This is a genomic window from Microcystis sp. M169S2 (genome assembly GCF_020245865.1).
In the GTDB taxonomy this organism is placed as follows: Bacteria; Cyanobacteriota; Cyanobacteriia; order Cyanobacteriales; family Microcystaceae; genus Microcystis; species Microcystis ichthyoblabe_A.
Window position 1 is genome coordinate 1 of record NZ_JADBUB010000092.1, and the last position, 57,671, is coordinate 57,671.

The window sequence follows — 57,671 nt, forward strand, 5'->3', positions numbered from 1 at the left end:
ATTAAAGCAGCTCTAAAGAGTTTTGAGTTAAAAGTTAAACTTCAAGTTTTCATTCAGGACAAATGTACTGATTAACTAATTTTTTGGGGAAAATTAGTTAACCCATTATTATAACATATAATTAATTTGCAAGAGTTCTATGATAAAATACCAAAGGGTTCCCCAACGTGATTCTCGATTTTTTTAGAGAAAGATAGACTCTCTCTCACCAGCAGAGAAATCTTTTGTCTAAAGGTATTATTTAATCTTTCAATAGGATTAGTTTGACCAGTTTCTTTCCCGACTGGTCGATGACGTTTACTGGGAATTACTGTCTTATAGGACTCCCAAAAGTCTGTGTAAGTAACAGCGCATTGTCGGTAAACACCTGGTAAACTGGCCCCAAAGTTTTTTGGCTGATTGACGACTCCTATCTCCTAAATAACAAACAATAATTTTCCTTATTTCTCTATCAATTAACCGCCAAATATAAACCTTTATCGTTTTAGAAAAAACAAAAGATCACCCTTCGGCTTCTCTCAGGCTTCGGCCGTGAGCTCAGCCGAACGGGTCAACGTCGAGGCTTCGACGGTGAGCTCAGCCGAACCGCGAAGTCGAGACGTTGACATAATTTTGTAAACATGACCAACTTACCACTGTTACTCTAGCAATTTCTCGCAAGAAAATTTGTTCGAGCAAGAGTTGATCAATTAATTGTTTGGTTTCGTCAGAGACGGTTTTATTAGTGAGATTAATTACAAACGGTTGACCACATTCTTTACATTAAAATTTGGGTTTTCCATTATGAATAGAACCATTCTTGATAGTATGGTGAGAACCACAATTAGGACAGGAGAATAGAGGTGAACTAGGGGGGGTATTTTGTTCGGTGCTAGACTGATATTTGAGTAAGCCAGACAGGCGCCAGAAAAAGATATTTATCAGAAAAGTCATGATCAAGCTAGAGGTTTAAAGACTGATCGGGTTCCAATTATTTTTATTAATAAATATTTTACACAATTCACACCAGGTAAGCAAGAGAGCTACGCCACTACTACCGAATCATTACCGAAAAACCTTTACTTGTGACAACGGCAAAGAATTTTGTGGACATCAAGAGTTGATTCAGAAACTAGGAGCAGATTTTTATTTTGCTACTCCTTATCATTCTTGGGAGAGGGGATTAAACGAGCATACCAATAGACTGTTAAGACAATTTTTTCTCAAGGGAACGAATATCAAAATGGTTAAGCCAGAGCAGGTAGAAAGAGCCATAAACTTGATTAACAATCGTCCTCGAAAATGTCTTGACTATCAGACCGCCAATGAGGTAAGCTGTTCGTAATTTAAATTGCTTGTTGAGACGAGGCAAAAGGCAAGAGGCAAAAGGCAACAGTAAAGGGATTGGGGGAGGTTCAGCTAATCTAAGAATAAGCGGTTTAAATGCGTCTTAGCTTATTCTATAAAAGTAGATCAGATAGTGATGCAATTCAGACTTGAATCGGCCATTTTGTTGCGACTCGCGAAAATTTTCCGCCGCTTCTAATTGCTGCCAAGGGGTATCATGGAGAGTATCTTCGATCATTTCCTCCCTCGTGCTACTTTCCCCATCTCCTAAAGGTTGCTGTAGGGAAATTGTTTTTCCTTGGGGAAATAAATAATCAAAAATAGCTTGTCCTGCATCCTTTAACCATCGGGTAATTGTCGCAGAATTGATTTTGATGGTGGAGTGGCTATCCGAATTATAGGCAGCGACGATTTTTGTCCAGATTTCTGGACTAGGTTCCTGAATTTTACCATCGGTTTTTATTTTTGCCTGGGCATAAATTTCTTTATAGTAATCCCAAGCTAAAAGGTAATTTTCGAGAGTTTCTCCCACTAATCCCCTCGCCTGGAGAGCTTGGGTGAGACGCGCTCCAGTAGAATTAAGTAGTAGGCTCCAAGTATTATGGCCGAATGCTTGACTAATCTGACGGATGCGATCAATTAAGCGATACTTAATCCTCTGAGTGGCAAAATTATCGAAGCGAGTGGAGAATAAAGGCTTAAAGTCAGCTAAGATAGCCTCAAAATCAAGAATTCCTTCGTTAAAGTAGTCTTCGATCTGATAATTTAGTTTAGCCTAATATTGTAGGGTTTTACTGATTTTGAGGACGTTCGGCGAGCTCAGTCGAGTGGACGGTGAGCCTGTCGAACCGCCGGGGTCAATTACCTAATTTTCAGGGAAAAAGTACCTGAATTTCCCCCCCAATCACTGCAATGGTCGGTACTTTTTGAGGGAAAAAAAGTCTAAAAACCTTGTTGGATAAGGTTTTTAGATTTTATTCAGCAAACCCTAGTTATTAACCGAATCAAGCTGTTTTTGCAGTGCCACAATGCGATCATTTGTAGCTGGATGGGTGCTGAGAATTGTCGGGGTGGAACCCCCCTGTTGTGCTAATTTTTGCATAAAGGAGATCATCGCCGTGGGTTCATAACCAGCCTTGGCCAAATTTTTTAAACCCAGTCGGTCCGCTTCTAATTCATCCTTGCGACTGTTTGGCAAACTGTAGGCGAGATTAACCCCCAATTGTACCCAAGTTTTTGTCTCTAATCCCGCCGCACTGAGAAGTCCTTGGGCGAGGGCAGTATTGCGTAATTGGGTGATAGAATGACGACCGACGATATGGCCGATTTCATGGGCAATAACACTGGCTAATTCCGCCTCATTATCAGCAGTTTTAATCAATCCCGTGTGTAAATAGACAAATCCACCCATAGTTGCGAAGGCGTTAATGCTATTGTCGCGCACCACTTGAAAAGTGTAGGGAAGGTCAGGGCGATCGCTAGTTGTGGCTAATCGCTGCCCGATTTCCTGGACATATTGGTTAATTCTGGCATCTTTGGACAGTTTCACCTTACCTGATTCTAATAAACCTTGATTAATCTGCCTACCGATGGCGACTTCCTGCTGAGGAGAAATAGTGGAGAGTTGAATAACTTGCACACCCCGAAAAAGTAAATCCATCCACGAGAGCGCGAAACTGGATTGGGGATTGATAATCCCGATGCTCAGGCTGAGCAGCAGAGAAATTATTGTTAATAGCCAAAAACGGTAGAAAATAGGGCGCATAGACGATTCGATCCCATAAAAACCTCATTCCCATTCTAGACAGTGCCTATCACCCTTTGTCTGTTACTGTCCCCGATTGGTTTGATAGACGTAGAAGTTAAATAAATCGAATAAACTGCCAACAAAAGCAAAAGTAACAGCGATGGTTAACATTCCTTGTAGGGGATAACCGTCACCGAAAATGGTTAAAAATTGCAGGATTTGGCTAAAACCCGCCTGACAAACCCAAGTAAAGCCGGGGACGTGACTGGTGGCCAATAAAGCAGTTAAAATTGAACCCACTAAGAGGACGGGAGCAACAAAACTTAATAGGGTGGAAAATAGCAGAGAACGGAGCAAAGTAAGCATGGGTGCTGATCTCCAGAGAATTGGGGGCGATCGAACGGGAATAATAACTTATACTCGCTCCCCTATAGAATATACGTTCATCTCGGCCAAGGACAGTTTTTTAAAAAATCTTAAAATATCATTAAGATTCTTGGCCAAGGAAAATATGGCAGAGGAAGTCCCCACAGAAGCGTACACTGGCGGGGATGCGCCGAACGCCTCCTTTCCGCTTGCTCAAATCCGCTGCTATAACGTTGGTCAATAACTGCCCGAAGCGGATAAAACCAGAGGATGATAGAAAAGTTAGAATTACCCTTTCATCTATGACCCTAGATATTATCCCCGAAGGGGAAGAACGCAAAGTAGAAGCTGTCAGTAGTGCCGCTATTGATGGTGCGCCGATCGCCTATATTGTCGTCTTAGCGGCCATTGTCACTACCCTTTCTTTTATTCCTTTCTCCATTGTCCTCGCTTCCGGCGGTAGTATGCCCCTCAGTCAAGCGGTTTTTCCCCTTTTGGGTTGGTTACTCGGCCCGATCTCTGGGGCGATCGCTAGTGGCATTGGGTCCTTAATTGGGGCTTTCCTTGCCCCCTACACGGCAGGAATTCCCGCTATTTCGGTCTTTGGGGCAATTATAGCCAGTTTTGTCGCGGGAACGATGGTTTTAGGCAAAAAACGCCGTTATTGGTGGTTAGGATTGACGTTAATTTTTCTGATTCCCCTGTTTATCTACGCTAACCGGGCGATCGGACTGAACGGTATTTCGCCACGAGTCTTTATTGCCGGGGCTTTCGTCGATTGGTCGGCTTTGGTATTATTTATCCTACCAACCCGGACTCTGTTTACCCATTGGATCAAAGGTAGTAATTTTGTCCTAGTAGCAGCGGGAATTTTTGGCGGTACTTGGACCGCCAGCGGCCTCTCCCATTTGGGGGCCGTCGCCATTACCTACTCGATTTTTAACTGGCCTGAAGAAGTCTGGATCGCTTTAATTGGGATCGTTCCCATAGAAAATCTGATTCGTTCCCTCGTCGGTATGGTGATCGGTTGTGGTGTCATTGCCGGTTTACGGGCGATCGGTCTGGTCAAGTCACGAGAGGCGATCTACTAGGTAGGAGCTGCTGAAAAAGTTTTTCCTGGGGACAGGGTGTGGGGTGTGGGCTTCGGCCGTGAGCTCAGCCGAACGGGTGTGGGGTGTAGGGGCGGACTCAACGGGAAGAATTCCTGCGTTGCGTCCAACCCGACAGCGAAAAAAAGCGAACTAGCGTTTTAGCCAACTCATCATCGCCCGCAGATCCTGACCGACCTCTTCGATCGAATGTTCTGCTTCTTGACGACGCATAGCGGTGAAACCAGGTTTACCAGCTTGATTTTCGAGGACAAACTCTCTGGCGAATTGTCCCGATTGAATTTCCCGGAGGATTTTCCGCATTTCGGCCTTAGTCGCTTCCGTCACCACCCGCGGACCACGAGTATAGTCACCGTACTCGGCTGTATTGGAAATACTATCGCGCATTTTGGCTAAACCGCCCTCGACGATCAGATCGACGATCAGTTTTACCTCGTGTAAACACTCAAAATAGGCTAATTCGGGCTGATAACCAGCTTCCACGAGGGTTTCAAAGCCAGCTTTAATTAAAGCACTTAATCCGCCGCATAATACTGCCTGTTCGCCAAAAAGGTCGGTTTCTGTTTCCTCGCGGAAAGTGGTTTCCAAAACCCCGGCCCGAGTGCCACCGATACCTTTAGCGTAGGCCATTGCCCGATCACGTGCTTGGCCGGTAGCATCTTGATAGACGGCGAATAAACAGGGGACTCCTTGACCTTGTTCGTAGGTGCGACGGACGAGATGGCCCGGTCCTTTGGGGGCGACCATCACCACATCGACATTATCTGGGGGAACCACTTGGCCGAAATGAATATTAAAGCCGTGGGCAAAAGATAACACCTTGCCTTCGCTTAAATTCGGAGCAATTTCGTTGATATAAATCGTTTTCTGCACTTCATCTGGTAAGAGGATCATGATCCAGTCGGCAATTTTAGCGGCTTCGGCCACATCATAAACCGGAATACCGGCTTCTTTGGCTTTGATTGCCGATTTACTGCCGGGATATAGACCAACAATCACATTAACGCCGCTATCCTTGAGATTTAATGCGTGGGCATGACCCTGGGAACCATAACCAATAATAGCGATCGTTTTTCCCGCTAATAAATCTAAATTGGCATCCTCATCATAGTACATTCGTGCCATCGAACTCGCTCCTTGAACTTCTTTTGTCACTGTGCAAACTCCTAATTATACGCGAAAATCACGCCCGTCAGAAGCCTTTGATCGCCTATTTCTAGGAGTCAAGAAAAAATAGTGTCGAGAAAATTTGAATTTTTCTCGATCTATTTGGGTACTCTAACTAGGGAAAGCTGACTTGATCTAGTGGAGCAGAAAAAAAAGGGGGGGTAATGGCCAATTTTTAGCTTGGACTTGGTTCTTTCACCAAAATTGATTACAATATCATCATCAATAGGTGCTTCCTCTCCCCTCACCCAGTCAAGATTAACCTCGCTCTGAACACAGATAATCAGGTTAATATTAGTGCAGAAATAGCTTCTCTCCCCCTCGATTTTCAGCTGTTCTGGGTAATTTACCCAGTTAGGATCGTTTATAGACCGATTTACTGCCTTGAGCGATACTAGATAAAATCAGGTGAAAAGATCAAGATTATTGGCTTTGTTGATCACCAATTCCCTTAGAGCTGCCCCAGAAAATCTATGGTAAGTTTTTTTAAGAAGCTATTGACAAAAAAAACTCAAGGTATTGGGTTAGAGATTACCCCAGAGCGCCTTAACGTGGCTCAGATCGCCAAACAGAAACAAAATTATAAATTAGTTAAATATTGTTCGTCGGATATCCCAGAAGGCATCTTTGAGGAGGGAAAAATCGTCGATCCCGTCGCTTTAGCGGAATTAATCCAAGAAGTCCTCAAGGAAAATAAAATTACTAGAAAACGAGTCGCTACTGCTGTCCCCATGCGCGAGTCAATTATCCGGATTATCCCTATTCCCTCGGAATTGGACGAGGAGGAATTGCGCGATCTGGTCTTAAATCATGAAGCTAATTTATACCTTCCCTATCCGCGGGAGGAAGTGGATATCGACTACCAAAAACTGGGCTACTTTCAGGATGAAGACGGCATCGAAAAGGTGCAGGTTTTGCTGGTAGCTACTCGTCGGGAGATCACCGATGCCTATATGGAAACCCTGCAACGGGCAGGATTACAGGTAGATGTGCTAGAAATTAATAGTTTTGCCCTAATTCGGACGATTCGCGATCAGTTGCGACAGTTTAGTTCCAATGAAGCTACCGTTATTGTCGATATAGAATTTGATAACACGGAAATTGCCATCGTGGTGGAAGGCGTTCCCCAATTTTCCCGCACTGTCCCCATCGGCACTTCCCAGCTACAAAATGCCATTTCCAGGGCGATGAATTTGCCCAGTTCCCGCAGTCCTGAGATTCTTTTGGGGATGACAATCCCGACCACTGCCTTTGATAGTCTTGGCACCAATACCAGTGCTTCCAGAACCTTTACCACCGCCGGGATTGCCGCACTGATGCGGGTTTTAGGGGAATTAACCGATGAATTGCGGCGATCAATTAATTTCTATCTTAACCAAAGTGATGAACTGGAAATGGAAATTGTCCAGTTACTTTTAGCCGGTCCCGGGGGCGGTTTAGCACAACTAGATGAATATTTTACTCAACGTCTTAGCATCCCTACCATGCCCATCGATCCGATCGCAGCCCTGAACTTAGATATCAATCAAGAGATTCCTAATACCCAAAGACCTGGTTTAGGAACAGTTCTCGGTTTAGGATTGCGGGAGGTATAGATAAAAATTATGTATAGTCTTGACGTTAATTTTCTCAAAGATCGCCATCTTAACCGAACAGTCCAAACAACCTCTAACTTCGAGATTTCCACCGTTATTAACCTGAGTAAACAAGTACCCCTGTTCATCGGTGGGGGAGTGGGGGCCGGATTATTGGCACTGACGGGATTACTCGGTGTAACCGTCGGTTGGAAAACTGGCGAAACTCAGGCCAAAATTCAGCAACTGGACGGGGAATTAGGTCAAGTACAAGTCGAAAGTAAAAAACTAGAAGACATCAGAGGGGAACTAAAAGCGGTAGAAGCAGAAAATAAAGCTCTGGTGGGTGTATTCAATCAGATTAGGCCTTGGTCAGCCATTCTCCAAGAAATTCGCCAACAAACTCCTCCTACTGTGCAGTTAAATAGTGTGCAACAGGTGGAGGTTCCCGCGAACCCCAATCAAGGACAACCCAATCCAGCTACTCGCTTAAAAATCAGTGGTTTTGCCAGTAATTACGAAGCAGTCAATGATTATCTCTTAACCCTACAAGCTTCTCCTTTTTTACAGGGTAAGCAAACGGTGATCGAAAGTGCTGCCCTGGCCGATTTACCCGTAGAGGTGGACAATCAGTACACAAATATTAGTATTACTTTCCCCCAAGTGGTTCAATTTGTGATCACCGCCCAATTAAGTGATACTCCCACCACTCAACAACTGCCCAATCTTGCCCGGAATGGAGCGATCGGAGTTATCACCAGGATTAATACTCTCAAAAACCAAGGAGCCATTCAACCATGACCTTTAACGAAGAATTTGAGAAGCTGAAATTAGAGGAATTTGAGGAGTATCCTATCGCTTTCGGGATAACTTTTACTCCCCGTAATAGTGGCATCGCTGCCGCTATGCTAGGTTTACTTGGCTCCCTCTATCTGCTTTTTAACTGGGTGATGCCCGCTTATAATATCTTGCAGCAACTGCAAACCGATGCAGCCGACAAAAAACAACTGCTAGATCAACAAAAAAGCCGTCTCGAATTTTCAGAATTCCAAAAAATCCAGAGTCAGTTACAACAAAAAAAAGCTATTAAACAGAAAATTCTCTCGCTTTTTGCTAAAGAAAGGGACTTAAGCACTATTCTCTTAGATGTTAGTAATATCTTTAAGTCTCGCGATGTTAAGCTGGTTAGTTTTCAACCCCAAGGACCAGAACCAGTGGTGGTCTCCGATGGTTCCCTCGGTAGTGAGGTTAATAATAAGCTCAAACGTCAAACTTTTAACGTCAAGATGGAAGGGAACTATGCTAAAACTCAAGAGGTTATTCGGGATTTAGAAAGATTACAGCCGCTCATTTTGCTGAACAGTCTCAATACCCAGATGGAAAAGCAAGGATCGACGATTAAAGTGATTAGTACCGGCAAGAATAAAGCCACTATCGTTCCCCAAAGCGATAAACCTGTGACTACCACCTTTCTTCTCGATGTGATTATTCCTCTCAATGCCGAAGAACTAGCGAAATTAGCACCACCACCCCCCACCGAGGGTCAACCCCCCGCTAGTCCGTCCCAATAATAGTCTTCCATCTGGTGTGAGTATTGCGTTTTTTGTCCGTTGAATCCCGTAATCGTTGAGGAGTGAAGTTAAAGTGAATCCGTCCCGTTATGCCCTGTTTATCCCCCCAATTGCCTCGTTTTTATTGATGGCTCCCCTGAGCGCCTTGGCTGAAACCGCCATTTCCTTCCATGGTTCAGATTTAAAATCCTATACATCAAAAATTGAATTTTCGCAGGAGTTTAGTAAAGAAACTTTACAAAAATCGCCAAATCAGCTTGTCCCTTCCAGCGCAGCTGTACAAAAGGAAATTAGCGATCGCATTTTAGCCAGTGAAAAACTGCTCGCTCAAAGTGCGCCCCTTGTCCCCAATCCCGAAATTATCATTCAAGGCATACCTCAAGCCCCCGGCGCTCCCACCCTACCCCGGGCCATCGCCCCACCGGTGGGAGATATTGCCATCTCTAATGTCGATGCTAGTGCCGAAAAAGTCAAATTCGAGCGTAATATCACTGTACCTCGCATTTTACTGCGGGAAGCTTCCGCTAGAGAAGTTTTAATGACCCTTGCTAACATTGCCGGTTATAACGTCGTTTTCACCAGCGCCCAGGGAGAAGCTAACGCCACCTCTCAGACAGTTTCCTTAGAATTTACTAACGAATCGGTGGAAAACATTTTTAACGCCGTCTTGTTAATTTCTGGACTCCAGGCCAACCGTCAGGGTAGAACCATCTTTGTCGGGGCGCAATTACCTCAAGGCGCTCGTAATTTGATTAGCCGCACCCTGCGCCTCAACCAAGTTAAAGCTGTCGCCGCCGCCACTTTCCTCGCCACCCAAGGGGCGGAATACCAGCGTTTAGTTACCCAAACCGAGGATATCGTCGATCCCCTCACCGGACGAGTCATCGGCCGCCGGGATACTCCTCCCACCCTAGAGGCACTGGAACCCCAAAAAACAGAAGGCTCAAAAGCTGCCCTACTTTTAACTGGTTTAAGAATTGCCGCCGATGATCGCCTTAATTCTATCAATTTAATCGGCGAACCCCGGCAAGTCCAAATCGCCACCTCTTTATTAACCCAACTAGATGCCCGTCGCCGTCAGGTGGTGGTTAATGTCAAAGTTATCGATGTTAACCTGCTCAATACAGACCGTTTTAACAGTAGTTTTTCCTTCGGTTTTAACGATGGTTTCTTCGTTCAAGATAACGGGGCGGCAGTGCTGAACTTTGGTAATATAAACCCACCCAGTAGTCAGACTGTAGGCAGACAAGGGGCTTTTGCACAACCAATTGTGCCGATTTTCGATATCATATCGGGTACGGGGACAACAGAAATTCAACCTTTTCTTGACATTCAGAATGGCGCTCCCTTTGGCCGTGTCAACCAGGGACCGAATGACTTTGTAGGTGGCACAACACCCTATGCTCGTCCTAGTTTTGGTCGCACTGTTAACCCCTTTCAACCCGGTTTGAGTGATATTAATATTGACCCAGAGACGGGAATAATAGAGTATGAATACGAACCCCCGACCCTATTCCAATATCCCCAAAAATTCTTGATGACCCTGCAAGCGTCAATTCAGACAGGAAATGCCAAGATTCTCACCGATCCCTCGCTGGTAGTGCAGGAAGGTCAACAGGCCACCGTTAAGCTAACTCAGAAAGTTTTAGAAAGTGTACAGACGGAAGTGGATCCGCTCAGTGGGGTGCGGACTATCACTCCTGTGTTGGCTGATGCGGGCTTAACTTTAGCGGTAAACGTCGATCAGGTGGATGATAACGGCTTTATTTCCCTCTCCGTTAGCCCTACCGTGGCTTCTCCCGGTCCGCCAATTGAATTTAACAGTGGTGGTATCAACTCTGGTAACACCCTTACCCCTCTGATTCGTCGGGAATTAACTTCTGGTTTAGTTCGTCTGCGGGATGGACAGAGTTTAATTCTTTCCGGGATTATCCAAGAAACACAACAAAGTTCTGAGGCAAAAGTGCCGATTTTAGGCGATATTCCCATTTTAGGGGCTTTATTCCGCAGTCGGACCAATCAGAATAATCGCAGTGAGGTGATTATTCTCCTCACTCCCAAAATCATCGAAGATTCGGCCACCTCTACCCTCGGTATCAACTATCAACCGGGCCAAGATGCGGCGGAAATGCTTCAGCGTCAAGGTTTCCCCGTACAACCGCGACAGTAATTAGGGTTTGCGGCAAAAAGTTTTTCGTGCGGGCAGGGTGTGGGGTGTGGGGTGTGGGGTGTGGGGTGTGGGGTTTTACCGATTTTGAGGTAGTCAGTTACCTAATACCAATTCTCCAAAGTCTGACTACAGAAGTTTAATCCCCCTAAATCCCCCTTAAAAAGGGTGACTTAAATTCGATGTGTAGTTTTCATTTAGAGAAATGGTATAATGTTCAGGGAAAAAGTCCAGGAATTTTACCCCCGATCCCTCCAATGGTCGGCACTTTTTGAGGAAAAAAAAGTTTAAAAGCCTTATCCAACAAGGTTTTTAGATTTATTCAGCAGCCCCTAATTAGCTTTTTCAGTTATCGGTAATCAGTAATCAGCTTTTAGGGTTTACTAACCGCCGATTCTAACATGGTAATTGTTCCCCGATTAGCATCAAATTCTACCTCAATACCGATGGGAATAGTTTCAATAATTTCCAAATGTCCGATCATTAAACCTAAACAAGCGGGAATTTTTAAAGGTTGAATATATTCTCTGATCACTTCTTCTAACGTCAAGGAACCATAGTCACTATTGGCACTACAATTGCTACATTGACCGAAGATAAATCCAGCTAAATTATCGAAAATTCCCGCTAATTTTAATTGATTTAACATGCGATCAATTTCATAAACATCTTCACCAATATCTTCTAAAAATAGGATGGCTCCGGTAAAATCTGGTAGATAGGGAGAACCAACTATTGATGCTAAAGTGGTTAAATTACCGCCGATTAATTTACCTTTGGCTTGACCTTTAGTAATAGTTTGAATGCGATTTTTTACCTGCATTAAACGATTAGCATCATCGGGATCGGGAACATTTCTAAAAGTTAACTTTTCCCCAGAAAATAAAACTTGTCGAAAGCTTTCAGTTTGAGCAGTGCGCCAACTAGAAAAGCCATTGGGAGCATGGAAAGTAACTAAACCAGTTTTGGCATAAATAGCCAATAATAAAGAAGTTATATCACTAAAACCACAGATGATTTTAGGATGACGACGAATTAAATCGTAGTCAAGATAAGGTAATAAACGAGCGCTTCCCCAACCGCCACGAATTGGTAAAATTAAGGCAATATTATCATCGGCAAAAAATCGATTTATATCCGATGCTCGCTCCCTATCTTTACCAGCTAAATAACCATAACGATTTAAAGCGTGTTGACCAACTTTTGGGACTAATTTTAAAGCTTTAACAGCCTCAATGACTATATTCAAATCATCTTCTTTAAAAGTTGCCCCCGCCGGACTAATAATACCCAATCCATCCCCCGGTTGTAGATGTGGCGGTTTAATTAGAGGAAAATTATTACTAACAACTTTTCTAGGAATTAGGGAAAAACTAACAGCAGTTAGGGCAGTAGTAGTGAGAAATTGACGGCGCTTCATCCTGATAGTTTTTAGAGAAATTGCCAGGGAAATAAGAATTGAGGGATTAAGTAGATAGGTGTTAAAAATTGTCAGATATGACCCTTAATAAGGGGGGATTTAAGGGGGGATCGAGGGAAAAAAAGGTTTCACAATTGCCCCAGCTAAATCGATTTTTCCCTCAATTCGCATCAAGATAGTTTCTAGGGAATAAGTAACCGTTTCTTGAGATTGATTCATTTGTTCAAGATCTTTTAGTTAATTGTTGCCCTAGAAAAGCCATTATGCTTCCGATTTTGCCATATCGCGAATGATATCGCCGCGAGTGACAATACCAATTACTTTGTGGGTTTCTTCCTCAATCACCGGTAAACGACGCACATGACGATCATACATTAACGAGGCCGCTTCTTTCAAAGGGCGATCAGCTGTGATACTAATCGGTTTATCGGTCATTACTTCCCCCACGGTTTGACCGAGAGCTTTATGGAGTAATTTCTCGTGACGGCTAGGATTTTGTAGATAGATGACGCTGTCGAGGAGCATAATGTAAGGAGGAGCTTCTACTCCCGTTTCCTGCCACATAAGGTCAGTTTCGGAGATAACCCCAATCAGTCGCATATTGTCATCCACCACGGGTAAACCGCTAAACCGCTTTTCGGCCAAAATCTTCACTGCTTCGGACAGAGAAGTGTTAGCGGTGACGGTGATGGGATTGGGAGTCATGATATCGGCAACTGTTTTCGTCATCTTAGCGACCTGCGACAATAATGCTTTCTCTCTCCATCTTATCATTAGGGTAATCAGTCGCCGCTTAATTATGACTATTCTTCAATCTTCGGCTGAGAAAATGGTATAACATAAAAAGGAAATGGGATATTAATTTAGTTAGTTGACAAGGAAAAAGAAAAATGATCGCTCAACCTCAATACCCAGAAAAAATGACCCCGGAAGAGTATCTAGAATGGGAAGCTACCCAGGAATGTCGCCATGAATATATTGATGGGGAAATTATCGCCATGACTGGGGGTAGTCTGCCTCATAATGATATTACCCTAAATTTTTACAGAACTTTATATTCTCATCTCCGTCCGCGAGGCTGTCGAGTCAATGTATCTGATGCGAAAGTCCAAGCTAATCATAGTCGTTATTTTTATCCCGATTTGGTGATTAGTTGCGATTCTAGGGATAGAGAATCTCGTAATTTTATTCAACATCCACAAGTGATTATTGAAGTGCTTTCCCCCAGCACAGGAAACTATGATCGCACTAAAAAGTTACAATATTATCGTCAGATTCCTAGTTTACAAGAATACGTTTTAGTCGATCCTGAATCGATCAGTGTTGAGGTTTATCGTCGCGGTGAAGATAAAATTTGGTTTTACTGCGCTTATAGTCAAGGGGAAGAAATTATTCTATCTAGTATCGATTTTCACTGTGCGATCGAGTTAATCTATGAAGGGATAAGTTTCGATTAAAGAAAGTTTACAAACAGGTCAAACCTTCCTAGAATTAAAATAAATACGTCCCGATTGTTTCGATAAATTCTATGTTACCGCCCCTATTAGTTCTTGATCCCTTGTTAGAAAACTGGTTACGAGAAGATCTCGGTAGAGGCGATCGCACCACCCAAGCAATTTTCTTCGGTCATGCTAAAATCGGTCAAGCCACTTGGATTGCCAAGGAAGCGGGAGTTATTGCCGGTTTACCCGTAGCTGAACGAGTTTTTCAACTACTTAACCCCACTATTCACTTTACCCCCACCGTTGCCGAGGGGGAATTCTGCCCCAAATCTAAAGTTATTGCCGAGATAGAGGGTTCCTTCGATGCGCTGTTAATCGGGGAAAGAGTCGCTTTAAATCTTGCCATGCGCTTGAGTGGGATTGCTAGTGAAACTCGCAAATATGTGGAGAAAATTGCCGATTTATCGACAAGATTGGTGGATACTCGCAAAACTACCCCCGGATTGCGAATTTTAGAAAAATATGCCTCCGGTATCGGTGGCGCTATTAACCATCGTTTGGGGTTAGATGATGCAATTATGATTAAAGATAATCATATTCAAGCAGCCGGCAGCATCGAGGAAGCAGTGCGTCGTGTACGGCAAAATATGCCCTATCCTCTCACAATTGAAGTAGAAACTAGCCAATTAGAAGAAGTGAATCAGGCCCTACAGCAGGAGGTAGAGATCATTATGTTAGATAATATGGATTTAGAGATGATGCAAACTGCTGTGGAGATGATCCGCAATTTTAATAGTAAAACCAAAATAGAAGCATCGGGAAATATTACCCTCGATCGCATTCGCAACGTTGCCGAAACAGGAGTAGATTATATTTCTACTAGCGCCCCGATTACCCGTTCTACTTGGTTAGATATTAGTATGAAAATTGATTAAAAGGCTATATCAGTTATCAGTTATCAGTTATCAGTTATCAGTTATCAGTTTTGATCACTGACTCCTATCTATTGTAACCTCGATCGCATCGCCAATATTTAGGTGTAATTGCTTTTGGGCGCTGCCACTATTGACGGCAACTTCTAACCCCCCGTGACTACCGATAAAAGCGACTATTTCCCCCGAAGGAACATCACTGTAGGTGTTTTTTGTGGGGATAATTTTTGGACCCAACTGCACTGACCAATTTTTTCCCTCTAGGAGATAATCGGGAATATTACTGATTAAATTGCCGAAAATGTCAATATATTGAATTTGACCCCTAATTTTATCTTCCTCGATTTGCGGAATAGCGATCGCTAATTGTTGCAAGCTATCGGGATCAATAATCTCACCTAACATTTCTAGGGGTACTCCCCGGGCCAAATAAGCGGCCACAGGAGCAAAAATATCACGACCGTGAAAAGTAGTGCTAGGGTTAGGGGTGCGCCAATAGGAAGAATTATTGAGATTAACGGCAGATATAGCGATAGATTGACTTAAAATGCCACTAAATAAACCATTATCTGGACCAACTAAATAACCACCAGCAAAACGAATCCCTACCCCGCGTCTTTTGCTTCCTACCCCTGGATCTATAACTGCCAGATGAATAGTGCCTTGGGGAAAATATTGATAGGCATTCAGGAGGATAAAACGACCAGCGTAGAGGTCTTGGGGCGAAATTTGATGATTCAGATCGATCGTGCGAGCATGGGGGGCAATTCCTGCGATTACTCCCTTGATAATGCCCACATAACCGTCCTGTAGTCCAAAATCGCTAGTAAGGGTTATTAGTGTCTTTTCCGTCATTGACTGGTTCCTAGGATGGCCAACGGCTTTAATAAATCTTAACGCCAAATTCAGTAACTAAAGATACAGTTTACCAAGGAGAATGTTATGATTTAGATATAAGGTAAGTTAAGTCGCTCAAAAGTCTGTCCATCATGAACAAAAATCGTCAGCAAGTCCTAACACAGGCCACCGTCGCTCATAGAGAAACACTTCGCAGAAATTTGCAACACCGACTGGAAGTAGCTAGAGCGCAGGGAAATGAAGCTTTAGTGCGTCAATTAGAAGCAGAGGCGGCCTATTTGCACCTTCGTTAGATTTAATCGGTGTTTAGTCATAGTCTAGTTGTCGGTTTGTAGTGATCGGTATGCCGATCACTTTTTTTTAGGCGAATTTTTAGGAAAAAAATTGCCGATATCTCCACTGGCAATCCCTAAAATAGAAAGAACAGCAGTTTAGAGATCAAATAATTATGGCTTTTTTCCGGCAATATATCGCCCCGTTCCTTACTATCTTAGTGTTTTTAGTTGCTCTGGTTGCCACTGGCATCCGGATTTTTTTGCCGGCAGATTTAGCGGCACCCGCTCCGATCGAGCCATCCCTGGGCATAATTTTCTCTTATCCTTGGCATGGCTAACCTTCCCGAAGATTATCGGCTGCGACTGGGCAAAATGGGCGATCGCTATCTACTCATTAATTTTCTCACCCGCAGCTATCAAGAATTTTTTCCCGAACAAAAAAACCTCTCCCATCTAGCTGATACAGTCAGACAGTTTTTTGGCCTTGATACTCCCCTGTGGATCGTCGAAGGACAACAAACGGCGATCGCTTGTCTCTGGATGGGGAGCGCCGTCGATCAGGTGACAGGCGATCGCTATGGTCATATTTTCCTAATTTACGTCGATCCCCAGCATCGTCGCCAAGGTATCGCCAGCGCACTAATCGATCGAGCTAAGGATTGGGCAAAAAGTCGCGGACAAACCCGCATCGGTTTACAGGTCTTCATCAATAACGACAATGCTCTCAATCTCTACCAAAATCTCGGCTTTCAAACTCGCTCTTTGCTGATGTGGAAAAATATTTAGAAACTTTTAGGAGCTGGTCGTCAGGAGACAGGATTCAGGAGACAGGAGACAGGAGATTATTTTATTTATTCTCCCCACACCCCACACCTCACACCCCAGACATACCTATAGAGATGGCACTGTCAGCATTAATTATTCCTAATCGAGCGACAAAGGGTAGAATTTGGGAAACACTGCAATACACTGGCAGTCATCGTGGGTAAAAACACGCTATTTTATTAACCTATACTAACCGCGCTTTAGGAGTCAGCAGTTTTCATGGATTCCGTGATAACCCTCCAATGTCAAAACCCAACCTGTCTATCCCCGAACGCTCTCACTAATAGATTCTGTGAAAAATGCGGTACTCCTTTAGTTAAGCGCTATTTATGGATGATGGGTGATTGGGTGAGAAGCTATTATCGTGTTGGCGAGCTAATTGATCATCGTTATTTGGTCAAACAACCACAAATTGTTCTTGATACTAAACCCGCTCAAGCACCCCAATCGCCAGAAGAACCTCCTAGCTGGCTCTCCCTCTACCTAAAATTGTTACCATTCCATCTTCATATTCCCCAAGTCTATGGCTATATTCCCAGTCCCGACGAACGCTTAAATATGGACATCTGGCTGTTAGAATACGGCACTATTCCCCTCGATGAAACGGGAGAATTAATTTATCCAGAACTATTGCCCACTCTGGACGAGGTTTGGTCGCAAGCTTCCGATTTAAGACAAATTCACTGGTTATGGCAAATGGCCAAACTCTGGCATCCCCTCCAGAAAAAAGCTGTGGTTTCCAGTCTGCTTAACCCTTTTCTGACGAGAGTGAATAATCAGCTGCTGCAATTGCTAGAATTAAGCAAAGACGAGGCTGCCGCTCCCAATTTACGAAATTTAGGGGCTTTCTGGGCCGGTCTAATACCGACGGCAGCCGCTAATATTCAAGATTTTCTCGCATCCCTGACCCAAGAGCTAGAATCCGGTGATCTCGATCGCCCAGAATCCCTGATCGCTATTCTCGATTATGCACTACAGCACTACGGTGCGGGTCAAGAACGCAGCTATGAGATTTTCACCTGCACCGATACCGGTCCGCTGCGGGAACATAACGAGGATGCCTGTTATCCCCCAGCTAATCAGGCCATCACCCTGTCTAATGGTCAAAATCCCTTCGACAAAGCTCAGGGCAAGCCCCTGGCGATTGTCTGTGATGGCATCGGCGGTCAGGAAGGGGGCGAAATCGCTGCCCAATTGGCGATCGAAACCCTGCCTAGGGAAATTAATCCCAGTCCCACCAGTGATATTGAAATCTATCCCGATAGTTACAGTCTTGTCCTCGAACAGGCGATTCGTGTCACCAATGATCTGATCAGTCAACGCAACGATCAGGAGTCAAGACAAGATCGCCGGCGCATGGGTACGACTCTAGTTATGGCTTTTGGCCATGCTGAGGAAATGTACGCAGCCCATGTGGGGGATTCCCGTATCTATTGGATTACTCCCCAAGGTTGTCATCAAGTGACGGTAGATGATGATCTCGCTTCCAGGGAAGTGAAATTAGGCTATCTCCTCTATCGTGATGCCATACAGTATCCCAACGCGGGGGCTTTGGTGCAAGCTTTGGGCATGGGTAGCGCCACTAATCTCCATCCCACTGTTCAGAGGTTGATTGTTGATCAAGATTGTGTTTTTCTCCTCTGTTCCGATGGTTTAAGTGATTATGATCGGGTAGAACAATACTGGGACAGTGAAATTCTGCCTCTTTTGCAAGGAGAGAAAACTGTAACCGCAGTGGGGGAAAGTTTATTACAACTAGCTAACCAGAAAAACGGTCACGATAACTCCACCATCGCCCTAGTTTATTGTCGGGTAGTTCCTGCGGCTGAAACTGTCAGGCCTTTAATTTATGCTGAGGCCAAAGAACGAATTATTCCCCATCTTAATGACCAAGATTTTGATCACAACGGGGACACCGACCCCGGGGAAGAAGTGGTAACGGCAATACCCACTCCCCCCCCCGCGTCTTCTTCGGTTCCTAGTCCTACCTCTTCCCCCCCACCCACTACGGTTTCACCCCTAGTCGTGGCAGCGATCGCCGTCGGTGTTCTCGGTTTGCTGGCTGCGATCACTTGGCAATTCTTGGGTCGTCATCCCGCTTCCAATCCATCAATTTCTCCCGCACCTGTCAACGATCCTAGTCCAGTGATGACACCTTCCGCACCTGTCACCAGTCCGAGTCCCACGACCGGGACGACACCTTCCGCAACTGTCACCAGTCCGAGTCCGGTGACGACACCTCCCGCACCTGTCACCAGTCCGAGTCCCCCCAATCCCTAATTCATAATTCCCACTTCCCCACTTCCCCACTTCCCTATATGTGGCTGAAGATTAATCGGCTTGTCGGGGGTTGCCTGAGCGAGTTAAGATAAAATGCCTGATTAACTGCCGAGTCTATCCTATGGTTGATGCTGCGACGTTCTCCTCCGACACCTCCGCGATCATTGATGCCTTTGAAACGCCTCTAGAGTTTAACTTTCAACTGCCGGATCCCGAAGATGAAACCATCCAAGATCATGATTTTCAGCAGCAACTGGATTCTTTTTGGAAAGTCTGCGATCGCTTTGATTTGCAAACGGAAATCTGGCGGGGGCGAATTTTGCGAGCTATTCGCGACCGGGAGAAGCAAGGCGGTGATAGTCGCGGTACAGGCTTTTTAAACTGGTTAAAACAGCGAGAAATCACTAAAAGTCAAGCTTATGCTCTGATTCAATTGGCTAATAGTGCCGATACTCTCCTAGCGGAAGGACAATTAGATCCCGATAGTATCAATAATTTTAGTAAACGCGCCTTCGTAGAAACGGCCAAATCTGCCCCCGAAATTCAAAAATTAGTCAGTGATGCAGCCCGACAAGGGGAGAGAATTACCCGTCGGGAGGTGAAGCAATTGGCCGATGAATGGACGGCGATGAGTTCAGATTTACTACCCGATGAAGTGAAGGAAAAGGCCAGCGATGGTAGTTTACCGGCGCGTCATCTCGCTCCCTTAGTGAAAGAATTAGAAAAGTTACCCGATACTCATATCGACACTCTCCGTCAAGAAATCGCCGCTAATCCCGATGTGGACACGGTAAAATTAATCACCTCGGAAGCACGCAGTTTAGCTAAATATCTCGATGCGGCGGCCCAAGTACAAACTCTCCGACGGGGTAATTTAGATATTGAGATGGCTCTAGAAGAAGCTTTGCGCGTCGATTGTCTAAATACGGCGGCGGATCTGGTTAAACAAGCCACACAATTAGAGCAGGCCGTGGCTAAACTTTATACTACTTGGAAACGTTTGGGTAGTTTGTCCGATCGCCTCTATGTGGATACGGGAGCAAGTAATCCCCATCTGCGATCGATGTTAACCTGTTTGGAAAGTTTAACCAGTGAAGTGATCGAAGTAGAACTGGATGAGGGTGGGCAAAAAACGGTACGTTTACGCATTATCAGCGATGGGGAAAGTTAGATGCTTTGTTGAGTATTGGGGTTTTTAGGGTTTTAGCTGAAATTCCCCATTTCCCCATTTCCCCAACGGCTTGCTGCTATAATCTCTGAATATCCTCAAATTTTATGAAAACTTATTAACAGATACTTGACTTTATGCTAAAAATCAAGGAAAAAAAACCAATAATTAGCATCGGTTCCATAACTGCGGCGATCTTGCTCAGTTTAACCCTAATTCCTGCCGCTATAGCCAAGGATGTCCTTCTGAGAGTGGGCATTGTCCAACGTTTTGGCGATGAAGCCAAGGAAAAATTAACCCTGAGTAGTACCAGTGGTGATAATCTCACCCTGCGCGTGGTGGGAGAAGATGGCCAATCCCAAACCCTGCAAACCAATCGCCTACAATTAGAAGTTATTCCCCGTCCCCTCGCTTCTCCCATCCTCCAAGAAAAAGTCATTTTGAGCGACCACGCCACCTTTGAAACCGCCGAAAATAGCGCCAAAAACTGGGCAAAAATGGGCATTAAAGTGGAAATTACCCAACCCGGACGCTGGCAGGTTTGGGCAAAGCGAGAAGTTTATGAAAATCCCCTAGTGCGACGTTGGTTGCTGACCAGTTTGCAAGCAAAAGGCCACAATCAACCCTATATTAATAGTGTTTTACTCAAAGAAAAGCCGCAAGTTTCTTTCCAGATCAACGGGGTGCGCTATTTTCCCAAAGAATTGGAAATCGAGAGCCAAAAAAACCTGATTCAAGTTACCCATAGCCCCGATCAGGTACGTTTGTACGGTGGGACTATGCGCCTACAGCCCAACGCCTACGGCACTTTTACCCTAGTTAATAACGTTCCCCTCGAAACCTACCTGCGCGGGGTTGTACCCCACGAAATCGGTCATGATGCTCCAGAAAGTGCCACCCAGGCGCAAACTATTATCGCCCGTACCTACGCCCTCCGCAATCTCCGCCGTTTTCAAGCCGATAATTACGAACTCTGTGCCGATACCCATTGTCAAGTTTATTATGGATTGACGGGAACTAATCCCCGGGCTGATCAAGCGATCGCAGCCACCCAAGGACTGGTTTTAACCTACCAAAATGAGTTAGTGGATGCCCTTTATTCCTCCACCACCGGCGGAGTAACTGCCCTCTTTAGTGATGTGTGGGATGGGGAAGAAAGACCTTATCTCCGGGCAGTGGTGGACTCCCCTAATCGAGTTTGGGATCTGTCGAAACAATCCCTCGCTAATGAGACAACTTTTCGCCAGTTTATTAATCTTAAAGATGGTTTTAATGAGACGGGACGACGGGTTTTTCGCTGGCAAAAACAAGCTTCTTTAGCTGATTTGAGTCAAGACCTAGAAACCTATCTAACACGGCGAAAACATCCCCTTGCCGACTTCCAGAAAATCCAATGGATGGAAGTGACTAAGCGCTCTCCTTCTGGTCGGATTCTGACTATGACCATTCAAACTGATAAGGGGATTTTGGAACTGCATAAAAATGAGGTGCGTAGTGCCTTAGGACCGCCTCGCAGTACCCTATTCTACATCGATCCTATCTACGATACCAATCGACAGATCCAGGGTTATAACTTTATTGGTGGCGGTTTTGGCCACGGGGTGGGATTAAGTCAATTTGGTTCCTATAATTTAGCCCGTTTGGGTTGGTCTCCCGAACAAATTCTCGCTTTCTATTATCCCGGCACCACCATTCAACCTCTCAATAATTCGATTGTCTTTTGGCGAGGAAATTAATCAGTTATCAGTTATCAGTTTCTGAAGGCAATAGGCAATAGGCAATAGGCAAGAGAAAGGCTCTGACAATTCTCCTACCTAAAAAGAGGATTAGAAACTAAGTAAATCAAATGTTTGACTAAAATTTACCGAAATTTTGGGTTAAAGCCCCGTCCTTTTAGGACGGCTTTTTAAACTATAGCTTGTTAACTTAACTTTTATTGTGCTATACTGATTTTATCTAAGTAACCCGTGCGTAAAATGTTTGTCTTAGAGTTTAAAGTTAAAGCTAAAACTCAACAGTATCAAGCCATAGACGATGCTATTCGTACTGCTCAATTCATCCGTAACAAATGTGTAAGGTTATGGATGGATACAAAAGGTACGGGTAAGAACGATTTATACCGATATTCTAAAGAATTAGCTCAGGACTTTAAATTTGCCGATGAACTTAATTCAACTGCTAGACAGGCAAGTGCTGAACGTGCTTGGAGTTCAATTAGTCGTTTTTACGACAACTGTAAACGTAAAGTATCAGGCAAAAAGGGGTATCCTCAATTTAAAAAATCTCGCTCTGTTGAATACAAACAATCAGGATGGAAGCTTCTTAGCCCTAAAACTGTTAAGTTCACTGACAAGAAAAACATTGGTGTTCTTAAGTTGGTAGGAACTTGGGATTTAGGGTACTTTCAAGAATCCGATATTAAACGGGTTAGGTTGATTCGGAGAGCGGACGGTTATTATTGTCAATTTGTCCTTTCTTGTGACGTTAAAGAAGATGTTAAACCATCAGGTAAGTGTATTGGTTTAGATGTAGGTTTGGCTTCTTTCTATACAGATAACAATGGCAACAAGGTTGATAATCCTCAATTCTTGAGAAAGTCCGAGAAACGATTAAAACGACTTCAAAGGCGATTATCTAAAAAGAAAAAGGGAAGTAAAAATCGTCAAAAAGCTAGACAAAGATTAGCTAAAGCTCACCTTAAAGTAAATAGGCAACGTCAAGACTTTGCTGTGAAATTAGCAAGGTGCGTAGTTCACTCTAGCGATGTGATAGCCTACGAGGATTTAAGAGTTAAGAACTTAGTCAAGAATCATTGTCTAGCTAAATCGATAAATGATGCGGCCTGGTATCAGTTTCGGGAATGGATAGAGTATTTTGGGGTTAAATTCGGCAAGATAACGATTGCTGTCTCACCGAATTATACAAGCCAAAACTGTTCAAACTGTGGTGAAACTGTCAAAAAATCTTTATCGACTAGAACCCATCAGTGCAAATGTGGATGTGTTTTGGATAGGGATGAAAACGCCGCAATCAACATCCTTAAAAGGGGACTAAGTACGGTAGGGCATCAAGGGGATTGGTTGAGAGAAGCGACTAGCGAGCAGAATTGAATAAACTCCTGTTTACTCATTCCATTTTTTGCTAGATTCGCTCTATCTGACACCCACTCAAGATTCGTCAACTCTTTAGCAAGGTCTGGTCTATTCTTCTTAGATTCGATGTGGTCAATATGCGTGTTTACTCCCAAAACCAGTTTTTCGCCTGTGTAAGGACAGTAAGGATGATCGTGGAATTTGGATTTCAAAATCGCTACGGTTTCTTTATCGCATTTGCCGATAGCGCACTTGACCGCATTTTGTATGTAATGATCTTCGCAAAGTTGATTGCTGTTAAGAAGTCTTGGTCTAATGCAAAAACGGCAAAGACCTTTTTCGATACGATTTCTTCTTTCTTGAGCCTGATTTTTTCCCATACCAATATTATAGCGTACGCTATTAATAACGTACGCTTGTTGGGTACGGCAGGGCGTGTCGGAACCTTTGGGCTCGATCCAATAAACGCTTGGGGAGAGAATACCTCTACTTTTTCAGAAGCAATTCTGTCTAAGCAAGTAATCTCTGTGAACCAAGAATCCCCGTCTCTTTAGAGCGGGGAGTGTCAAATCGGTAAACGCTGAATATCTCGGTTAGAACCAATTACCACCATGGCTAAATCCTTGTGTAATCTTTCTTGGGGATTGGGGTTAATCTTGAATTTTTCCGCATTACCGACAGCGACAATATTTAACCCATAACGATTACGAATTTCTAACTCTGCTAGGGTTTTACCGTGAAAAGCCTCCGGGACTTTTAACTCGACAATACTATGTTCGGGATCGAGATCAAATCGTTCTAAAATTGATGGTCTAGTTAAACGGTGCGCTAACTCACAACCGGCATCATATTCGGGAAAAACTACTAAATCTGCGCCAACTTTTTTGAGTAATTTTCCATGGATTTCTGTGGAGGCTTTAGCTGCGACAAAATTAACCCCCGCTTCCTTACAATTGAGAGTGGTAATGATACTTTCTTCCACGTATTTACCAATAGCGACAATCACCGTATCGGTTTCAAAAATTCCCGCTTCTCGCAGAGCGTTAGGTTTGGTAGAATCAAGCTCGATCGCATTATCTACTATTCGATCAGATAACGCTTGTGCTACTAATCCTTCGTCAATATCTGTCCCTACCACCTGATAACCTTGTTTGCGTAAGGTTTCACAAACGGCACGCCCAAATCTGCCTAATCCGATGACGGCAAATTGACGATTTTGGGGACGCATACTACTAAAAAATTTAATTGATTGCATAATTTTAAGTGAAACTGTTACGCATTTAAAATGCTAGTGTCAATGAGTGGGGAGACAGGAGAAACTGATAACTGATAACTGATAACTGATAACTGATATTAATTATCCCACTAAAAGGTTTTCTTCGGGGTAATTAATAACTGTTGGTTTCGGATCGCCGATAATAGCCGCTATTAAAAGTATAACTCCTACCCGTCCCAAATACATCATAAAAACAATAATTAACTTAGAAATCGGTGATAAAGCGGCGGTTATCCCCATAGATAGGCCGACAGTTCCAAAGGCAGAAACTACCTCAAAAAACAGCTGAATCATTTGAAAATCTGTCTCCACAAATGAGATAGCTAGGGTGGAGATAATAATCGCTATAACTGAACCAAAAACCACCGCCATTGACTTTAAAATTAACGGCATAGGAATGCGTCTTTGATAAAGAGTAACTTCTTCACGGCCTCTTAAAACCGAGCGGGTACAGTTGTATAAAATCCTAAAAGTTGTGGTCTTAATACCGCCCCCTGTACCGCTAGGACTGGCACCAATAAACATCAAAGCCATGGTAATTGATAAACCTTCTACGGAAATTTTACCAATATCAATGGTATTAAATCCTGCTGTTCTCGATGTTACCGATTGGAACCAAGCGGCCAGCAATTTATCTTTAATTGATAAATTAGCAAAAGTGTCACCATTTCCCTGTTCAGTAAGTAAAAAAGCCAAGGTTCCTATCACTAATAAAAATATAGTTGTGCTGATAGCAACTTTATAGTTAAGAGAAAAAACAAAGCCTTTTCGTTTATATTGAAAGCGGTAAATAAACCAAGTGTAAAACTCGATAATTACCTGATAACCGATACCTCCAAAAATGATCAATCCTGTGATAGATAAGTTAATAATAATTGAAGACTGATAGGACATTAAGTTATCTTTAAACAAGCCAAAACCCGCATTATTCCAAGCACTAATACTATGAAATAAAGATAACCACACTGCATATCTAAAATCATACTTTTGTGCGAAGACAGTTAACATAACCAAAGTTGCTGTTAACTCAAAAACTAGAGTAGTAGCAATCACTGATTTCATTAAACTTTGACTACCTTGTAGGAAAGGTCGATCGAAGGATTCTTGAATTGCTAACTTCTGTCTCAGGTCAAATTTTCGCCCAATTAATAACATTAAAAAAGTGGTAGTGGTCATATATCCCAGTCCACCCACTTGAATTAATAAAGCGATAAATAATTGACCCCAAAAAGAAAAATAAGTACCCGTATCTACTACTGCTAAACCCGTGACACAGACGGCAGAAGTGGAGGTAAAGAGGGCAACAATTGGATCATTCCAAGTGCCGCTAGTGGTAGAAACAGGCAACATCAACAGGGAAGTTCCCGCTAAAATTACCGCCATAAATCCCAAGCAAATTGTCCGGGCAATCGTCATATAAATTCCTTAGTGAAAGTAGCTAAGAGAAGATTGTTTTTGGGCTAACACTTCTTGATAAACTAACTGTAAGCGGTCAATATTTTTGCTAAGAGTATAAGAGTCTAAAACTCTTTGACGGGCTTTTTGTCCTAAAATTGTGGTTAATTCGGGATGATCTCTTAATACAGGCAAGAGAGTTTTTAATTGGGTAATTAGTCCTTTAGTATCTAGAACTATTCCCGCACCTTTTAACACTTCCCCATCGGCACCCACATCCGTAGCCAGACAAGCAACACCGCAGGCCATCGCTTCCAAAAGGGAAATCGATAAACCTTCCACTAATGAGGGTAAAATAAAGCCGTCAACCCCGCGCAAAATTTCAATTCGTTTATTTTCATCGCCGATAAAACCTAACCAGATAATACCATCTTCTTCCCCATAAAAAGGTTTGAGGGAAGGAGTCAACGGACCATCGCCAACAATGAGCAGTTTGCATCTACCCCCTAAATTGGTTTTTTTCCAAGCTTTCAATAAAGATTCTACATTTTTCTCCGGCATGATCCGACCGAGATAAATAAATAAACAATCGGCATTATATTGCGCTTTAATATTCGATTGTCCTGGACAATACTTATTAATATCAACCCCGTTGGGAATAATTGCTAATTTTTCTTCGGGAACTCCCAATTTAACTAAAAAATCCCGTTGAGAGGTGGAAAAAATAATTACCTTATCGTAATTAGCTAAAAAAGGGGCGTGTAGTTGGTAGGTTAATAATTGGGTACTGGAGATGAGATTGCGAATTTTACTATCAAAAGCCGGGTGAAAAGTCGCCACCAGAGGCAAATCTAAAGACTCACAAATTTCTGGTAGCAGAAAATCGAGGGGAGACAGGGGTAAGGACGCATGAACTAGATCGGGTTTCAGTTCCCTGAGTTTATCCTGTAGAACCCGACTCGATTTCAGGGTGGGAATAGTATAGACTTGGGAACTATAGAGACGTGGCAGGGTGATTTCGTCGTAAAAGTCGGGCCAATCGCTTACGGTGGGTTTTTCGGAAGAAAAATGCAGAAAACTGACTTGATAATCTCGATCGAGCAGGGAATTAGTCACTTCTCGCCCATAGGTAACGTTACCGCAAAAAGGAGATTTTTTTCCTAACCAGGCAATGTGCATTCAGATTCTCTTAAGAAAAAGTTAATTTAGCCAAGTATCAGCTTACTAAATTAGCCGTAAAATTAAAAGCTAATAGAGTACCCAAGCAAAATTAATTACCCATCTAAGTCCTCAGCTAAAAATTGCCCTTTGCAAGAGTGCCTATTTGATAGTTAAAATTCTAGGCTTTTTACTGATTGGCCGAGGACTTGCGACGACGACAACGTTCTGAACAGTATTTGACCTCATGCCAACAGTTTTGCCACTTTTTGCGCCAAGTAAAGGATAAACCGCAAACGGGACAAATTTTACTGGGAAGATCGGACTTCGATATCTGACGTGCCATGATTAAAATTAAAAAGTCAAAAACTGCGCCTTATCTATGAGTGTAGATGAAAATAATCAGAGTTCCCCACTCGATCGCCTGAGAATTATTTTGGTTGAACCGGCCGGAGCCTTAAATGTGGGTTCCACTGCCAGAATTATGCGGAATATGGGCTTAAGTCGCTTAATTATCGTCAATCCTGCCTGTGATATCCTTGCAGAAGAAGCGCGACGCATGGCAGTACACGGGATTGAAGTCCTAGAAAACTGTTCACGGGTAGCCACCCTTCCGGAAGCTTTGCAGGGTTGTCATCGCATCATTGCCACCACCTCAAAACCCCGTCACCTGAATACTCCCCTCGAAACACCCCGGGCTGCCTTACCCTGGTTACTCACCCCTAACCTGGAATCGGCCTTAATTTTCGGGCCAGAAGACCGGGGTTTAAGTAACAGCGAACTGAACCACGCCCAGCGTTTTGTCGGTATTCCCGCTAATCCTCAATATTCCTCCCTCAATCTCGCCCAAGCGGTGGCGGTTTGCTCCTACGAACTGTACCAAATGGCGACGGAAAATAGGCTCGAACCCCCGTTAGAAACGCCCCCTAATGCCACTTTTGAGGCTCTAGAAGGCTATTATCAGCACTTGGAGAGCTTTTTGCTCAAAATTGGCTATCTTTACCCCCACACCGCCGCCGCTAGGATGGAGAAATTCCGGCAATTTTATCATCGGGCCCGGCCCACGGTGGAGGAATTAGCCCTGCTGCGGGGTATTATCGGTCATATTGAAAGTATCGGGCAACTTTTTCTCGGTCTTGATAGTCTCAAGGGCAAGAAAAAAAATTCTCCTAGCGATCGATAATAAATCTGGATACCCTTGAGGAAAACCGTGACTCGTCAAGTAACTCGTCGTCCTACTAAAGTCCAATCTGGCCCTGGGTCCCCTAAGTCCATGGACTCAAACAACAAAAAAAAGTCTTTACCGGTTAAAAGGGCAAAAAAACAGCGTAAAACTAACCTAATCGCTTCTTTTCTCCTTCAGGTTCTTCGCTTCTCTATCCTTGGTGTCGGTTTAGGTGCGATCGCTGGTACGGTTTTAACCGTGGTGGATCCGAGCAAATTACCCCTACATCCAAAACCCACCGCTACTAATTCCCCGACTCCCCAACCCGTCACCCCAAAACCGACCACCTTAGTCTTAAACGAAAATCTCACCAGCCTCAACCAGAAATTACAGACTTTAGTGGTCAAATATCCGAAATTACAGGCGGGAGCTTTATTTATTGACCTCGATAACGGTGCTTACGCTAATTTTCGCGGAGATACTATTTTTGCCGCCGCTAGTACGATTAAAATCCCCATTCTGGTGGCCTTTTTTGAGGATGTGGACGCGGGAAAAATTCGTCTCGATGAACCCCTTGTGGCCACTAAGGATGTCCTGGCCAGTGGATCCGGAGATATGCAGTATCTAGGAGTGAATAAAACCTATACTGCCCTAGAAACCGCCACTAAAATGAACGTAATTAGCGATAATACCGCTACTAATATGTTAATCAAGCGTATGGGCGGCAAAAAGGCTCTTAATCAGCGTTTTCAAGCTTGGGGTTTGACCAGTACGGTAATTAATAACCCTTTACCAGACTTGGAAGGAACCAATACCACAAGTCCGAGAGATTTGGTGACAATCTTAGGAAAAGTTAATCAAGGGGAATTACTCAGTTTACGTTCCCGCGATCGTCTATTGAATATTATGCAGGAAACGCGCACTCGCACCCTGCTGCCGCAAGGTATCGAGAAAGCCGCCGATATTGCCCATAAAACTGGTGATATTGGCTCGATGTTAGCGGATGCGGGGATTATTGATATGCCCAACGGCAAACGCTATCTAGGAGCAGTGATGGTGAAACGTCCCCACAATGATAGTAACGCTAGGACTCTGATTCAACAAATATCACGCACGGCCTACCAACACTTTAAATGGTATCAATCTAAACCCGCAGCCAAACCGCAACCGGTCGCCCAGTCTTCTCCCTCTCCTAGTCCGGTCGTTATTCCTAGTCCGGGTAATTAGCCCCTAGGTTAAATTATTGGCTAAAAGACGGGCCAATTGTTCGGCATTTGCCCGGGGGGAAAGACGAGGGAGGATTTTTTCCCCCGTGGCTAGTTTTTGACAGAGGACGGGGATTTCGTACTGATAAGCGTTAAACCAATCCTCTCGACTGGTAATGTCCCTAATTTCTAATTGCCACTCTGGTTGACGGATTTTTTCTAGTTTCTCTAGCAACCCTTCGCAAAGATGACAGTCCGGTTTACTGTATAAAATTAGTTCTATGGTAGTCATAAATATTTATGTTCATTACCTCCACGATTAGTCTCTCATCAACAATTCTACAAACTCCCACCCCCACACCGACTTTAAATAATAATTTAGTTAATTCAGGTTCTCAAAATCTAGTCTATATCGGTGTGTTTCTTCTGGCAATTACCCTAGTCATGGTTATTGGTATTATCAATCAAAAAATTGAATACGCTCTCATTTTTGCTGCCACTCTCACTGCTATTTTAGTGGCTTTCTTCTGGTTTTTATAAGTCCTTCAACCAAGGGGATTGAGGTCATGATATTCTGACTTCCCCAACCGACTCCTAACACCCTATACACAAGCAAAACGATCGGACTTATAATATAATTGTATTGATTGTGGCTTGTTGCTAGAATCACCCCAAATTGACTCAATGGGTTTATAAACGATGACAACCCTAGATATTGCTACCGATATTGTCTGTCCTCCCACCGATTTATGGAGTGATGAACCACCCGTGGAAAGTGATCTGCATTTACAACAAATTATTTTATTATTATCTTGTCTTGATTGGCTCTGGCAAGATAGAAACGATTACTATGCCTCGGGCAATTTGACTATTTATTATAACGAAAGACAACTAAAACAGCGAGATTTTTGTGGACCAGATTTTTTCGTGGTTTTAGATACAGAGAAACGTCCCCGGAAAAGTTGGGTTGTCTGGGGAGAAGGGGGTAAATATCCCAATCTAATCATCGAAATTCTCTCCGATTCCACCGCTAATGTGGACAGAAAAGCCAAAAAGGAACTATATCAGCATACTTTCCGGACTCCTGAATATTTTTGGTTTGATCCCAATACCTTAGAATGGCAAGGATTCACTTTAATCGAGGGACAATATCAACCGATTACCCCCAATGAAAACGGTTATTTATGGAGTAAGCAACTGGGATTATATTTAGGGATTTTTGCCAATAAATTGCGCTATTTCACCGAATCAGGTGAATTGGTTCCCACCCCTCAAGAGTCGGCCCGACAGGAAAGATTAGCCAAAGAACAGGAAAGATTAGCTAAAGAACAGGAAAGATTAGCCAAAGAAAGAGAACAACAACGGGCGGAAAAATTAGCCCAAAAGCTGCGAGAATTGGGCATTAATCCCGATGAAATTGCTTAAATATCCGATTGGGGGTGTTAGGGTGGAAACCATGGCGCAATTTTTCCTTAATTGCTAGGCATTAAAACGAGTAATCCGAGACTCTTATTCTAGCCTAGAAATCATGGCAAAATCTCCACACTGATGTTATAATAATGACCAAGGGCAACAATCTTCAAATATAATTAATGCCATGGTGCAAAAAATAGCTTTTTTTAATCATAAAGGTGGAGTGAGCAAAACTACAACCACTTTTAATCTTGGTTGGATGCTTGCTGAGAAGGGTAAAAGAGTAATTATTGTCGATACCGATCCCCAATGTAACTTAACTGGTATGGCTTTGACTAATGAAAGTGAAGATAGGGAGGAAAGACTACAAGCCATCTACAATACTTACTCTAATATTAAAACAGCTTTAGCACCTGCTTTTGAGTCTCAACCGAGATTAATTGAAGCTGTGGACTGTATTCCTATTGATGGTCGTGATCGTTTATTTCTATTGCCCGGTCATGTGGGATTAGCTGAATATGAAGTTATCCTAGGTATTGCTCAAGAACTTAGTGGGTCAATTCAGGCTTTAAAAAATCTCCCCGGTGCGATTACATATTTATTAGACAAAACTGCCGAAAGATTTGAAGCTGACTATATTTTAATCGATATGAGTCCCAGTTTGGGGTCAATCAATCAAAATATACTGATGACCAGCAACTTTTTTATTGTGCCAACCACAGCGGATTTTTTCTCGGTTATGGCTATCGATTCTTTAACTAAAATCTTGCCTAAGTGGCACCAATGGGCTAAGGCAGCTAGTGCTTTACCAATTCTCAAAACCGCTAACTATCCCTTCCCCGAAGTTAACCTACATTTTTTGGGAACTATTGTTCAGAACTATCGAATTATTCGTGGTAAAGAAACAAAAGCCTTTGAAAACTGGATTAACACAATCGAGGAAAATATCGGCGATAAAATGATTCCAGCCCTAGAAAAAAATGGCATGATGCTACCGAAATTTATCTACGATCAGAATGGTGTACCAGACTACTGTACTCTAGTAAAAATACCTGATTTTAATAGTCTTATTGCCTTATCTCAAGAGCATCAAACGCACGTTTTTGCGCTAACTGCTGAACAATTAGGATGGCAAGGTACAGTGTTAGATCAAGCCCAAGAAAAACAACAAAAATTTAAAGATATTTTTTCTGACTTAGCAGACAAAGTTATCGGTCTTACCTCCGAGATTTATGCAGTTAGCAATTGAACAATTTCGCCTTAGTCTTGCCCGCGTTCGTGACTTGATCGCTATCCACAATTCCCTCAAATCTCAGACTACTTCCGCCCTAGATGTATCGGATATCCTCAGAGCCGCTTTAGTCCTGACTGTGAGCGCTTTAGATTATTATATTCACGAAGTGGTTACTCTAGGAATGCTAGAAATTTATCGAGGCCAACGTTCAGAACCTTCTCCCACTCCTAACAGTTCTCAATCTGCCTTTTCTCGTTTTCAAGTCTCCTTGAATGGCGCACGACAAGAACGATTGATAGCTATTAGTATTGGCTCTTGGTTAGAGAACGAAATTCAACAAAACTACGGTTCTTTTTTTGATCAAGAATCTCGCTCAATTTCCGAGGTACTACCAATGATTGAAAATCTCCTCACCAACAAACTTAATAGTAATTATTGGCTAGAGACTGAAATTAGAGAAAACCTCAGATATAAAAGCTATCAACAACCGGACAAGATAGCGGAGGCCATTAGATTAATTTCAGCCAAGAAATTGTGGGAAGAAGTGGCCAGCAAACTAAATAAACCAGCCAAAGATATTAAAAGCCAACTTAGCATAATTGTTGATCGAAGGAACAAAATCGCCCACGAAGCTGATATAGACCCGAGTTATGGCATTGGCAGTCGCTGGAATATCGATGAAAATCTCGTTAATGATGCCGTTACCTTTATAGAACAGCTTGTTGAAAATATCCATCAGGTACTTGAGGACATCCACTAGCCGAGAATTTCCCCAGCAGTCTAGTTATAAATACTTATAATTTCTCAGGGAATTATAACAATTATTAAATAATGTGTAGTTTTGTATACTGATGTCAAGAACTTAGCTACAATATCAAGTGGCGTAAGATATATAGAGATTAGCTAGTGAGTCGGCATCAAGACAGTCAAACTGACCGGAAACGAGAAGAAACACAGTTCACTCCTTACAGTGCAGAAGCGATCGCTCAACAATACCGTTATAAACCTTGGCAATTGTTCGGTCGCGCTTTCGTGATTATTTGGTCTTTAGGATTATTTCTCCTCAGTCTCCTCTGGGACAAATGGACAAAGCAAGAAGAAGCCAATAAATACAGGCGTGCCAGCGAACTTAGGCAAATTCTCACCCGTTTGGGTCCCACCTTCATCAAAGTCGGTCAAGCTCTCTCTACCCGTCCCGACCTCGTTCGCAAAGACTTTTTAGACGAATTAGTTAAACTGCAAGACCAACTTCCCCCCTTCGATAACCACATCGCTTTTGCCCTTATCGAGACAGAATTGGGGATGCCTGTAGAAAAAGCCTATCGAGAAATATCTCCCACCCCTGTGGCTGCCGCTAGTTTAGGCCAGGTTTACAAAGCGATACTCCCCACCGGCGAGGAAGTAGCCGTTAAAGTGCAACGGCCCGGGCTGCGGGAGCTTTTAAGCCTCGATTTATACCTAATGCGCTGGGCCGCCCAAAAATTCGGCCGTTTATTACCCCTCAATCTCGGCCACGACCTCACCCTGATTGTCGATGAATTCGGAACCAAACTCTTTGAGGAAATCGACTATCAAAACGAAGGTCGCAACGCCGAAAAATTCGCCACCAACTTCCAAAATAACCCCGAAGTTAAAGTTCCCAGTATCTACTGGCGTTATAGTGGTCGCCGCGTCCTCACCCTGGAATGGATTGATGGCTATAAACTCACCGATACCGAGAACATCAAAGCTTTAGGATTAGACCCCAATAATATCGTTAAAATCGGCGTAACCTCTGGATTACAGCAACTCCTCGAACACGGCTTTTTCCATGCTGATCCCCATCCGGGTAATCTTTTCGCCACCTTTGATGGTCGCATGGCCTATATCGATTTTGGCATGATGGACCAGTTAGAGGAGGAAACTAAAGAAACCCTCGCTAGTTGCGTCGTCGATTTAATTAACAAAGACTACGAAAACCTGGCCAGCAACTTTGTCAAACTGGGATTTTTAACCCCAGAAACCGATATAAAACCAATTATTCCCGCCCTAGAACGAGTTTTAGGCAATGCCATCGGTCAAAGGGTCGGTGACTTCAATTTCCGCACCATTACCGATGATTTCTCCGAATTGATGTACGAGTATCCCTTCCGGATTCCCGCCAAATTCGCCCTGATTATTCGTTCCCTCGTCACCCAAGAAGGGGCAGCCCTCACCCTCGATCCTAACTTCAAAATCGTCCAAGTGGCCTATCCCTACGTCGCTAAACGTCTCCTGACCGGGGAATCACCGCAACTGCGCCGGCGTTTACTGGATGTACTGTTCAAAGACGGTAAATTCCAGTGGCAACGCCTAGAAAACATGATTACAATGGCTCGATCGGAAAGTAACTTCGATTTACTGCCCACAGCGCAATTAGGCATCACTTTTCTTCTCTCGGAAGAAGGTCGTTATCTGCGTCGTCAATTGCTATTAGCTTTAACGGAAGATGACCGTCTCCATACTGCCGAAGTGCAACGTCTCTGGGGTTTAATTCAAGGAGAATTGCAACCGCGGCGACTCTTGGATGTGGCCATGAGCGCTTTTCGGGAATTATCCTCCCAAGGTGTGGCCGCTGTCCTTCCGCGAGAAACCAGTTCGCGTTAAAGTGTTTAAGGTCATCATCGCTTAATCACTTTTTCTATGGATTATTATTTTCTGCCCCAACCACCCTATTTTCTAGTTTTTGCCGGTTTATTTATCGGTATTACCTGCGGGGCCGCTTTTGAAGCTAGTCTCAAGCAAGTGGTTAACAATTGGTATAAAAATAAGGGTTCAGACGATCAAAATCTTTTAAAATCTAGTTCCTTACAAATTCCTTTTATTGGTATTTGTGTAGGAATCTGTCTTTTCCTGGCCTCGGGATTAGATATATTTATTCTCAATGGTTGGGTTGCCTACGCTATCTCTCTCCCGATGACTATCTTTATTGGTGGTTTGGTTTGGAGTCAGTTAGGGGAATTATTAGGCCAATTACAGCGCGGCGGTTCTAAAGAAATTGACCTCGATTATCGGGGATAATTGGGAGGCAGCAAACATTTAGGACTAAGATAATAGGTGTTAGCAGATAGGAAAGATCAACTCCCCCACAACTAACACCAAAACCCTAGTTATACCCAATTTCCCAGCTATTTTGGCCTGCGATTTTAGATGCAAAAACCTTTAGCATGGCATTGGCGATCGCTTCCTCTGCATCAGCGCACTGGTTCCGAGGTTTTTGCCTGCTTATTCTCCCAAGATGCGATCGCTACTTTACTAGAAAGTCCCTATCCGGGTAATTCCCTCTCCCGTTACTCTCTTTGTGCTGGTTCCCCGCGTCAGCTTTGGACCCCTGCATTAGGGGAAATTTTGCCCTTTTTAAGCAGTTTACTCCCCCAAACTCGATCGGATGTGCTTCCCGATCATCTTCCCTTCCATGGCGGTTGGTTGGGGTGGTTAGGCTACGATTTAGCTTGGGAAATAGAAAAATTACCCGACAGGAAAGCTGATAGTCTCCCTTTTCCCGTCGCTTATTGGTATGAACCGGATAGTTTTGCCATTCTCGATCACCAAGCACAAATTCTCTGGTTAGCTGCCACTAAACCCGAAGATTTAGATAAATACGAACAATCTTTAACCACTAACCCCGATTTTGAGTTCATCGATCCTCATCCCTCTCCCTTAATCTTTTATACTTCTCAACTCGACTACGAAAAAGCTGTTAAAAAAGCGTTAGACTATATCAGAAAAGGTGATATTTTTCAAGCAAATTTATCCCTAAGATTTCAAAGCACAACTCAGGCAAAAGGATGGCAAATTTATCGCAGTTTACAACAGATAAACCCTTCTCCTTTTGCCAGTTATTGGCGCACTCCTTGGGGAGAAATGATTAGTTGTTCTCCCGAAAGATTGGTAAAATTAGAAAGAGGAATAGCCAGCACTAGACCAATCGCTGGAACTCGTCCCCGGGGTAAAAGCGAGGCACTCGATCAACAATTAGCCGAGGAACTATTAACTAATAAAAAAGAGCGGGCTGAGCATATTATGCTAGTGGATCTAGAACGTAATGATCTAGGTAGAGTTTGTGAATGGGGATCGGTTCATGTGGATGAATTACTGACGATCGAGCGTTATAGTCATGTTATGCACTTGGTCAGTAATGTTCGAGGAAAATTAGATAAAAAGTATCATGCTATTGATTTAATTAAAGCTCTTTTCCCCGGGGGAACAATTACCGGTTGTCCGAAAGTTCGCTGTCTAGAAATTATCGAAGAATTGGAACCGATGCGACGCAATTTATTCTATGGTTCCTGTGGCTATATTGACCTACGGGGTCATTTAGATTTGAATATTCTCATCCGTACCCTATTAATGACTAATCAAGGGAATTTAAACACTGTTTGGGGACAAGTGGGAGCGGGAATAGTTGCCGATAGCGATCCCGAAAAAGAATGGTTAGAATCCCTTCATAAAGCTGAGGCACAATTAATCGCTTTACGTTCTTTTTAATTGTTGATTTCAACAAACTAACCTATTGTTGCATCTTGCATGAGTGCCTTTTGCCTTGTGCCTATCCTAACCAAGAAATTAATTTGGCACGACTACTTACTTTTTACCTTATCTGCTATTTTGTAGGATAGCTTCCGATCTTGAACCCTATTCATGAATCAAATTTCTATCGCCGTTACTTTTTTTCTTAGTTTAGTCTTGACCTCCCTTCCCTTTTTACTTTTGGGGACAGCCGTTTCCAGTTTTTTGCTAGTTTTCGTCAATAAACAGCGATTAGCGGCGATATTTCCCCGTAATCGAGTCTTAGGAGCGATCATCGGCAGTACAATCGGATTAATCTTACCCGTCGGACAATACGGCACGATTCCCGTCGCTAGAAGATTTTTATTAGAGGGAGTACCCCCAGGGGTGGTGTTTAGCTTTCTCACCGCTGCACCTACCCTAAATATCGTCACTCTTTGGCTAACTTGGCAGACTTTCACCTATTCTAGTATTTTCTTCTATCGATCGCTTTCGGTGTGGTTAATGGCAATTTTTATCGGCACTCTCTTTAGTTTCTACCGGGAAAAACCCCGCACCGATAGCGAAATTCCCCTGGAATCGAGTTTGGTTCTTTCCGGTAGTTTTTTACCGGAGGAAGCAGCCAGTCAACCCCTGCAAAGAGTCGGCAGTCTTGTTTATGAGTATAAAACTAGAGATAGGCAAGCTTGGCCGATTTCTGTGCAGTTATTTCTCGATAACTTTATCGATGAAGCACTGGAATTAGGGGGATTATTAATTATAGGCTGTGCAATCGCTAGTGTCTTTCAGCTATTATTACCTCAGAGTCAATTAATTGCCTGGGGGAATACTCCCGCTACTCAAATTCTCGTGCAGTTGTTCTTTGGTTTCACCCTCGCTGTTAATGCCAGTCTTAGCACTTTTGTCCCCGGTTCTTTAATTACTAATCTGTCCGTGGGTTCCACTCTAGCTTTTTTACTGGTCGCTTCCCTCATTGATATTAAAGCTTTTATCCTTCTCCTATCAGCTTTCCGTGCTAAAATCGTCCTTTATTTCGGAACTTTATGCCTGTTAATGAGTTTTTTAGTGGCTCTGATCCTCAGTTTTTATCTAGGTTGAATTCCTTCCGGGTCAGAAAAATTTTCTCTTGACAAAAGCCCCTTGACATGATATTATATTCATAATGGAAAAGCCGTGCGCCTGCGAACCCTATTTTCCCAAGCATTTAAACTCTAACTCATCTTAATTCTGCTTGCTGGAGTTGCGACAACATAGTTTTATAGTTCTCCATAATTGTTTGGGTATGGGGATGATTTTCCCCTAATACTTGGGTAGCAATATTAATCGCTTCTCGATAGAGAGGTTCCGCTTCTTTGTACCTGCCTTGGGAATCGTACAATGCTGCTAAATTGTTGAGGAAAGTTGCCACATGGGGATGATTGTCTCCTAAGAGTCGTTTATACAAATCTAAAGCTTCTAGATAGAGAGGTTCCGCTTCTGTGTACCTGCCTTGGGAACGGTACAATGCTGCTAAATTGTTGAGGGAAGTTGCCACATGGGGATGATTGTCTCCTAAGAGTTGTTTATACAAATCTAATGCTTCTAGAAGGAGAGGTTCCGCTTCTGTGTACCTGCCTTGGGATTTGTACAATGATGCTAAATTGTTGAGGGAAGTTGCCACATGGGGATGATTGTCTCCTAAGAGTCGTTTATACAAATCTAATGCTTCTAGATAGAGAGGTTCCGCTTCTGTGTACCTGCCTTGGGAATCGTACAAGTATGCTAAATTGTTGAGGGAACTTGCCACATGGGGATGATTGTCTCCTAAGAGTCGTTTTCTCAAATCTAAAGCTTCTAGATAGAGAGGTTCCGCTTCTGTGTACCTGCCTTGGGATTGGTACAATAGTGCTAAATTGTTGAGGGAAGTTGCCACATGGGGATGATTGTCTCCTAAGAGTTGTTTTCTCAAATCTAAAGCTTCTAGATAGAGAGGTTCCGCTTCTGTGTACCTGCCTTGGGATTTGTACAATCCTGCTAAATTGTTGAGGGAAGTTGCCACATCGGGATGATTGTCTCCTAAGAGTCGTTTATACAAATCTAAAGCTTCTAGATAGAGAGGTTCCGCTTCTGTGTACCTGCCTTGGCAATCGTACAATCCTGCTAAGTTGTTGAGGGAAGTTGCCACATCGGGATGATTGTCTCCTAAGCGGGTTCGAGTTGCGGTTAAACAAGCTTGATAGTAGGGTTCAGCAATAGCATACAATCCTTGTCCTTGATAATAACGAGCTAAACCCGTATAGGACGAAACTAAATCCTCATCAGCGATATATTGGGGATATTCCCTGACAGCTTGTTCAATATGGGGAATTAAGGGAGTCAGATTTTGAATAATATCTAGAGTAGGAGTTTCGGGGACTGTTCTCGATGTATCTGTCATCACCGTACAATAACGACTTTTTGCGGTATTGGCTGTCTCGGAACCTTCTAATTTTTCCCGTAGATAAAGACGGATGAGGGGATGCAGTTGATACCATTCATTGCCTAAAGATTTCAGCAAATTAAGCTTAACCAAGCTATCGGTTAACCATTTTTCTATCTCGTCTTTAGCTTCATCAGAAAATAAACTGATGATTAAGTGCTTGGGAAAAGGTGCCGAAGCAAATAAACTGAGATAAAGAGCTAATTTTTGTTCTTCTGTTTCTAACAGTTGCCAACTGATATCCAGAATTGTTTTAATACTGCGGACTTCCTCCTTATCAGAGTTGAGATATTTTAAGCCTTTTTTGGGGAATTTTTCCTTGATATTTGCTAAAGTTTCAGTGGTTGCTTGTCTCAGAAAACTGCCTAGTAATTGTAATCCTAGAGGCAAATATCCTAAACACTGACAAAGTTGCTTGGCTGCCTCTAACTCCGCGGTTAGACGTTCTTTTCCTAAGTAGGTTTGCAGTAAATCTAAAGCTTGCGCTGCTGTGAGAACATCTAAGTTTATCGTTGATAGCGATACCCCTAAGTAACTAAAGCGAGTGGTAATTAAAACCCGAAAACGAGATTCTTTTCCTGATGGTAGATAAGATGTAATTTGGTCGTAGTCACGCACATCATCAAAAATAATTAAAGCATTTCCCTCGGGCCAATTTTGCCAACAGTAACGCACTCGTTCACTTAAGGTTCCCTGATTGGGGATGTTTAAACCCAGGTATTCTCTGGCAAAAAATAAAATAGCCAAACCGGGGTCACTGTTAAGGACATTTATCCAACAAATACCCGCAGGATAATCCCCTTTATGTTGCCAAGCATACTGTAAAGCTAATTCAGTTTTTCCCGAACCTCCCATCCCACTTAAAACAATTGGGGAAGATTGCTGAAAAGCTTGATGAATCCGGGATAATTCCTGTTCTCTACCAACAAAGTTAACTGCTGTTCCTGGTAAATTATAGGGATCATGAACGGTATTTTTATCGGTAAATAGCTGATTATAGTTGGTAGCTTGGGTTGAATTTTCTGTTAAAAATAACCGCAGGAAAAACCAAGAATTTAAATCTGGCATATACCGAATAACTTTGTTAGTAAAATCATGATTCATCCACCAAATTTGTCGGAGATTAAAGCGAGCTAAATTTTCTCGATTGAAATTAATTAATTGCAAGGCATCTACTAGGGAAGCATCAGAAAAAGCGGTTTCAAAACCAGTAATTGATACTACTCCCGACTCCAATTCTGCCAATTGTGTTAACAAGAAGTTCAAGACAAAAGAGGGTTTTTCCCATCTTGGTAAGACAATTTTATGAAAAATAATGCCTTGTTCTTGCAGTTTATTCTCTAATTCTCTAACTACTTGCTGACGGGAAAACTCATCATAAAATTCCACCCTAGCTAAACCTCTAGATGGTCTTCGTCCCCACAATAGCAAACGAGCTGCCGTATGGGAAATAGTACCCGGTTCTAACTCCGATTGATTAGTTTGATTAACTTGATGTACCACCGGGGACACCTCCATCGGGACCAGTAGGAATACGACCTTGAGCATTTAAAATATCAACCACAAGGGGATGCACCATAAAGCATCTTTCCCCGTCTCCATCTACTTCTTGAATCGCTCGATCATTTAATAAAGCGTATAATATCTCATTGGGAATTTGTGCTTCTGGATTAGCATCATAAATTCGTTTTAACAATAATACCTTATCCCCATAACTAACAGAATCGATATCATAAGGATTTTGGCCTAAACGTCTTTCATATTCTGTTCTTAAACTGCGAATTGCCCTGCTAATATGACTAGACATGATCAGATTTTGTTGATTGACAATTGCTTCATCAGAAGCTTCTCTAACTAGATAAAATAAATCTCTGATATTGCCACCAGAGGCAATAATAACCCGCTCTATTTGTCCATCTTCAAATAAATTAGATTTAACTCTTGCTTCTAAAACTTTTCTCACTGCTTCCCGTCCTTTTTGGTTAGGAGTATGATCTTTTTGGCAAAAAACTGGAGTATCGGGAATCAGGAGATTATGGTCAAAAGTGAGGTTAATCCCAGGAGATGAATTATACAATCCAATCGGAATATTAAAAATAATGTGAATGTCTAAATCTTTGAAAATGTTAGAATAGTTTAAAAATAAATCCCTGACCGCTTCTTGTGAAACACCAGCTTTATCGAAGTCTTCTCCAATAATTAGCCAGCTTCTCTGCATAGTTTCCTGTAAGTTCTGATTACACTCTTTCAGGAGTTGATTAGCAATATTAATTAAATCTCTGGAACGGGAAAGACGGTATTCAACAACTTTTTTCTCTCGCGAGGAAGCAAACCGGAATTCTCCCTTGAGAGAGGCAAAAAGTCCGAGAATTTTATTCCAGAAAGAATCTTCCTTTACTCCCGCTCCTGCTTCCGTTTTGATTTGACTTTCTCTGGTTTCCTTGCGGGTAAATTCTTCAGAACTAAACCAATCCCAAAGCTTTTGTAAATTTTCATCACTGGGTTGTCGAGAAATTTTAGCGGTTTTCTCAACAATTTCCACCACCATAAAGAGAAACACATCAAGGGGACTGAAATTAATCGCATCGAGTTCACTTAAAACACTAAATCGCAGGGGTTCAAAATGCTGTTTAATCTCATGATCATTAATTAAACGAGTTAATTCTGTCGATTTGCCTACCCCCGTGTGTCCCATTAAACAGGCTTTGTAATATTGTTGCGTATCTATGACCCGTTTTAACCCTAATTTTAGACGCTGAATTTTATCTTCCCCTCTCACTTTATTCATTTCTTCTCGATAAAAAGCATCTATTTCCTTCTGAGTTAATAGGGGTTCAGGAGATATAGTTAAATGGATTTCATCAAGAGTAGTCGCAGGTTCAAAGCGAGTCAGAGAGGGGTGTTGCATAGAGACAGGAAAAATCATTCTCTGGAGATACTTTTTATTATATAGCATCGCCAAACTAAAGGCGATCGCTCGTTGCTGCCGCAAAACCAGATAATTGATAGAACAGTTGTTCAAACATTAAGATTTTGTGATAATACTGGGTAAGTGTGATCTAAAGTACAGCTTTTTTTGGGAAAGTTTCCCCAGGGGTGCTGCCTTGGGTCGCCAATATGATAGAATGCCAGTAAATTGATACAAAACTTTACTTCAAGGTGAATCTATGCCGTTTACGATCGAATCAGCGCGGAGCATTTTCCCCAACACGCTATCAGCGGATGTGGTTCCCGCCACGATTGCGCGTTTCAATCAGCTGAATACCGAAGATCAACTAGCCTTGATTTGGTTTGCCTACCTAGAAATGGGCAAAACCATCACCGTTGCCGCCCCCGGCGCTGCTAGTATGGTCTTTGCCGAAAAAACCATGAATGAAATTCGGCAGATGTCACCCCTGCAACAGTCGCAGGTGATGTGCGACTTAGCTAACCATGCTGACACACCGATTTGTCGTACCTACGGCACTTGGTCTGCTAACATCAAACTGGGATTCTGGTATCAATTAGGACAATGGATGGAAGATGGCAGTGTTGCACCAATTCCCAAGGGTTATGAACTATCTGCTAATGCTAGTGCCGTTTTAGACGGGATTAAAAAATTAGAGTCGGGACAACAAATCACCGTTCTGCGGAATTGTGTGGTGGATATGGGCTACGATCCCAAGAAACTGGGCGATTATAACCGTATTTCCGAACCCGTGGTTCCTCCCCAAAATATTGCCGAACGGACTAAAGTTAGCATTGAAGGAGTTACCAATGCCACCGTCCTCAACTATATGGACAACCTCAACGCTAACGACTTTGATGTATTAATTGAATTATTCACCCCTGACGGCGCTCTGCAACCACCCTTCCAACGTCCCATCGTCGGTAAAGAGGCAGTATATCGCTTTTTCCGCGAAGAATGCCAAAATTTGAAATTAATCCCCGAACGCGGTGTGGTGGAACCCGCCGATGACGGTTTTACTCAGATTAAAGTGACGGGAAAAGTACAAACTCCTTGGTTTGGTGCAGGTGTGGGTATGAATATGGCATGGCGCTTCCTCCTAACTCCTGATAATAAAATTTTCTTCGTAGCGATCGATTTATTAGCTTCTCCGAAAGAATTATTAAACTTTGCCCGTGGCTAAATAGCTACTGAGAGAAATCATTAAAAATTCTGATGAAACTTATTAGAGTTCCTTGTCAAGTGAACTCTTTTTTTTATACAATTAAAAGGCTGACTTAAAAAAATTGGTAAATACACCGGTTTCTTCTCCGATCTAGGTAAGAATAACTAAACAATTATTCTTACAGATGTGGGCGAAAAGAGTCGAGGTAGTTCAAAAATCCAAAATTATCATCCCTAAAACTAAAATCATGCCTATGAGTGAAATAATTTGGTCAGATACCGAACAAGAAATTGCTCAAACTGCTTTCCAAAAAGCCTATCAGCGAGAAACTAGCACTTTAATAGAACATATTAAAGAACAGTCTGGTCAGATCACGGTTTTAGATGATATCTGGCAAATGCACGATTATCTAAGCGCCCGACGACATCAGATTGATGGTAAATATGACTATCGCTATACTTCCCTAATTTTTGTCTTTGCTCAACTATTAAAGGAAGGATGGTTAAAGCTAGAGGATCTCAACGGTTTGGAAAAAGATAAACTAGCAAAAATCGCTGCCCTCTCGCGAATGTAAATTAATGATTAGCATTAAGCTATCAGCTTTCTGCTCCTAGTTGGGTGACTAGAAAATTCATCTCTAGATAACCAACACCGTCTTCAGTTTTTCCTAAGCGGCAACCAATTTCGCTAGAATGAGTCAATCATCCCGATCGCTTTTCGCTTGTTTTGCACCTTTGGTTTATGTTCAAAAATCTTTTACTTCCCCTAGGAATATCTATCTTTCTCGGTGTTTGTCAATCTTTGTCAGCCGCCGAATCAGCTATCATCAAATACTACATCTTCCAAGGGTCCGTATCGGTATCAGAATTAAAGCAATTGAGCGAAACAGGCGAATTAGCCCCCGCTTTAGCGGCACAATTAAAGATGGCTAACCAAAAACCCGAAGAATTCCGTAAAATCCTTAATCGTCGGGTAGCGGTGGATGCCGTCTTTCTTTCCAAATTTCTTAATAGTTTTTTTGGCGAAAGTTTGCTAGATTATGCCGCCGAAATTGTCCACACCCCCAATCGGGCTGCTAGTCGGCAAGCTTTACGGGGTTCCCTAGTCACTTCTGCCATTAATGATAATGAGATTCAAATTATCGAAGTCCTCGCTAATTATCCCACCAGCGAGGTTCATGTGGATGGCAATCGTCTGCTGGATTTAATCAACCAAATTGAATCAGTATTGAAAAAAATGCCCCGTTTACCTTTCTGATACCAAATCCGCCTTTCAGGTTTTCGTGAATTGCGCTGTAAATTGAATAAATTAGGATAATCTGGTAGGAATAATGACCACTTCTTTGTCTCAAAGGAAAACAGTTAGCGGCAAACCTTTTTTAAAGTGGGCGGGAGGCAAAACTCAACTGGTTCCCAATATTCTATCTTTGATTAATTCCCAGATTTCTCAAGATTGTCAGTTTAACTACATTGAACCTTTTGTCGGAGGTGGGGCGGTTTTATTCTCAGTTTTAAATAATTTTTCTTCTGTCCAAAAAGTCATTGTTAATGACATCAATCCTGATTTAATCATGGCTTATAAGGTTATTAAAAATAATGTCAAAGAATTAATAGTCAAACTTCAAAAAATCCAGCAGGATTTTTATGAACTTAAAAATCTAGAGGAACAACAAAAGTTTTTTTTAGATAAAAGAATAGAATTTAATTCTCGTGGCTGTGATGAAGATGTAGAAAAAACAGTTTTGTTATTATTTCTCAATAAAACTTGTTTTAATGGACTTTATAGAGTCAATAGCAAAGGACTTTTTAATGTCCCTTTTGGAAAATATGTCAAACCGTTGATCTGCAATGAAGAAAACCTATTAGCTGTCAATCATCATTTACAGAAAGTGACGATCCTACAAGGAGATTTTGTCCAAACCCTAAATTATGCCAATAACAAGACTTTATTTTATTTTGATCCTCCCTATAAACCGATTAAAAAAACATCAGCTTTTACCTCTTATACTAAAGAAGATTTTAACGATGAGGAGCAAATAAGATTAAAACAATTTATCGATCGAGTCGATCGGGCAGGTTATAAATTTATTTTAAGTAATTCCGACGTTAAAAACTTTGACTCTGACAATAATTTTTTTGATGATTTATATAAAGATTATAATATTCAAAGGGTAAAAGCTCGACGAAATATTAATTCCCAGGGCAATAATAGGGGAGAAATCCTGGAATTACTGATCAATAATTGACAAAAATTAAGCCTAACAGAAAATACGACATGAATCGCCCATGCAAAAGTGAAGTGCAACCCCCCAGATTGACAGAGGTAAGCCCCTAGAGATAGTCTGGAGTTTCTGATAAGAGAAAGACTATCCGATTGCCTATATCCATCTTAAGCCAAAAATTTGCTTTGACCACAGTGCTTATCTCGCCAATGGCAATTAATTTGGCACGACTACGTTTACCCTTCTGAGTATGAATTTTATCTGCAATCACCCCTCGATCGAGCATTCTTTAAGACAACGATTAATTAATATTTTTCCAGAAAACAACCATAAATTAACTTTCTATCGTTGCCCAAAAACTGATATTATCCTCTATCGTTCACCTCTGTTTTATTATTTTACGTCCGCTCAATGTCAAACCATATTTAACCATTTAATCACCTTTTTTCCACAAATTCAGCTTAGGGAAGGATGGCTAGAATTATTATTAGATCAGCAATTTTTGTCCTTTTGGTTACTGAAACTAAACGATTTAATCGATCAATTTTTCTCGGATGAGCTTCCTCTCCATCCCAGAGGAGAATTTTTCTTTTTATTTCAATACACCCACGCTCGCTATTCTGGTTTGTTACAACTGCTCAATCGGGAAAAAATTAGTTTAACCGAGCCAGAACTATTATCGTGGCATCATCCCGCCGAAATAGCCTTAATACTGCAAATTTTAACCGTTTGTGATTGTTGGGAACGCCAGAAACCCTATCCCCTAACCGCAAATTTTTGCGAGGCAATGCTCAATTTTGAGCGTAACTGTCGCATTATCGGAGAATCGGCCTCAATTCAGCGATCGAGATTAATCCTGATTAGCGTCAGTCAAAAACTACTTAACCGTCTTCTCCGTCAAAAATGGCAACTGCTGCCAATGACGGAACTATAAAAATATCAACTTTTATGAATTTAGTGGACAAAACCATCAGCTTATGATAGATTTTACTTAGTGTGAGGAGCGAACCAGAATAGAGAGCCGAGACGAAACATGGACAGTCGCCGGCTCTCTTTCTGTTGTTCAGGAATTATTTTCTTCTTGGCGATATTTAATAAAAGTGGGCAAATCAACCCGAAAAGAGGAATATTTCGGGGAAGGGGAGATGATAGGTGCGGGCCAATCCCTGTCTTTCTTCTTTAACGATTCTACTGGCTCAATTGTCTCTAATTCCGCTAAAAACTCATCCATGGGAGCCACTTCATCGCTTTCTTGATTCTCTGTCTGAGACCAAGGCTCGATCGCAGCTGCCTTGGCAACAATGGCTAAATCTGGGGAAAAATTGCGATCGCTACCGCGCTGGAAATACTGGGCCAAGGCCGCTTTATACTGGAGGGTGTAGCGTTGCTGACGTTGGAGACGGGTGCGTAATTCCTGCAATTGCTGGTCATAGTTGCAGAGTTTTTGGCTTTTTTCCTGATAACCTTCCTGAATTAAGGCACATTCTCGCTCTAAACGGGCTAATTGTTGGCGCGTGCGGGTCAATTCTGCGGTCAAATTGGCAATAATCATCGGTTGCCGTTGTTCTGCTTGACGATACTGTTCGATTTCCCCTAAAGCTCGCTGTAATTGTTGCTTTTCGTATTGCAGTTCCTCGTTTTGCTGCTGGATTAGGGTATCGCAACTTTGCAAGCGACGATGTTGCTCGGCTAACCGCGATCGCAGTTCCGCGAGAGCTTGCTCCCGTCGCCAGATCTCCGCTTGTAATTCTTGATTTTGTTGACGTAAATGAGAGGATAGAGCCGGCCAATCTGTCTCATCTGTTGATTGACTCTCATGCTCGACAATTTCAGCAGTGATGACAGTATCCGCATGGGTGAGATGATCGAGGTACAGGTCGGAATTATCGTTCATAAAAGCCAAAGGATGAGGAAACCTAGAAGTTTAGAGACGTTAAAAGCCTTCTATCGTTCCAAAAAAAAATGGGAACCGCATTGTTAGAGACTGCCGCGCGGTTCCACTGCCGATCCTTAAGAGGAGAACACTATAAATAACGATAAGCTTATTAGTAATTTTTGTCAATACTTAATGAGAATTTTTTTCAATAAGTTGGAGGAGAGAGGGGAATCGACTAATACCAAATCCGTTTTTAATAGTATGATTAACTCCCAATCCAACTTTAAAAACCCGCTCCCCGCTCCCCACACCCTACGAAAAACTTTTTGCCGCAAACCCTAGATATCTATTGATACAAGCACTGGTCGAGCGGGTTAGCGGCTCGATGTGCTTCAATAATCCTATAGTTTTTATTTTCCTTGTCGTATCATGCCACGTCCCCCGAAGAAAACCCCTAGCACCCCTGAACCCCCCGAAGAGCCAATTAAAGCCACTCCTCCCCTACAACCTCTACAAATTATTAAAAAGGGTTCTAGGGCTGCAGTACCCCCCAAACCTCCAGAAACCCCTCCAGAAATAATTGAGGAAAAACCAGCCGAGGAAACGGTAAAATCAGTCAGTAGTGAGATAAAATCTCCTCTCCGTCCTCGTTCCGATTCGGCTCCTCTATTCCGAAAACCGATTCCCAAAGCAGAAATTCCCGTCATCGAAAAAGCGACAGGAGCTAATGGCGAAGTATTTAATCTGACCGATTCTGTCCTGATTACCGAACCTTTTGGTACTCGTATTCCTGCTATTATCGATAGTTTTTATGCCGATGATCAAGGCGAAATCTGGGCGCGACTCAAACCAGTGGAAGTTAATCCCGATTGTCGCTGGGAACAGGCCTGTATTCGCTCTCAGGGTTTGGTAAAAGCCGAGTAAAACAGTTATCAGTTATCAGATCAGATTTGAGTTTTAAGTGTGCAGTATTAACAAGTAATTTAGATAATGTCTCTTGCATGATTAATTTTTAAAGGTTCAAAAACGTCAAAAATAAGGATTAAATGGCATAAAATCCGTAAATAGACTATTTAATTGATTATTATTCATTCTTAATTCTCCTGACTACTGACTAATGGCTACTGACTCCTAACCCTAACAACAATTTTTGATTTTTACAAGAGGTCTGATGATTTGGTATTCTCAAAAGGTTTACTGATCAAGGCTATGGTATGATTAAAGGTAGTTTGTCAGACTATGATTTCTATTTTTCCTCTCAGCTTGTATGCTTCCATGATGTTTTTCATGATAATCTGTTTTTATCTGATATCATGTTGAGAAAAATTCACGCTCTAAATTTGGGTTTAAATTATGATAACTACACTCATTGAACGAGAAGCAGAACCAATTTTAATTAGTGACTTAACCTGGAGAGAATTTAAAGCTGTTGAACAGCTAATCGATCGCCCAGGGTTAAGGTTATCTTTTTTAGATGGAGTTTTGGAGATTAGAAAAATGCCAGGGAAAAAACACGAAACTATCAAAGAACGTATTGGTGCTTTACTAGAAATTTATTTAGAATTTTTGGGATTAGATTTTACTCCTACTGGTTCTGTCACCTTAGAAAATGAATTTGAAAAGGTTAAAAGAGAAGGTGATAAATCCTATGAATTGGGAGCAAATAGAAAACATCCTGATTTAGTGATTGAGGTGGTTGTTAGTAGTGGAGGAATTAATAAACTGGAAGCATACAAACGGTTACAAATTCCCGAAGTTTGGTTTTGGATGAACGACGAGTTATTGTTTTATAGTTTAGGAAATGAGGGACATGAGGCTGTTAGTAAATCGCAACTTTTACCGAGTTTAGATGTAGGTTTATTGATGGGTTGTATTAACACAGAAAATCATGCTCAAGCACTGCGGGAATTTAGAGCAGGGATAAAAAATATTGAATCAACATAACCATATAATACTAAATCCGTTGAGTATAGGCTACATATCAGGAGAGGCAATAGGCAATGAGCAAAAGGAGCAATATATAATCAGTCTTTAATAACCAGATTTAGTATTAAACAACAGATAGCAAGATAAATTAAATAATCTTCACTCATTTTTAGTCGATAGGGAAACTGGGTATAGCAGCACTGACTGACTGCATTAATTTGATGGTTTCGCCAAAGCAACGACTATCATAAGAATAGTGCAGTATTTCCTCTCAAGTGGACTCACAGTCAGCACAGCGCAATCCTTGCAGTTGAAAGGTCAGTTGTTCCATCGGTTTTTTCTCAACGAGGATTCTTCTGGGATAACGAGTTCCACAACATTCCCCCTTTTGGTAAGGTAACTGCCCACCCTACTACTGTATTATATGCTAAATTTTAGGATAAATTTAGTAGGTAAAGGGTTTATTTAAATCGTATTGACAATGCCAGAAATCGGACCTGAATCAGAACAATCCTCCCTGTCTCAACCGGACGCAAGGATTACGGAACGTCGAGCAGCAAGACAAAGAAGAATTGAAACTATCCTCAAATTGGCCGGGTTGCCTAGTGGAGGAGTGGGAATTGCCGTGACTATCAATTTTCTTCGCAATGGGCAATGGATAGAAGCTAGTGTATCAGGATTGGTCAGTATCGCTGTTATTTTTCTGGCGATTGGAGGAAAATTTGCCAAAGATGTTATTAACCTAGTTTTCGATAAAGTAGAAACAAGATTGGAACAGAAAACGGATACTCTGGCTGATTTAATTGTTAATTGGCTGGAAAATTTCGCAATTCAATTTTGGTGGCAATTAACCGCAAAGTTTCAAGTAAAGTATTATAAAACTTTAGTTTATCTCTATCGTACTTATCAAACTCAAGGCTTAAAAACACCTGGTAACTTTATTCTCGATCTTGAAAATGTCTATATCCAGTTACGATTTTTACCTCAGAGTCTAGACAAGGTATCTTCGGCTATTATTTCTCAACAAGAAACCACAAGCAATTTAAAAAATATTTGGGATTTTTTAGCACAAACTACCACACAATCTGCTTATAAACGCATTGCTATTTTAGGCGCACCAGGTTCAGGAAAAACCACTTTATTAAAGCATATCGCCCTAACATACGCTCAAAACAAGCAAAGCCGTCAGCATCGCAAAGTGCCTAAATTAATTCCGGTATTACTGATACTTCATACTCTTAGTAAAGAGATTATCCATCAAGAATCATCTAGTTTGGCACAAATTATTACTGAACAATTAAAAAGCCCAACATTACCCCTTAAGCTCAATCCGCAGCTTCAATGGTTTGAAGAGCAATTAAAAGAGGGTAAATGCTTGATTATGTTTGATGGATTAGATGAAATCGCCAAAGAAAGTGACCGCCAGCAGGTTAGTCAATGGATAGACAAGCAAATGCAGGTTTATCCTGAAACTACTTTTATTATCACTTCGCGCCGTCATGGTTATCAAGCTGAATGGTTACAACAAATTAGAACTTTTCTCGAAGTTCAGTCTTTTAACCTAAAACAAGTTGAAAGGTTTTTTCAGAATTGGTATTTACAAAATGAAATATTGCGTCAAGTGCGAAAGGAAGATGCAGGTTTACGCGCAGAAGCACAAAGAAAAGCTAATAATTTAATGCAGATAATCAAAAAATCGGCTCCTTTAGCAGCAATGGCACTCAATCCTTTATTATTAACTATGATTGCTACAGTTCATGATAATCGAGGAGCGTTGCCAGGAAATCGAGTAGAATTGTATGCAGAAATTTGTGAGGTCTTATTGACAAGGCGAATAGAAGCTAAAGGAATGACTGATTCTATCAAACTAAATTTAACTCAGAAAAAAGCAGTATTACAGGTATTAGCTTTAGAGTTAATGAAAAGGGGAATCCGTGAGTTTTCCTTAGCTCAAGGTCAAGAAATTATCAAAAGTTCTTTAGCAGCAGTAGCTAAGACGGAAGTTAAACCCGAAGACTTTTTTGAGAATATTGAAAAAATTTCTGGTTTGTTGACCAAAAAAGATGACAGTTTTTATATTTTTGCTCACCTCAGTTTTCAGGAATATTTAGCCTCAGTTCAAATCCAAGAATTAAATCAAGAAGATTTATTGATTCAAAACATAAATCATAATTGGTGGGCGGAAACAATTCGTTTATATGCGGCAAAAAATGATATTAGTAATCTAATTCTTGCGGCAATAAATAATCCTAATATTACCTCAATTAGTCTAGCGATGGATTGCTTAGAAGAAGGCAAAAGTTGTTCGCCAGAAGTGAGACAAAGGTTTAATCAATTATGGATACAAGGATGGGAAAACCGATGACAGAGACAGTCAATTTTGAGTTACTCGCTCATGTTCAACTCTCCAGAAGATTGAGTAAGCTGATTCCTCTTGATGATAGTATCGCCATTGATACTAGCTATATTACCTGTGCAGAGTATCAGCTATTTATTGATGAAAGGAAAAAACTTGGTAAAAATCATCAGCCTCTTGATTGGCAAACCGATTCAGTTGTATCTGAAGATATTTTAAAGCCGATTACTGGTGTGAAAGCCAGTGACGCTGAAGCGTTTTGTGAATGGTTAACCCAACATCCACAGCATTTTAAACCAGAATTTAAGTATAGAATTCCTACTCTACAAGAAGCTGAGGAATTTTTAGAAATGGAAACAGAGGAGGAAAATTTAGTCGGTTACTGGTGTCAGGAAAACTTGACATCAAAAATGGTTTATTTAGAGCCAGAAAAGTGGCTAAAGATTCAAGAAAAAGTCTTGTTTTTTTCACAAGAAAAACTTGGCAAAGTAATTGATGGCATGATTGGTCAATTTATATATCAATTTTCGCTATATAAATTGTTGCCATTTTGGACTAACCTTGATCCTGGGCTTTGGCTTGTGCTTGTGCTTGTGCTTTGGCTTGAGCTTGAGATTGTGCTTGGGCTTGAGCTTGGGCCTGGGCTTTCGCTTGTGCTTTCGCTTGTGCTTGGGCCTGTGCTTGGGCCTGTGCTTGGGCCTGTGCTTGTGCTTGGGTTTGGGTTTCTCTTGTTTTATGTCGCTGATTATATTAGTTATTGTAGGATTAGACTCAATTTAAATCTCGACCCTACCGACTGTATATCTTTGATTGTTGAAGATTATCTAAGTTCTCTTAATATTCAAACGCTTTATCCCTCTATTGACAATTTATCCTCATGGCAGCAACTTGTAAATAAGATCGGTATTGCTTGGTATCTATTCCCAGATATTTACGAAGCAGCATCTAAAAATGAAGAATTATTATATCAGGTTAACTTAACGGTTGCAGAATGCGAACAATTAAACTTGCAATATTCTATCAAAAGAGAACAAGTATTTAACCGTTTCATCGCCTCCGTATTATTAGAAGAAAGACGAGCAGGTAATATTCCTGCTTGGGAAGGAATTAGGATTGTAAGAGAAAGAATTTAATAGCGATATGAATCCTTTGAAAGACAGTATTTTTGGGAAAATGCTCTCATTTCATCAACTCAATAACCAATCTAGATGATCCTGTAAACATTGTTTGAGGTCGTAGCGTTGCTTGATAGTTTCCCTAGCATTTAAACGCAGATTTTGCCAACCCTGGGGATAATCTAACACTTCATCCACGCGATCAGCTATTTGTTGAGGAGAAAAGAAATCCACTAATAAACCATTTTCCCCATCAGTAATTAATTCTCGCACGGGGGGAGTATCGGAACCAATCACGACGCAACCCATGGCCATAGCCTCTAACATTGACCAAGAAAGCACAAAAGGACGAGTAAGATAGATATGGGCGGCCGATGCCTGTAAAACCTGTTTATATTGACCGTAGGGCAGAGAACCGGTAAAATGCACCCGGGATAAATCCAAAGAAAGGCTTTCTAACATCAATTGTTTATAGGTTTTGCCGTCCGGTAGAGTTTTTCCATAAGCGACCCGATCCTCACCGACAATCACGATATGACAGTTAGGCCGACGGGCTAAAATTAGGGAAACAGCCGTCATAAATTGGGGAAAACCGCGATAGGGTTCCATTCCCCGGGTTGCATAGGTGACAATCTCCTTAACACCCGATAAATCTAAACCTATCTCTGGAATCACTAACTGCACATCGGGACGGGGACAGAAATAGTCCGTATCGATGCCATCGTGCAAAACCGTGAGTTTTGAGTGAAATTCGCAGGGAAATTGCTGTTTTTGCCAGATAGTCGGCGCTAAACCTCGATCGCAACTGACCATATCGATGAGGATCGTCGCATTTTTAATTCTAATCCGGGCCTCGGCATCAGCATTAAGGGGATCCGCCGGATCAAAATCAGCATCGGAACCATGGGCATGATAAAACCATTCAAAATAGGCTAAAAACTTAGTTTTCGGGAAAATATCCTTGATAAATAGGCCCGGCCCCCAGCCGGAATGTGCATAGACAATATCGGGATAAAATCCTTGATTTTTCAGTTGTTGGCAAACAGCATAAACCGCTTGACCTTGTAAAACCGCACTTTCGAGGGGACGGACATAATGATGGGTTTGGGGAGAAACAGCGCGACTTTCCTTGTAAATAAATTTTTTTACCCCCGCTATCTCTCCCTCTTGCCTGGTAGTGCCGAAAATCACTTGATTTCCGGGGTCTTGAGCCAAAACCGTGCTTAAATGGCGAAATTGGGCGGGAAAATTGGAATGAAGGAATAAAAATTTCATCGCGGGTAAAGGTTTAGAAAAAGCGATCGCTAATCGTACATTGTCCCTGAAAACGGAGCAGATGATCGCATAATACCAAAGCCATCATCGCTTCTACCATTGGGACCGCTCGGGGTAAAACACAAGGATCGTGTCTTCCTTTGGCTGCTAGGGTGGTTTCTTCCCCGCTGCGCGTCACGGTTTTTTGTTCTTTACCGATAGTCGCGGTGGGTTTAAAAGCGGTGCGGATAATAATATTTTCACCGTTACTGATTCCCCCTTGGATACCCCCCGAACGATTGCTCGTGGTGCGAATTTCCCCGTTATCATCGATAAAATACTCGTCATTGTGTTCGCTGCCGGTTAAGAAGGTTCCCGCAAATCCCGATCCGATTTCAAATCCCTTACTCGCGGGTAAGGACATCATCCCTTTAGCTAAATCGGCTTCTAGCTTATCAAAAACGGGTTCTCCTAGACCTTTCGGCACATTTCTGGCTACACATTCCACCACACCGCCGATCGAGTCCTTATTCAGGCGAATTTGGTCGATCAGGGCGATCATTTGGGCGGCCGTTTCCCCGTTGGGACAACGCACTATATTACTTTCCACCTCGTCGAGGGTGACGGTGTTGGGGTCGATGATTGCCTCAATATCTTTAATTCGCTTCACATAGCCGATAATCTCGACATTATAGACAGATTTAAGGATTTTTTTAGCGATCGCTCCTGCGGCCACCCGGCCGATGGTTTCTCGGGCCGAAGATCTGCCTCCTCCTTTCCAGTTGCGAATGCCGTATTTTGCTTCGTAGGTGGCATCCGCATGGGAAGGTCGGAATTTCTCGGCCATTTCGTTGTAATCTTGCGAACGAGCATCCTGATTCCGTACTAAAATAGCGATCGGTGTACCGAGGGTTTTGCCTTCAAAAACGCCCGAAATTATCTCACAAATGTCATTTTCCCGGCGCGGGGTCACGATTCTGCTTTGTCCCGGTTTGCGACGGTCTAAATCGATTTGAATCTCCTCTTCAGAAATTTCTAAGCGCGGGGGACAACCATCGATAACCACTCCTACCCCACCCCCGTGAGATTCTCCAAAAGTGGAAACCCGAAATAGTCGTCCGAAAGTGTTACCCATAATCTCAATATCTACTAAGCCTCAAGGTTTTATTGTACCTGAACGGTTATCAGTGATCAGTGATCAGTGATCAGATGTTAGTTTTTAGTGGACAGTCTTAAGTAGAAAATTGCCGTTTTCTTGTCACTGATGCCATTTTTCAAAAGTAATCGCAGAGATGGTTAATTTCCCTTACCCCCACAACCAAAGGGAGAGGGGAGTAAAATGCCGGCTCTCTTATTCTTTGTGTGATAAGTTTAACTTATATAAGACCGATCAATCTTTGTGTCCTTTGTGTCTTTGTGGTTCGTTCCATTTGCTCGCCAGCAGGAATGTATTTTAGAATACATTTTACCCACCAAACCCAAGAGAGTAAAATGCCTGCTACGAATAAAGGAAAATAGTGTTCACTGATAACTGAAAGGTCTCCTGTCTTCAGGTTAAGCTCCCAAAAAAAGGCTATTCTTTACCTTATATAGCCTGGCGAAAATTTGATGACTTCTTTGTTAGTTCACACTTACCCTTCTCTTGTCAAGGGTATTTTAATTAAACGTTACAAACGCTTTTTTGCCGACATACAACTGGACAACGGAGAATTAATTACGGCCCATTGCGCTAATACCGGACCGATGACGGATGTATGCGTAGAGGGTCAACCGGTTTATCTTTCTCGCAGTGATAACCCGAAGCGAAAATTAGCTTACACCTGGGAGATGATTCAACTGGGGGAGACTTGGGTGGGAGTTAATACCAATCTTCCTAATCAGGTGGTGAAAAATGTCCTGTTGCAAGGAGTTTTTCCCGATTTGGTCAAAAATGACACCGAGGTGCGATCAGAAGTGGCCTACGGTCAAAATAATGGCAGTAGAATTGATTTTCTTTTGACCCATGGGGATAATTCCCTCACCTATATTGAGGTCAAAAATACCACTTGGAATCAGGGAGAAACGGCACTTTTTCCCGATACTGTCACCACGCGAGGACAGAAGCATTTACAGGAATTAATGGCTTTATTGCCGGCAGCGGAGGCGATTATGCTCTACTTTATTAATCGGGGTGATTGTGACCGATTTGCTCCGGGGGATAGTAAGGATACTAAATACGGGCAGTTATTGCGTCAAGCAGTGGCTAAAGGAGTCAAGGTTTTACCCTGTCGCTTCCAAGTGACACCCGCGGGAATTAATTATTTAGGTTTAGCAGAATTGCAACTGTGAAACCAGTGGTTTAGAGGGGCCAGCTTTTGACAAAATCCCCTGAACCGCAACTGACCTTGAAAAGCTTAGAGACACAGTTACCTGTGCCTCTAATGGGGATTTTGTCGATACATATTTGGGGTAATTTGTCAAGGTTTTTGATAACTAATTCCGTGGCGCATTTTCTCTAATTTCTGTTGCACCTGAGCATCGAGGGAATGGAATAAAAAACGCCCTTTGGGACTTTGAGAAGAACTCTGGGATTTTCTCAGACGACGACCGGTTAAATCCACCTCGATTTCCAGACGTTGAGCGGAAATCCACTGGGCCCCATAACCCATAATCGTCATTTTTTGGGCATTATCAGAGGTAGCGACGATAATCCGTCCGATAGCTGGGGCGCGATTGTACCAAAAATCGGCGCAGGTTTTCTCGATATAGGTGTCGGCGGTTTGAGCGTGAGCGGTAAAATAAACCGATAAATGGTTAGTGTAGCGTTCTTGGCTGCCGGGGGTATCTTGAAGGTAGGAATCGAAGACGATTTGGGTTTGATAACCCTGATGGTGGGTGTAACCGATTAGGGTTTCAATTAACTTGTCTCGCGCCGGTTCGAGACCGTGGCGATCGCTGATTTTTTTCAGGGACGGCCAAGCGCCGATGACGTTGTAGCCGTCAACCAGCAGAAGGGAACGATCAGAAGAATTAACCATGGCTTTGAGAGTAATTTGTGTGGCATTAAGGGCAGTTCTAAAAAACAGCATCTTAATGATATTAACAAAAAATTTAAGATTCGACTGCCGCACTTGCCAATAATCTCGCTTTTAAGTCTAGGGGATTTCCCCGATCCGTTACCTTACCCCCCTCTAACAAAAATGCCCCATCGCTGTAATCCAATTCCTCCAGGCGATGCGTCACCCAAAGGGCCGTAATACCTCGGTTTTTGACCAATTTCTGCACTTGAGAGACTAATTCTATTTGGGTATCCCCATCCAAAAGGGCGGTGGGTTCATCAAAGAGCAAAACCTCGCAATGACGAGCTAAAGCCCCCGCAATGGCGATTCTTTGCTTTTGTCCGCCACTGAGAGCATAGATCGGTCGTTTTTCCATTTCTAATAAATTCACCGCCCCTAGGGATTCCCGCACCCGCGCCCGAATTGCCGGCGTGGATAAACCCTCGGATACCAACCCAAAGGCCACATCTGCTCCCACTGTTGGCATCACTAACTGATGGTCGGGATTTTGAAAAACAAAACCGAGGGGGTTAGGTATCTCTATTTCCCCGCGACTGGGTTTTAATAATCCCGCTAAGAGCCGCAGCAGGGTTGATTTACCGCTGCCATTTGTCCCCAACAAC

The 57,671-nt window shown here is 42.4% G+C and carries 55 protein-coding genes and 3 pseudogenes (1 of these 58 running past the window's edge); 38 read left to right on the forward strand and 20 right to left on the reverse strand.

The window, feature by feature from the left end; genetic code table 11:
* Nucleotides 1-137: 137 nt before the first annotated feature.
* Nucleotides 138-804, reverse strand: a pseudogene (locus tag IM485_RS09380) (IS1 family transposase).
* Nucleotides 805-958: 154 nt separating this feature from the next.
* On the opposite strand from IM485_RS09380, the gene IM485_RS09385 reads away from it, so the two are divergent.
* Nucleotides 959-1,324, forward strand: coding sequence for an IS30 family transposase (locus tag IM485_RS09385; protein WP_502882173.1), 366 nt, complete (start codon nucleotides 959-961; stop codon nucleotides 1,322-1,324).
* A 162-nt stretch (nucleotides 1,325-1,486) separates the two neighbouring features.
* Here IM485_RS09385 and IM485_RS09390 read toward each other — a convergent pair.
* From IM485_RS09390 to IM485_RS09400, 3 genes and pseudogenes are all read right to left on the reverse strand, one after another.
* Nucleotides 1,487-2,101 (reverse strand): annotated as a pseudogene (locus IM485_RS09390) (RNA polymerase subunit sigma-70); the annotation flags it as partial.
* A 213-nt stretch (nucleotides 2,102-2,314) separates the two neighbouring features.
* Nucleotides 2,315-3,091: a M48 family metallopeptidase gene (locus IM485_RS09395; RefSeq protein WP_104395733.1), complete on the reverse strand. Its 777-nt coding sequence runs from the start codon at nucleotides 3,089-3,091 to the stop codon at nucleotides 2,315-2,317.
* Nucleotides 3,092-3,154: 63 nt separating this feature from the next.
* Nucleotides 3,155-3,439, reverse strand: coding sequence for a hypothetical protein (locus IM485_RS09400; protein ID WP_104395732.1), 285 nt, complete (start codon nucleotides 3,437-3,439; stop codon nucleotides 3,155-3,157).
* Between IM485_RS09400 and IM485_RS09405 the strand changes: the two genes are divergently transcribed.
* Nucleotides 3,438-3,683 (forward strand): hypothetical protein, encoded by a 246-nt coding sequence (locus IM485_RS09405; RefSeq protein WP_104395731.1) that lies wholly within the window; start codon nucleotides 3,438-3,440, stop codon nucleotides 3,681-3,683. The genes IM485_RS09400 and IM485_RS09405 overlap by 2 nt on opposite strands.
* Before the next feature lie 58 nt (nucleotides 3,684-3,741).
* Complete coding sequence (locus tag IM485_RS09410) at nucleotides 3,742-4,530, forward strand: ECF transporter S component (RefSeq protein WP_287742625.1); 789 nt, start codon at nucleotides 3,742-3,744, stop codon at nucleotides 4,528-4,530.
* A gap of 150 nt (nucleotides 4,531-4,680) precedes the next feature.
* Here IM485_RS09410 and ilvC read toward each other — a convergent pair whose 3' ends face one another.
* The gene (gene ilvC, locus IM485_RS09415) at nucleotides 4,681-5,673 is read right to left on the reverse strand and encodes a ketol-acid reductoisomerase (protein WP_104395730.1); all 993 of its coding nucleotides are present in this window, start codon (nucleotides 5,671-5,673) and stop codon (nucleotides 4,681-4,683) included.
* A 515-nt stretch (nucleotides 5,674-6,188) separates the two neighbouring features.
* Here ilvC and pilM point away from each other — a divergent pair.
* From pilM to IM485_RS09435, 4 genes are all read left to right on the forward strand, one after another.
* Nucleotides 6,189-7,310 (forward strand): type IV pilus assembly protein PilM, encoded by a 1,122-nt coding sequence (gene pilM / locus IM485_RS09420; RefSeq protein ID WP_104395729.1) that lies wholly within the window; start codon nucleotides 6,189-6,191, stop codon nucleotides 7,308-7,310.
* 9 nt (nucleotides 7,311-7,319) lie between these two features.
* A complete protein-coding gene (locus IM485_RS09425; protein ID WP_104395728.1) occupies nucleotides 7,320-8,090 on the forward strand; it encodes a PilN domain-containing protein in 771 nt (256 codons plus the stop codon).
* Nucleotides 8,087-8,860, forward strand: coding sequence for a pilus assembly protein (locus IM485_RS09430; protein ID WP_104395727.1), 774 nt, complete (start codon nucleotides 8,087-8,089; stop codon nucleotides 8,858-8,860). Before IM485_RS09425 ends, IM485_RS09430 begins: the two co-directional genes overlap by 4 nt.
* 73 nt (nucleotides 8,861-8,933) lie before the next feature.
* The gene (locus IM485_RS09435; protein ID WP_104395726.1) at nucleotides 8,934-11,030 is read left to right on the forward strand and encodes a secretin GspD/PilQ domain-containing protein; all 2,097 of its coding nucleotides are present in this window, start codon (nucleotides 8,934-8,936) and stop codon (nucleotides 11,028-11,030) included.
* Between the two features lie 370 nt (nucleotides 11,031-11,400).
* On the opposite strand, the gene IM485_RS09440 is transcribed toward IM485_RS09435, so the two are convergent.
* On the reverse strand, nucleotides 11,401-12,447 hold the full coding sequence (locus IM485_RS09440) for a S66 peptidase family protein (protein ID WP_104395725.1): 1,047 nt from the start codon (nucleotides 12,445-12,447) through the stop codon (nucleotides 11,401-11,403).
* A gap of 261 nt (nucleotides 12,448-12,708) precedes the next feature.
* The gene (locus tag IM485_RS09445; protein WP_002781546.1) at nucleotides 12,709-13,176 is read right to left on the reverse strand and encodes a CBS domain-containing protein; all 468 of its coding nucleotides are present in this window, start codon (nucleotides 13,174-13,176) and stop codon (nucleotides 12,709-12,711) included.
* Between the two features lie 161 nt (nucleotides 13,177-13,337).
* On the opposite strand from IM485_RS09445, the gene IM485_RS09450 reads away from it, so the two are divergent.
* Both IM485_RS09450 and nadC read left to right on the forward strand, forming a co-directional pair.
* A complete protein-coding gene (locus tag IM485_RS09450; RefSeq protein ID WP_287742629.1) occupies nucleotides 13,338-13,904 on the forward strand; it encodes a Uma2 family endonuclease in 567 nt (188 codons plus the stop codon).
* 71 nt (nucleotides 13,905-13,975) lie between these two features.
* Nucleotides 13,976-14,824 carry a carboxylating nicotinate-nucleotide diphosphorylase gene (nadC, locus tag IM485_RS09455; RefSeq protein ID WP_104395722.1) on the forward strand — a complete coding sequence of 283 codons (849 nt, stop codon included), beginning with the start codon at nucleotides 13,976-13,978 and terminating at the stop codon, nucleotides 14,822-14,824.
* A 54-nt stretch (nucleotides 14,825-14,878) separates the two neighbouring features.
* Here the strand turns inward: nadC and IM485_RS09460 are convergent, their stop codons facing one another.
* A complete protein-coding gene (locus tag IM485_RS09460) occupies nucleotides 14,879-15,676 on the reverse strand; it encodes an SAM hydrolase/SAM-dependent halogenase family protein (protein ID WP_104395721.1) in 798 nt (265 codons plus the stop codon).
* 134 nt (nucleotides 15,677-15,810) lie between these two features.
* On the opposite strand from IM485_RS09460, the gene pirA reads away from it, so the two are divergent.
* From pirA to IM485_RS22985, 9 genes and pseudogenes are all read left to right on the forward strand, one after another.
* Entirely contained in the window at nucleotides 15,811-15,972 is a 162-nt protein-coding gene (gene pirA / locus IM485_RS09465) for an arginine synthesis PII-interacting regulator PirA (RefSeq protein WP_002733724.1), read from the forward strand.
* Between the two features lie 155 nt (nucleotides 15,973-16,127).
* The gene (locus IM485_RS09470; protein WP_016516873.1) at nucleotides 16,128-16,292 is read left to right on the forward strand and encodes a DUF8624 family small hydrophobic protein; all 165 of its coding nucleotides are present in this window, start codon (nucleotides 16,128-16,130) and stop codon (nucleotides 16,290-16,292) included.
* A complete protein-coding gene (locus IM485_RS09475) occupies nucleotides 16,285-16,740 on the forward strand; it encodes a GNAT family N-acetyltransferase (RefSeq protein ID WP_002750513.1) in 456 nt (151 codons plus the stop codon). The genes IM485_RS09470 and IM485_RS09475 overlap by 8 nt, the downstream gene beginning before the upstream one ends.
* A complete protein-coding gene (locus IM485_RS09480; protein WP_104395719.1) occupies nucleotides 16,725-16,943 on the forward strand; it encodes a hypothetical protein in 219 nt (72 codons plus the stop codon). The genes IM485_RS09475 and IM485_RS09480 overlap by 16 nt, the downstream gene beginning before the upstream one ends.
* Before the next feature lie 55 nt (nucleotides 16,944-16,998).
* On the forward strand, nucleotides 16,999-19,059 hold the full coding sequence (locus IM485_RS09485) for a protein phosphatase 2C domain-containing protein (protein ID WP_287742633.1): 2,061 nt from the start codon (nucleotides 16,999-17,001) through the stop codon (nucleotides 19,057-19,059).
* Nucleotides 19,060-19,180: 121 nt separating this feature from the next.
* Nucleotides 19,181-20,230 (forward strand): hypothetical protein, encoded by a 1,050-nt coding sequence (locus IM485_RS09490; RefSeq protein WP_287742635.1) that lies wholly within the window; start codon nucleotides 19,181-19,183, stop codon nucleotides 20,228-20,230.
* A gap of 134 nt (nucleotides 20,231-20,364) precedes the next feature.
* The gene (locus IM485_RS09495; protein ID WP_287742638.1) at nucleotides 20,365-21,963 is read left to right on the forward strand and encodes a SpoIID/LytB domain-containing protein; all 1,599 of its coding nucleotides are present in this window, start codon (nucleotides 20,365-20,367) and stop codon (nucleotides 21,961-21,963) included.
* Nucleotides 21,964-22,203: 240 nt separating this feature from the next.
* The gene (locus IM485_RS09500) at nucleotides 22,204-23,337 is read left to right on the forward strand and encodes an RNA-guided endonuclease InsQ/TnpB family protein (protein WP_016516871.1); all 1,134 of its coding nucleotides are present in this window, start codon (nucleotides 22,204-22,206) and stop codon (nucleotides 23,335-23,337) included.
* Between the two features lie 395 nt (nucleotides 23,338-23,732).
* Nucleotides 23,733-23,873 (forward strand): annotated as a pseudogene (locus tag IM485_RS22985) (RNA-guided endonuclease TnpB family protein); the annotation flags it as partial.
* An 11-nt stretch (nucleotides 23,874-23,884) separates the two neighbouring features.
* On the opposite strand, the gene IM485_RS09510 reads toward IM485_RS22985, so the two are convergent.
* From IM485_RS09510 to IM485_RS09525, 4 genes are all read right to left on the reverse strand, one after another.
* Nucleotides 23,885-24,574 carry a potassium channel family protein gene (locus tag IM485_RS09510; RefSeq protein WP_002750520.1) on the reverse strand — a complete coding sequence of 230 codons (690 nt, stop codon included), beginning with the start codon at nucleotides 24,572-24,574 and terminating at the stop codon, nucleotides 23,885-23,887.
* 102 nt (nucleotides 24,575-24,676) lie between these two features.
* On the reverse strand, nucleotides 24,677-26,011 hold the full coding sequence (locus tag IM485_RS09515) for a TrkH family potassium uptake protein (protein WP_104395715.1): 1,335 nt from the start codon (nucleotides 26,009-26,011) through the stop codon (nucleotides 24,677-24,679).
* A 9-nt stretch (nucleotides 26,012-26,020) separates the two neighbouring features.
* Nucleotides 26,021-27,169, reverse strand: a complete 1,149-nt coding sequence (locus tag IM485_RS09520) for a glycosyltransferase family 4 protein (protein WP_104395714.1) — start codon at nucleotides 27,167-27,169, stop codon at nucleotides 26,021-26,023.
* Nucleotides 27,170-27,338: 169 nt separating this feature from the next.
* Entirely contained in the window at nucleotides 27,339-27,494 is a 156-nt protein-coding gene (locus tag IM485_RS09525) for a DUF2256 domain-containing protein (RefSeq protein ID WP_071846465.1), read from the reverse strand.
* 36 nt (nucleotides 27,495-27,530) lie between these two features.
* Between IM485_RS09525 and IM485_RS09530 the strand changes: the two genes are divergently transcribed.
* Both IM485_RS09530 and IM485_RS09535 read left to right on the forward strand, forming a co-directional pair.
* A complete protein-coding gene (locus IM485_RS09530; protein WP_287742643.1) occupies nucleotides 27,531-28,331 on the forward strand; it encodes an RNA methyltransferase in 801 nt (266 codons plus the stop codon).
* A gap of 27 nt (nucleotides 28,332-28,358) precedes the next feature.
* The gene (locus IM485_RS09535) at nucleotides 28,359-29,540 is read left to right on the forward strand and encodes a serine hydrolase (protein WP_287742646.1); all 1,182 of its coding nucleotides are present in this window, start codon (nucleotides 28,359-28,361) and stop codon (nucleotides 29,538-29,540) included.
* A gap of 3 nt (nucleotides 29,541-29,543) precedes the next feature.
* Here the strand turns inward: IM485_RS09535 and IM485_RS09540 are convergent, their stop codons facing one another.
* Nucleotides 29,544-29,810: a glutaredoxin family protein gene (locus IM485_RS09540; RefSeq protein ID WP_002750529.1), complete on the reverse strand. Its 267-nt coding sequence runs from the start codon at nucleotides 29,808-29,810 to the stop codon at nucleotides 29,544-29,546.
* A gap of 8 nt (nucleotides 29,811-29,818) precedes the next feature.
* On the opposite strand from IM485_RS09540, the gene IM485_RS09545 reads away from it, so the two are divergent.
* The 8 genes from IM485_RS09545 to IM485_RS09580 all read left to right on the forward strand — a co-directional run bounded on the left by IM485_RS09545 (nucleotide 29,819) and on the right by IM485_RS09580 (nucleotide 37,790).
* On the forward strand, nucleotides 29,819-30,058 hold the full coding sequence (locus tag IM485_RS09545) for a hypothetical protein (protein ID WP_002733166.1): 240 nt from the start codon (nucleotides 29,819-29,821) through the stop codon (nucleotides 30,056-30,058).
* Between the two features lie 159 nt (nucleotides 30,059-30,217).
* Nucleotides 30,218-30,943: a Uma2 family endonuclease gene (locus IM485_RS09550; RefSeq protein WP_002746402.1), complete on the forward strand. Its 726-nt coding sequence runs from the start codon at nucleotides 30,218-30,220 to the stop codon at nucleotides 30,941-30,943.
* A gap of 172 nt (nucleotides 30,944-31,115) precedes the next feature.
* The gene (locus IM485_RS09555; protein ID WP_287742652.1) at nucleotides 31,116-32,180 is read left to right on the forward strand and encodes a ParA family protein; all 1,065 of its coding nucleotides are present in this window, start codon (nucleotides 31,116-31,118) and stop codon (nucleotides 32,178-32,180) included.
* Entirely contained in the window at nucleotides 32,164-32,925 is a 762-nt protein-coding gene (locus tag IM485_RS09560) for a HEPN domain-containing protein (protein WP_104395710.1), read from the forward strand. Before IM485_RS09555 ends, IM485_RS09560 begins: the two co-directional genes overlap by 17 nt.
* Before the next feature lie 146 nt (nucleotides 32,926-33,071).
* A complete protein-coding gene (locus IM485_RS09565; RefSeq protein ID WP_104395709.1) occupies nucleotides 33,072-34,790 on the forward strand; it encodes an ABC1 kinase family protein in 1,719 nt (572 codons plus the stop codon).
* A gap of 36 nt (nucleotides 34,791-34,826) precedes the next feature.
* Entirely contained in the window at nucleotides 34,827-35,204 is a 378-nt protein-coding gene (locus tag IM485_RS09570) for a hypothetical protein (RefSeq protein ID WP_002734118.1), read from the forward strand.
* 129 nt (nucleotides 35,205-35,333) lie between these two features.
* Nucleotides 35,334-36,671, forward strand: coding sequence for an anthranilate synthase component I (locus IM485_RS09575; RefSeq protein ID WP_287742657.1), 1,338 nt, complete (start codon nucleotides 35,334-35,336; stop codon nucleotides 36,669-36,671).
* 153 nt (nucleotides 36,672-36,824) lie between these two features.
* Nucleotides 36,825-37,790: a permease gene (locus IM485_RS09580; protein ID WP_287742660.1), complete on the forward strand. Its 966-nt coding sequence runs from the start codon at nucleotides 36,825-36,827 to the stop codon at nucleotides 37,788-37,790.
* A 118-nt stretch (nucleotides 37,791-37,908) separates the two neighbouring features.
* On the opposite strand, the gene fxsT is transcribed toward IM485_RS09580, so the two are convergent.
* Together fxsT and IM485_RS09590 are read right to left on the reverse strand one after the other, a co-directional pair.
* Entirely contained in the window at nucleotides 37,909-40,668 is a 2,760-nt protein-coding gene (fxsT, locus tag IM485_RS09585; protein ID WP_287742703.1) for an FxSxx-COOH system tetratricopeptide repeat protein, read from the reverse strand.
* Nucleotides 40,637-42,058: a hypothetical protein gene (locus tag IM485_RS09590; protein ID WP_002734686.1), complete on the reverse strand. Its 1,422-nt coding sequence runs from the start codon at nucleotides 42,056-42,058 to the stop codon at nucleotides 40,637-40,639. Before IM485_RS09590 ends, fxsT begins: the two co-directional genes overlap by 32 nt.
* A 259-nt stretch (nucleotides 42,059-42,317) precedes the next feature.
* On the opposite strand from IM485_RS09590, the gene IM485_RS09595 reads away from it, so the two are divergent.
* From IM485_RS09595 to IM485_RS09615, 5 genes are all read left to right on the forward strand, one after another.
* The gene (locus IM485_RS09595) at nucleotides 42,318-43,280 is read left to right on the forward strand and encodes an orange carotenoid-binding protein (protein WP_002733749.1); all 963 of its coding nucleotides are present in this window, start codon (nucleotides 42,318-42,320) and stop codon (nucleotides 43,278-43,280) included.
* A 229-nt stretch (nucleotides 43,281-43,509) separates the two neighbouring features.
* Complete coding sequence (gene frp / locus IM485_RS09600; RefSeq protein WP_002746320.1) at nucleotides 43,510-43,836, forward strand: fluorescence recovery protein; 327 nt, start codon at nucleotides 43,510-43,512, stop codon at nucleotides 43,834-43,836.
* 167 nt (nucleotides 43,837-44,003) lie between these two features.
* Nucleotides 44,004-44,519: an alpha/beta hydrolase gene (locus IM485_RS09605; protein WP_072926031.1), complete on the forward strand. Its 516-nt coding sequence runs from the start codon at nucleotides 44,004-44,006 to the stop codon at nucleotides 44,517-44,519.
* 73 nt (nucleotides 44,520-44,592) lie between these two features.
* Entirely contained in the window at nucleotides 44,593-45,507 is a 915-nt protein-coding gene (locus tag IM485_RS09610; protein ID WP_287742664.1) for a DNA adenine methylase, read from the forward strand.
* 226 nt (nucleotides 45,508-45,733) lie between these two features.
* Entirely contained in the window at nucleotides 45,734-46,417 is a 684-nt protein-coding gene (locus IM485_RS09615) for a DALR anticodon-binding domain-containing protein (protein WP_104395703.1), read from the forward strand.
* Between the two features lie 129 nt (nucleotides 46,418-46,546).
* Here the strand turns inward: IM485_RS09615 and IM485_RS09620 are convergent, their stop codons facing one another.
* Nucleotides 46,547-47,377: a hypothetical protein gene (locus IM485_RS09620; RefSeq protein ID WP_287742672.1), complete on the reverse strand. Its 831-nt coding sequence runs from the start codon at nucleotides 47,375-47,377 to the stop codon at nucleotides 46,547-46,549.
* 411 nt (nucleotides 47,378-47,788) lie between these two features.
* Between IM485_RS09620 and IM485_RS09625 the strand changes: the two genes are divergently transcribed.
* The 4 genes from IM485_RS09625 to IM485_RS09640 all read left to right on the forward strand — a co-directional run bounded on the left by IM485_RS09625 (nucleotide 47,789) and on the right by IM485_RS09640 (nucleotide 52,774).
* Complete coding sequence (locus tag IM485_RS09625; protein ID WP_104395701.1) at nucleotides 47,789-48,283, forward strand: hypothetical protein; 495 nt, start codon at nucleotides 47,789-47,791, stop codon at nucleotides 48,281-48,283.
* A gap of 429 nt (nucleotides 48,284-48,712) precedes the next feature.
* Nucleotides 48,713-49,303, forward strand: a complete 591-nt coding sequence (locus IM485_RS09630; RefSeq protein WP_104395700.1) for a Uma2 family endonuclease — start codon at nucleotides 48,713-48,715, stop codon at nucleotides 49,301-49,303.
* Between the two features lie 607 nt (nucleotides 49,304-49,910).
* Nucleotides 49,911-51,650: an NACHT domain-containing protein gene (locus tag IM485_RS09635; protein WP_287742675.1), complete on the forward strand. Its 1,740-nt coding sequence runs from the start codon at nucleotides 49,911-49,913 to the stop codon at nucleotides 51,648-51,650.
* Nucleotides 51,647-52,774 carry an SUMF1/EgtB/PvdO family nonheme iron enzyme gene (locus IM485_RS09640; protein WP_287742678.1) on the forward strand — a complete coding sequence of 376 codons (1,128 nt, stop codon included), beginning with the start codon at nucleotides 51,647-51,649 and terminating at the stop codon, nucleotides 52,772-52,774. The genes IM485_RS09635 and IM485_RS09640 overlap by 4 nt, the downstream gene beginning before the upstream one ends.
* A 54-nt stretch (nucleotides 52,775-52,828) precedes the next feature.
* Here IM485_RS09640 and IM485_RS09645 read toward each other — a convergent pair whose 3' ends face one another.
* Nucleotides 52,829-54,031, reverse strand: a complete 1,203-nt coding sequence (locus tag IM485_RS09645) for a glycosyltransferase family 4 protein (protein ID WP_287742681.1) — start codon at nucleotides 54,029-54,031, stop codon at nucleotides 52,829-52,831.
* A 13-nt stretch (nucleotides 54,032-54,044) separates the two neighbouring features.
* Nucleotides 54,045-55,145, reverse strand: coding sequence for a chorismate synthase (aroC, locus tag IM485_RS09650; RefSeq protein ID WP_104395697.1), 1,101 nt, complete (start codon nucleotides 55,143-55,145; stop codon nucleotides 54,045-54,047).
* A gap of 473 nt (nucleotides 55,146-55,618) precedes the next feature.
* Here aroC and sfsA point away from each other — a divergent pair, with 473 nt between their 5' ends.
* Nucleotides 55,619-56,338, forward strand: coding sequence for a DNA/RNA nuclease SfsA (gene sfsA, locus IM485_RS09655; protein WP_287742687.1), 720 nt, complete (start codon nucleotides 55,619-55,621; stop codon nucleotides 56,336-56,338).
* Nucleotides 56,339-56,466: 128 nt separating this feature from the next.
* Here the strand turns inward: sfsA and IM485_RS09660 are convergent, their stop codons facing one another.
* Nucleotides 56,467-57,078, reverse strand: a complete 612-nt coding sequence (locus IM485_RS09660; protein ID WP_287742690.1) for an NYN domain-containing protein — start codon at nucleotides 57,076-57,078, stop codon at nucleotides 56,467-56,469.
* A 22-nt stretch (nucleotides 57,079-57,100) separates the two neighbouring features.
* A protein-coding gene (locus IM485_RS09665; RefSeq protein WP_069474368.1) for an energy-coupling factor ABC transporter ATP-binding protein crosses the window boundary here: on the reverse strand, nucleotides 57,101-57,671 show its 3' portion. Its footprint extends 98 nt past the window's final position; only the last 571 of its 669 coding nucleotides appear in the window; its start codon lies off the right edge, out of view — the gene reads right to left on this strand; its stop codon occupies nucleotides 57,101-57,103.

Excerpts from the sequence above, each read along its gene's own strand:
- IM485_RS09545 (WP_002733166.1), top strand. The coding sequence starts at position 29,819 with ATGTTCATTACCTCCACGATTAGTCTCTCATCAACAATTCTACAAACT.
- pilM (WP_104395729.1), top strand. The coding sequence starts at position 6,189 with ATGGTAAGTTTTTTTAAGAAGCTATTGACAAAAAAAACTCAAGGTATT.
- sfsA (WP_287742687.1), top strand. The coding sequence starts at position 55,619 with ATGACTTCTTTGTTAGTTCACACTTACCCTTCTCTTGTCAAGGGTATT.
- fxsT (WP_287742703.1), bottom strand. The coding sequence starts at position 40,668 with ATGGAGGTGTCCCCGGTGGTACATCAAGTTAATCAAACTAATCAATCG.
- frp (WP_002746320.1), top strand. The coding sequence starts at position 43,510 with ATGCCTATGAGTGAAATAATTTGGTCAGATACCGAACAAGAAATTGCT.
- IM485_RS09580 (WP_287742660.1), top strand. The coding sequence starts at position 36,825 with ATGAATCAAATTTCTATCGCCGTTACTTTTTTTCTTAGTTTAGTCTTG.
- IM485_RS09460 (WP_104395721.1), bottom strand. The coding sequence starts at position 15,676 with ATGACGGAAAAGACACTAATAACCCTTACTAGCGATTTTGGACTACAG.
- IM485_RS09570 (WP_002734118.1), top strand. The coding sequence starts at position 34,827 with ATGGATTATTATTTTCTGCCCCAACCACCCTATTTTCTAGTTTTTGCC.
- IM485_RS09640 (WP_287742678.1), top strand. The coding sequence starts at position 51,647 with ATGACAGAGACAGTCAATTTTGAGTTACTCGCTCATGTTCAACTCTCC.
- IM485_RS09485 (WP_287742633.1), top strand. The coding sequence starts at position 16,999 with ATGGATTCCGTGATAACCCTCCAATGTCAAAACCCAACCTGTCTATCC.
- IM485_RS09400 (WP_104395732.1), bottom strand. The coding sequence starts at position 3,439 with ATGCTTACTTTGCTCCGTTCTCTGCTATTTTCCACCCTATTAAGTTTT.
- IM485_RS09430 (WP_104395727.1), top strand. The coding sequence starts at position 8,087 with ATGACCTTTAACGAAGAATTTGAGAAGCTGAAATTAGAGGAATTTGAG.
- IM485_RS09620 (WP_287742672.1), bottom strand. The coding sequence starts at position 47,377 with ATGAACGATAATTCCGACCTGTACCTCGATCATCTCACCCATGCGGAT.
- IM485_RS09630 (WP_104395700.1), top strand. The coding sequence starts at position 48,713 with ATGATAACTACACTCATTGAACGAGAAGCAGAACCAATTTTAATTAGT.
- ilvC (WP_104395730.1), bottom strand. The coding sequence starts at position 5,673 with ATGGCACGAATGTACTATGATGAGGATGCCAATTTAGATTTATTAGCG.
- IM485_RS09475 (WP_002750513.1), top strand. The coding sequence starts at position 16,285 with ATGGCTAACCTTCCCGAAGATTATCGGCTGCGACTGGGCAAAATGGGC.
- IM485_RS09525 (WP_071846465.1), bottom strand. The coding sequence starts at position 27,494 with ATGGCACGTCAGATATCGAAGTCCGATCTTCCCAGTAAAATTTGTCCC.
- IM485_RS09615 (WP_104395703.1), top strand. The coding sequence starts at position 45,734 with ATGAATTTTATCTGCAATCACCCCTCGATCGAGCATTCTTTAAGACAA.
- IM485_RS09540 (WP_002750529.1), bottom strand. The coding sequence starts at position 29,810 with ATGACTACCATAGAACTAATTTTATACAGTAAACCGGACTGTCATCTT.
- IM485_RS09550 (WP_002746402.1), top strand. The coding sequence starts at position 30,218 with ATGACAACCCTAGATATTGCTACCGATATTGTCTGTCCTCCCACCGAT.
- IM485_RS09425 (WP_104395728.1), top strand. The coding sequence starts at position 7,320 with ATGTATAGTCTTGACGTTAATTTTCTCAAAGATCGCCATCTTAACCGA.
- IM485_RS09410 (WP_287742625.1), top strand. The coding sequence starts at position 3,742 with ATGACCCTAGATATTATCCCCGAAGGGGAAGAACGCAAAGTAGAAGCT.
- IM485_RS09445 (WP_002781546.1), bottom strand. The coding sequence starts at position 13,176 with ATGACGAAAACAGTTGCCGATATCATGACTCCCAATCCCATCACCGTC.
- pirA (WP_002733724.1), top strand. The coding sequence starts at position 15,811 with ATGAACAAAAATCGTCAGCAAGTCCTAACACAGGCCACCGTCGCTCAT.
- IM485_RS09500 (WP_016516871.1), top strand. The coding sequence starts at position 22,204 with ATGTTTGTCTTAGAGTTTAAAGTTAAAGCTAAAACTCAACAGTATCAA.
- IM485_RS09605 (WP_072926031.1), top strand. The coding sequence starts at position 44,004 with ATGTTCAAAAATCTTTTACTTCCCCTAGGAATATCTATCTTTCTCGGT.
- IM485_RS09575 (WP_287742657.1), top strand. The coding sequence starts at position 35,334 with ATGCAAAAACCTTTAGCATGGCATTGGCGATCGCTTCCTCTGCATCAG.
- IM485_RS09515 (WP_104395715.1), bottom strand. The coding sequence starts at position 26,011 with ATGACGATTGCCCGGACAATTTGCTTGGGATTTATGGCGGTAATTTTA.
- IM485_RS09530 (WP_287742643.1), top strand. The coding sequence starts at position 27,531 with ATGAGTGTAGATGAAAATAATCAGAGTTCCCCACTCGATCGCCTGAGA.
- IM485_RS09440 (WP_104395725.1), bottom strand. The coding sequence starts at position 12,447 with ATGAAGCGCCGTCAATTTCTCACTACTACTGCCCTAACTGCTGTTAGT.
- IM485_RS09520 (WP_104395714.1), bottom strand. The coding sequence starts at position 27,169 with ATGCACATTGCCTGGTTAGGAAAAAAATCTCCTTTTTGCGGTAACGTT.
- IM485_RS09660 (WP_287742690.1), bottom strand. The coding sequence starts at position 57,078 with ATGCTGTTTTTTAGAACTGCCCTTAATGCCACACAAATTACTCTCAAA.
- IM485_RS09510 (WP_002750520.1), bottom strand. The coding sequence starts at position 24,574 with ATGCAATCAATTAAATTTTTTAGTAGTATGCGTCCCCAAAATCGTCAA.
- IM485_RS09610 (WP_287742664.1), top strand. The coding sequence starts at position 44,593 with ATGACCACTTCTTTGTCTCAAAGGAAAACAGTTAGCGGCAAACCTTTT.
- IM485_RS09470 (WP_016516873.1), top strand. The coding sequence starts at position 16,128 with ATGGCTTTTTTCCGGCAATATATCGCCCCGTTCCTTACTATCTTAGTG.
- IM485_RS09560 (WP_104395710.1), top strand. The coding sequence starts at position 32,164 with ATGCAGTTAGCAATTGAACAATTTCGCCTTAGTCTTGCCCGCGTTCGT.
- IM485_RS09595 (WP_002733749.1), top strand. The coding sequence starts at position 42,318 with ATGCCGTTTACGATCGAATCAGCGCGGAGCATTTTCCCCAACACGCTA.
- IM485_RS09495 (WP_287742638.1), top strand. The coding sequence starts at position 20,365 with ATGCTAAAAATCAAGGAAAAAAAACCAATAATTAGCATCGGTTCCATA.
- IM485_RS09645 (WP_287742681.1), bottom strand. The coding sequence starts at position 54,031 with ATGAAATTTTTATTCCTTCATTCCAATTTTCCCGCCCAATTTCGCCAT.
- IM485_RS09450 (WP_287742629.1), top strand. The coding sequence starts at position 13,338 with ATGATCGCTCAACCTCAATACCCAGAAAAAATGACCCCGGAAGAGTAT.
- IM485_RS09590 (WP_002734686.1), bottom strand. The coding sequence starts at position 42,058 with ATGCAACACCCCTCTCTGACTCGCTTTGAACCTGCGACTACTCTTGAT.
- IM485_RS09405 (WP_104395731.1), top strand. The coding sequence starts at position 3,438 with ATGGGTGCTGATCTCCAGAGAATTGGGGGCGATCGAACGGGAATAATA.
- IM485_RS09490 (WP_287742635.1), top strand. The coding sequence starts at position 19,181 with ATGGTTGATGCTGCGACGTTCTCCTCCGACACCTCCGCGATCATTGAT.
- IM485_RS09625 (WP_104395701.1), top strand. The coding sequence starts at position 47,789 with ATGCCACGTCCCCCGAAGAAAACCCCTAGCACCCCTGAACCCCCCGAA.
- aroC (WP_104395697.1), bottom strand. The coding sequence starts at position 55,145 with ATGGGTAACACTTTCGGACGACTATTTCGGGTTTCCACTTTTGGAGAA.
- IM485_RS09395 (WP_104395733.1), bottom strand. The coding sequence starts at position 3,091 with ATGCGCCCTATTTTCTACCGTTTTTGGCTATTAACAATAATTTCTCTG.
- nadC (WP_104395722.1), top strand. The coding sequence starts at position 13,976 with ATGTTACCGCCCCTATTAGTTCTTGATCCCTTGTTAGAAAACTGGTTA.
- IM485_RS09555 (WP_287742652.1), top strand. The coding sequence starts at position 31,116 with ATGGTGCAAAAAATAGCTTTTTTTAATCATAAAGGTGGAGTGAGCAAA.